At 73.4% G+C, this 57,671-nt stretch carries 47 protein-coding genes (2 of these 47 cut by a window edge); 16 read left to right on the plus strand and 31 right to left on the minus strand.

The genetic code is table 11. The features are described from left to right. Positions 1–769, minus strand: partial view of a Fe-S cluster assembly protein SufB gene (gene sufB / locus BMW62_RS08975; protein ID WP_091930517.1) — the 5' portion only. It extends 671 nt beyond the left edge of the window; the window shows 769 of its 1,440 coding nt (coding positions 1–769); it begins with the start codon at positions 767–769; its stop codon lies beyond the left edge, outside the window. Further along, complete coding sequence (locus BMW62_RS08980) at positions 766–1,608, minus strand: helix-turn-helix transcriptional regulator (protein WP_244523926.1); 843 nt, start codon at positions 1,606–1,608, stop codon at positions 766–768. The genes sufB and BMW62_RS08980 overlap by 4 nt, the downstream gene beginning before the upstream one ends. 164 nt (positions 1,609–1,772) lie before the next feature. On the opposite strand from BMW62_RS08980, the gene BMW62_RS08985 reads away from it, so the two are divergent. Further along, positions 1,773–2,699: a COX15/CtaA family protein gene (locus BMW62_RS08985; RefSeq protein ID WP_244523927.1), complete on the plus strand. Its 927-nt coding sequence runs from the start codon at positions 1,773–1,775 to the stop codon at positions 2,697–2,699. A 56-nt stretch (positions 2,700–2,755) separates the two neighbouring features. Here BMW62_RS08985 and BMW62_RS08990 read toward each other — a convergent pair whose 3' ends face one another. Both BMW62_RS08990 and BMW62_RS08995 read right to left on the minus strand, forming a co-directional pair. Further along, positions 2,756–3,040 (minus strand): hypothetical protein, encoded by a 285-nt coding sequence (locus tag BMW62_RS08990; RefSeq protein WP_091930518.1) that lies wholly within the window; start codon positions 3,038–3,040, stop codon positions 2,756–2,758. A 107-nt stretch (positions 3,041–3,147) separates the two neighbouring features. Continuing rightward, the gene (locus BMW62_RS08995; RefSeq protein WP_091930519.1) at positions 3,148–4,080 is read right to left on the minus strand and encodes a heme o synthase; all 933 of its coding nucleotides are present in this window, start codon (positions 4,078–4,080) and stop codon (positions 3,148–3,150) included. Between the two features lie 275 nt (positions 4,081–4,355). On the opposite strand from BMW62_RS08995, the gene tkt reads away from it, so the two are divergent. The 6 genes from tkt (at position 4,356) to pgl (ending at position 13,057) form a co-directional block, all read left to right on the plus strand. Then, positions 4,356–6,569, plus strand: a complete 2,214-nt coding sequence (gene tkt, locus BMW62_RS09000; RefSeq protein WP_091930520.1) for a transketolase — start codon at positions 4,356–4,358, stop codon at positions 6,567–6,569. A gap of 89 nt (positions 6,570–6,658) precedes the next feature. After that, positions 6,659–7,759, plus strand: coding sequence for a transaldolase (gene tal / locus BMW62_RS09005; RefSeq protein ID WP_091930521.1), 1,101 nt, complete (start codon positions 6,659–6,661; stop codon positions 7,757–7,759). Next, complete coding sequence (locus BMW62_RS09010; RefSeq protein WP_091930522.1) at positions 7,756–9,360, plus strand: glucose-6-phosphate isomerase; 1,605 nt, start codon at positions 7,756–7,758, stop codon at positions 9,358–9,360. Before tal ends, BMW62_RS09010 begins: the two co-directional genes overlap by 4 nt. A gap of 196 nt (positions 9,361–9,556) precedes the next feature. Continuing rightward, positions 9,557–11,074: a glucose-6-phosphate dehydrogenase gene (gene zwf, locus BMW62_RS09015; protein WP_091930523.1), complete on the plus strand. Its 1,518-nt coding sequence runs from the start codon at positions 9,557–9,559 to the stop codon at positions 11,072–11,074. 49 nt (positions 11,075–11,123) lie between these two features. Continuing rightward, complete coding sequence (locus BMW62_RS09020; RefSeq protein WP_091930524.1) at positions 11,124–12,248, plus strand: glucose-6-phosphate dehydrogenase assembly protein OpcA; 1,125 nt, start codon at positions 11,124–11,126, stop codon at positions 12,246–12,248. Continuing rightward, positions 12,245–13,057 carry a 6-phosphogluconolactonase gene (gene pgl / locus BMW62_RS09025; RefSeq protein WP_091930525.1) on the plus strand — a complete coding sequence of 271 codons (813 nt, stop codon included), beginning with the start codon at positions 12,245–12,247 and terminating at the stop codon, positions 13,055–13,057. Before BMW62_RS09020 ends, pgl begins: the two co-directional genes overlap by 4 nt. 1 nt (position 13,058) lies before the next feature. Here pgl and BMW62_RS09030 read toward each other — a convergent pair whose 3' ends face one another. The 11 genes from BMW62_RS09030 to BMW62_RS09080 form a co-directional block, all read right to left on the minus strand. Next, complete coding sequence (locus BMW62_RS09030; RefSeq protein ID WP_091930526.1) at positions 13,059–13,400, minus strand: RNA polymerase-binding protein RbpA; 342 nt, start codon at positions 13,398–13,400, stop codon at positions 13,059–13,061. Positions 13,401–13,527: 127 nt separating this feature from the next. After that, positions 13,528–13,764, minus strand: coding sequence for a preprotein translocase subunit SecG (secG, locus tag BMW62_RS09035; protein WP_091930527.1), 237 nt, complete (start codon positions 13,762–13,764; stop codon positions 13,528–13,530). Positions 13,765–13,847: 83 nt separating this feature from the next. Further along, positions 13,848–15,599: an ABC transporter substrate-binding protein gene (locus tag BMW62_RS09040; protein WP_244523928.1), complete on the minus strand. Its 1,752-nt coding sequence runs from the start codon at positions 15,597–15,599 to the stop codon at positions 13,848–13,850. Positions 15,600–15,670: 71 nt separating this feature from the next. Continuing rightward, a complete protein-coding gene (tpiA, locus tag BMW62_RS09045; protein WP_091930529.1) occupies positions 15,671–16,492 on the minus strand; it encodes a triose-phosphate isomerase in 822 nt (273 codons plus the stop codon). A gap of 13 nt (positions 16,493–16,505) precedes the next feature. After that, entirely contained in the window at positions 16,506–17,699 is a 1,194-nt protein-coding gene (locus BMW62_RS09050; protein WP_091930530.1) for a phosphoglycerate kinase, read from the minus strand. Continuing rightward, on the minus strand, positions 17,699–18,703 hold the full coding sequence (gene gap, locus BMW62_RS09055) for a type I glyceraldehyde-3-phosphate dehydrogenase (RefSeq protein WP_091930531.1): 1,005 nt from the start codon (positions 18,701–18,703) through the stop codon (positions 17,699–17,701). Before gap ends, BMW62_RS09050 begins: the two co-directional genes overlap by 1 nt. Before the next feature lie 303 nt (positions 18,704–19,006). Then, positions 19,007–19,987: a DNA-binding protein WhiA gene (gene whiA / locus BMW62_RS09060; RefSeq protein WP_091930636.1), complete on the minus strand. Its 981-nt coding sequence runs from the start codon at positions 19,985–19,987 to the stop codon at positions 19,007–19,009. Positions 19,988–20,121: 134 nt separating this feature from the next. After that, positions 20,122–21,090 (minus strand): gluconeogenesis factor YvcK family protein, encoded by a 969-nt coding sequence (yvcK, locus tag BMW62_RS09065; protein ID WP_091930532.1) that lies wholly within the window; start codon positions 21,088–21,090, stop codon positions 20,122–20,124. Next, positions 21,090–22,058: an RNase adapter RapZ gene (gene rapZ / locus BMW62_RS09070; RefSeq protein ID WP_211435053.1), complete on the minus strand. Its 969-nt coding sequence runs from the start codon at positions 22,056–22,058 to the stop codon at positions 21,090–21,092. Before rapZ ends, yvcK begins: the two co-directional genes overlap by 1 nt. Then, a complete protein-coding gene (uvrC, locus tag BMW62_RS09075; protein WP_091930533.1) occupies positions 22,055–24,088 on the minus strand; it encodes an excinuclease ABC subunit UvrC in 2,034 nt (677 codons plus the stop codon). The genes rapZ and uvrC overlap by 4 nt, the downstream gene beginning before the upstream one ends. Before the next feature lie 134 nt (positions 24,089–24,222). Continuing rightward, a complete protein-coding gene (locus BMW62_RS09080; protein WP_091930534.1) occupies positions 24,223–24,498 on the minus strand; it encodes a hypothetical protein in 276 nt (91 codons plus the stop codon). Between the two features lie 299 nt (positions 24,499–24,797). Between BMW62_RS09080 and BMW62_RS09085 the strand changes: the two genes are divergently transcribed. Beyond that, entirely contained in the window at positions 24,798–25,625 is an 828-nt protein-coding gene (locus BMW62_RS09085) for a cytochrome P450 (protein ID WP_091930535.1), read from the plus strand. 55 nt (positions 25,626–25,680) lie between these two features. On the opposite strand, the gene uvrA is transcribed toward BMW62_RS09085, so the two are convergent. Together uvrA and BMW62_RS09095 are read right to left on the minus strand one after the other, a co-directional pair. Beyond that, entirely contained in the window at positions 25,681–28,578 is a 2,898-nt protein-coding gene (gene uvrA, locus BMW62_RS09090) for an excinuclease ABC subunit UvrA (protein ID WP_091930536.1), read from the minus strand. A 165-nt stretch (positions 28,579–28,743) separates the two neighbouring features. Further along, positions 28,744–30,192: an amidase gene (locus tag BMW62_RS09095; RefSeq protein ID WP_091930537.1), complete on the minus strand. Its 1,449-nt coding sequence runs from the start codon at positions 30,190–30,192 to the stop codon at positions 28,744–28,746. 47 nt (positions 30,193–30,239) lie between these two features. Here BMW62_RS09095 and BMW62_RS09100 point away from each other — a divergent pair, with 47 nt between their 5' ends. Continuing rightward, a complete protein-coding gene (locus tag BMW62_RS09100; protein WP_091930538.1) occupies positions 30,240–30,905 on the plus strand; it encodes an MBL fold metallo-hydrolase in 666 nt (221 codons plus the stop codon). 12 nt (positions 30,906–30,917) lie between these two features. Here BMW62_RS09100 and BMW62_RS09105 read toward each other — a convergent pair whose 3' ends face one another. The 6 genes from BMW62_RS09105 to uvrB all read right to left on the minus strand — a co-directional run bounded on the left by BMW62_RS09105 (position 30,918) and on the right by uvrB (position 40,156). After that, complete coding sequence (locus BMW62_RS09105; RefSeq protein ID WP_091930539.1) at positions 30,918–31,205, minus strand: hypothetical protein; 288 nt, start codon at positions 31,203–31,205, stop codon at positions 30,918–30,920. A 108-nt stretch (positions 31,206–31,313) separates the two neighbouring features. Then, the gene (locus BMW62_RS09110; protein WP_244523929.1) at positions 31,314–32,966 is read right to left on the minus strand and encodes a M28 family peptidase; all 1,653 of its coding nucleotides are present in this window, start codon (positions 32,964–32,966) and stop codon (positions 31,314–31,316) included. Positions 32,967–33,223: 257 nt separating this feature from the next. Beyond that, positions 33,224–35,191 carry a S9 family peptidase gene (locus BMW62_RS23440; protein WP_091930541.1) on the minus strand — a complete coding sequence of 656 codons (1,968 nt, stop codon included), beginning with the start codon at positions 35,189–35,191 and terminating at the stop codon, positions 33,224–33,226. Positions 35,192–35,248: 57 nt separating this feature from the next. Further along, the gene (locus BMW62_RS09120) at positions 35,249–36,358 is read right to left on the minus strand and encodes a TerC family protein (protein ID WP_091930542.1); all 1,110 of its coding nucleotides are present in this window, start codon (positions 36,356–36,358) and stop codon (positions 35,249–35,251) included. Positions 36,359–36,578: 220 nt separating this feature from the next. After that, a complete protein-coding gene (locus BMW62_RS09125; protein ID WP_091930543.1) occupies positions 36,579–37,763 on the minus strand; it encodes a TerC family protein in 1,185 nt (394 codons plus the stop codon). A gap of 275 nt (positions 37,764–38,038) precedes the next feature. Next, positions 38,039–40,156 carry an excinuclease ABC subunit UvrB gene (gene uvrB, locus BMW62_RS09130; protein WP_091930544.1) on the minus strand — a complete coding sequence of 706 codons (2,118 nt, stop codon included), beginning with the start codon at positions 40,154–40,156 and terminating at the stop codon, positions 38,039–38,041. A 461-nt stretch (positions 40,157–40,617) separates the two neighbouring features. On the opposite strand from uvrB, the gene glgX reads away from it, so the two are divergent. Together glgX and treY are read left to right on the plus strand one after the other, a co-directional pair. After that, positions 40,618–42,729 carry a glycogen debranching protein GlgX gene (glgX, locus tag BMW62_RS09135; RefSeq protein WP_091930545.1) on the plus strand — a complete coding sequence of 704 codons (2,112 nt, stop codon included), beginning with the start codon at positions 40,618–40,620 and terminating at the stop codon, positions 42,727–42,729. Further along, positions 42,726–45,059 (plus strand): malto-oligosyltrehalose synthase, encoded by a 2,334-nt coding sequence (treY, locus tag BMW62_RS09140; protein WP_091930546.1) that lies wholly within the window; start codon positions 42,726–42,728, stop codon positions 45,057–45,059. The genes glgX and treY overlap by 4 nt, the downstream gene beginning before the upstream one ends. Positions 45,060–45,129: 70 nt before the next feature. Here treY and BMW62_RS09145 read toward each other — a convergent pair whose 3' ends face one another. Next, a complete protein-coding gene (locus tag BMW62_RS09145; RefSeq protein ID WP_091930547.1) occupies positions 45,130–45,897 on the minus strand; it encodes a hypothetical protein in 768 nt (255 codons plus the stop codon). A gap of 135 nt (positions 45,898–46,032) precedes the next feature. Between BMW62_RS09145 and BMW62_RS09150 the strand changes: the two genes are divergently transcribed. After that, positions 46,033–46,770 carry an adenine nucleotide alpha hydrolase family protein gene (locus tag BMW62_RS09150; RefSeq protein WP_139206226.1) on the plus strand — a complete coding sequence of 246 codons (738 nt, stop codon included), beginning with the start codon at positions 46,033–46,035 and terminating at the stop codon, positions 46,768–46,770. 12 nt (positions 46,771–46,782) lie between these two features. On the opposite strand, the gene BMW62_RS09155 is transcribed toward BMW62_RS09150, so the two are convergent. The 5 genes from BMW62_RS09155 to BMW62_RS09175 all read right to left on the minus strand — a co-directional run bounded on the left by BMW62_RS09155 (position 46,783) and on the right by BMW62_RS09175 (position 51,866). After that, entirely contained in the window at positions 46,783–47,676 is an 894-nt protein-coding gene (locus BMW62_RS09155) for an ATP-grasp fold amidoligase family protein (RefSeq protein ID WP_091930549.1), read from the minus strand. Between the two features lie 82 nt (positions 47,677–47,758). Then, positions 47,759–48,760 (minus strand): ATP-grasp fold amidoligase family protein, encoded by a 1,002-nt coding sequence (locus BMW62_RS09160; protein WP_091930550.1) that lies wholly within the window; start codon positions 48,758–48,760, stop codon positions 47,759–47,761. A 141-nt stretch (positions 48,761–48,901) separates the two neighbouring features. Continuing rightward, on the minus strand, positions 48,902–50,125 hold the full coding sequence (locus BMW62_RS09165) for an ABC transporter permease (RefSeq protein WP_091930551.1): 1,224 nt from the start codon (positions 50,123–50,125) through the stop codon (positions 48,902–48,904). Then, positions 50,122–50,850, minus strand: a complete 729-nt coding sequence (locus tag BMW62_RS09170; RefSeq protein WP_091930552.1) for an ABC transporter ATP-binding protein — start codon at positions 50,848–50,850, stop codon at positions 50,122–50,124. The genes BMW62_RS09165 and BMW62_RS09170 overlap by 4 nt, the downstream gene beginning before the upstream one ends. Beyond that, positions 50,847–51,866 (minus strand): permuted SH3 domain-containing protein, encoded by a 1,020-nt coding sequence (locus BMW62_RS09175; protein ID WP_091930553.1) that lies wholly within the window; start codon positions 51,864–51,866, stop codon positions 50,847–50,849. The genes BMW62_RS09170 and BMW62_RS09175 overlap by 4 nt, the downstream gene beginning before the upstream one ends. A gap of 223 nt (positions 51,867–52,089) precedes the next feature. On the opposite strand from BMW62_RS09175, the gene treZ reads away from it, so the two are divergent. Next, on the plus strand, positions 52,090–53,847 hold the full coding sequence (gene treZ / locus BMW62_RS09180; protein ID WP_091930554.1) for a malto-oligosyltrehalose trehalohydrolase: 1,758 nt from the start codon (positions 52,090–52,092) through the stop codon (positions 53,845–53,847). Then, the gene (locus BMW62_RS09185) at positions 53,847–54,575 is read left to right on the plus strand and encodes a dihydrofolate reductase family protein (RefSeq protein WP_091930555.1); all 729 of its coding nucleotides are present in this window, start codon (positions 53,847–53,849) and stop codon (positions 54,573–54,575) included. The genes treZ and BMW62_RS09185 overlap by 1 nt, the downstream gene beginning before the upstream one ends. Before the next feature lies 1 nt (position 54,576). Here BMW62_RS09185 and BMW62_RS09190 read toward each other — a convergent pair whose 3' ends face one another. Together BMW62_RS09190 and BMW62_RS09195 are read right to left on the minus strand one after the other, a co-directional pair. Continuing rightward, the gene (locus tag BMW62_RS09190) at positions 54,577–54,963 is read right to left on the minus strand and encodes a type II toxin-antitoxin system VapC family toxin (RefSeq protein WP_091930638.1); all 387 of its coding nucleotides are present in this window, start codon (positions 54,961–54,963) and stop codon (positions 54,577–54,579) included. Continuing rightward, on the minus strand, positions 54,960–55,196 hold the full coding sequence (locus tag BMW62_RS09195) for a type II toxin-antitoxin system Phd/YefM family antitoxin (protein WP_091930556.1): 237 nt from the start codon (positions 55,194–55,196) through the stop codon (positions 54,960–54,962). Before BMW62_RS09195 ends, BMW62_RS09190 begins: the two co-directional genes overlap by 4 nt. 167 nt (positions 55,197–55,363) lie before the next feature. Here BMW62_RS09195 and BMW62_RS09200 point away from each other — a divergent pair, with 167 nt between their 5' ends. Then, a complete protein-coding gene (locus BMW62_RS09200) occupies positions 55,364–56,434 on the plus strand; it encodes an ATP-dependent DNA ligase (RefSeq protein ID WP_091930557.1) in 1,071 nt (356 codons plus the stop codon). 87 nt (positions 56,435–56,521) lie between these two features. Next, positions 56,522–57,671 carry the 5' portion of an alpha/beta hydrolase gene (locus tag BMW62_RS09205; RefSeq protein ID WP_091930639.1) on the plus strand. Its footprint extends 413 nt past the window's final position, so 1,150 of the gene's 1,563 nt are visible here — the first part of the coding sequence; it begins with the start codon at positions 56,522–56,524; its stop codon lies off the right edge, out of view.

Here is a 57,671-nt window from a genome sequence, read left to right on the forward strand (position 1 = left end):
AGTGCAGCGAGTCGCTCTTGTAGATCGGCGCGGTGCAGCCCTCGACGTAGTGCACGTAGGCGCCCTCGTCGACGATGATCAGCGTCCGCTCGAACTGGCCCATGTTCTCGGTGTTGATCCGGAAGTAGGCCTGCAGCGGGATCTCGACGTGCACGCCCGGCGGCACGTAGATGAACGAGCCGCCCGACCAGACGGCGGTGTTCAGCGCGGCGAACTTGTTGTCACCGGACGGGATGACCGAGCCGAAGTACTCGCGGAACAGGTCCGGGTGCTCCTTCAGCGCCGTGTCGGTGTCCAGGAAGAGGACACCCTGCTCCTCCAGGTCCTCGCGGATCTGGTGGTAGACGACCTCGGACTCGTACTGCGCGGCGACACCGGCGACCAGGCGCTGCTTCTCCGCCTCGGGGATGCCCAGCCTGTCGTAGGTGTTCTTGATGTCCTCCGGCAGCTCCTCCCACGAGGTCGCCTGCTTCTCGGTGGAGCGCACGAAGTACTTGATGTTCTGGAAGTCGATACCGGAGAGGTCCGAACCCCAGTCGGGCATGGGCTTGCGACCGAAGAGCTTGAGGGCCTTGAGGCGGCGCTCGAGCATCCACTCGGGCTCGCTCTTGCGGGCCGAGATGTCGCGGACGACGTCCTCGTCGATCCCACGACGGGCGGAGGCACCGGCGACGTCGGCGTCGGCCCAGCCGTACTCGTAGCGGCCGAGCTGGTCGATCTGCTCGTCCTGCGTCAGCGGCGTGCTCACCGGCTGCTGGGTGCTGGTCATGCGGGCGTCCTCTCCCGGTCGTTCGTGGGGGCGGTGCTGGTGGACTCGGTCGTGCGGGTGCGCGCGCGATCGGGCGCTGCACGCTCACCTGGTACAGGGCGTCCGGGGGCCGATCTGTTCCCCGCACGCGTGTGGCCCCGGCCGCTGCCGGGGCGCACCGGCCCGGGGATGTGCGTGGTGCATACCCCGTCGCCGTGGGCGATCGTGGCCAGCCGCTGGACGTGCGTGCCGACCAGCCGGCCGATCACCGCCGTCTCGGCCTCGCAGAGCTGCGGGAACTCCGCCGCGACGTGCGCCACCGGGCAGTGGTGCTGGCAGAGCTGCCCACCGCCGGACAACGCCGAGGCGGTGGCAGCGTAGCCCTCGGCGGTGAGGGCGGCGGCGAGCGCCTGGGCCCGGTCGGCCGGGGCGCCGGAGCTGCCGTCCGTGGCCGCCTCCACCGCGCTGGAGGCACGCGCCTCCAGGCCGGCGAGCTGCTGCTCGGCGATGGCGCGGACGGCATCGGGACCTCCGGCCGCCGCGACGTAGCGCAGCGCGGTGAGGGCCAGGTCGTCGTAGGCGTGCGGGAAGGCCGAGCGGCCGGCGTCGGTGAGGTGGAAGCGCCGGGCGGGGCGCCCCCGACCGCGGTGGGCGTCGCGCACCTGCCGCTCCTCGACCCGGCCGGTGGCGACCAGGGCGTCGAGGTGGCGGCGGACGGCCGCCGGCGAGACGCCGAGCCGGCCCGCGAGCTCGGTCGCCGTCTGCGGACCGTGCTCGAGCAGCAGCCCGCTCACGCGGTCGCGCGTGCGCCCGTCGTCGGCGGTCGCCGACGGCCGGAGCTTCGCCGCGAGAATTTCCACAACACGAGTGTGTCCTATTTCGGGGACCCCGCAAGCAAGGTCCACCTAAGAAGCCGCCTGCGGGGAGACCCCGGTGACGAGACTCACGGGCCTGGCGGCTCCCTGCAGGGCCCACCGCGAGCCTGCGAGCGGTGGGGGGCAGGGACTCCTTCTAGCATCGGGGCGTGCCGGTCCTGCCCGTTTCCTTCTCCCCAACGACCATCTCGCGGGTCGCGCTCGCCAACGTCCTGGCCCACGGGGCGATCGTGCTCACCGGGGGCGTCGTCCGCCTCACCGGCTCCGGCCTGGGGTGCCCGACCTGGCCCCGGTGCACCACCGAGAGCTTCGTGACGACGCCGGAGATGGGCATCCACGGCGTGGTCGAGTTCGGCAACCGGCTGCTCACCTTCGTCCTCGCCGTCCTGGCCATCGCGCTCGTCGTCGTGGTGGTGCGCTCACGGCGCCGCGATCTGCGCCCCTGGGCCGTGGCGGCGTTCCTCGGTATCCCCGCCCAAGGCATCGTCGGGGGCATCACCGTCCTCACCGGCCTGAACCCGTGGACCGTCGCCGCGCACTTCCTCGTCTCGATGGGCCTGGTCGCACTGACCACCGTGCTCTGGCTGCGCTCGCGCGAGCCCGGGGTCGGCGAGCCGCTGCTGGGCCGCCCGTTCCGCCTGCTGGTCGGCGCGATCGCCGCGGTCACCGCGCTGGTGCTGGTCATGGGCACCGTGGTCACCGGCAGCGGGCCGCACAGCGGCGACCCCGAGGCCGGGCGCACGGGGCTGGACGCCGAGCTGGTCAGCCACCTGCACGCGGACGCCGTCTTCCTGCTCGTCGGGCTCACCGTCGCCCTGCTGGTCGCCCTGTACGCGACCGACTCACCCGGCCGGGTCCGCCGGGCCGCACGCGACCTGCTGGTCGTCCAGCTCGCGCAGGGCGTCGTCGGCTACGTGCAGTACTTCACCGACCTGCCGATCCTGCTCGTGCTGCTGCACATGCTGGGCGCGGTGCTGATCACCGCGTACACCGCCCGCCTGGTGTGGTCGGTCCGCGGGCCGGCGTCCGAGCGGCCGCTGACCGCCCCCGTCGAGCCGGCGGTCGCCGCCCGCTGACCGGACGCCGTCCCTGCGCGCACGCCCCCGACGGGTACCGCGCAGCCCCTGGGCAGTCAGCCGTGCCACACGAGGACGACGAGCGACGCGCCGTCCGGTGACTCCCAGCGCGACGCGCTGGCCGCCTCCGGGGCGCTGCGGGCGTCGGCCCAGGCCGGCCAGGCGTCGTCCTCGTCGTGCCAGAGCAGCCGCCCGCCGGGCAGGTAGGCGACGACCGGGCTCCCGGACTCGACGAGCGCCTCGACCTGGAGCCGCTCCAGCGCTCTGGCCCGCAGCGAGTACGTCCGCCCGTCCGCACCCACGAGCCGGCCCATGCGGGCGTCGGTGAGGTCCCGGCGCACGGCGGGAGGCTAGCAATGCCGACCTGTGGACGGAGCAGCAGCGAGCTCCGGCCCCGTCCAGAGGCTCGTCCCGAGCCTGCGAGGGATGAGGAGGACGGGGCCCTTCCTCAGACGATGGCGTCGACGACGATCGCGACCGAGAGCAGCGACAGGTACGAGATCGAGACGTGGAACAGCTGCATCGGCTTCATCTCGCCGCCGCGCTTGATGCGGGCGAGCAGCCGGTGGGACTCGACGACGAACCAGGCACCCAGCAGCGCCGCGGGGATCGCGTACCCCAGCCCGATGCCGTAGCCGGAGGCCACCGGCCAGAGCAGCAGCGAGACGGCGACGGTGGCCCACGCCCAGGCGACCGACTGCCGGCCGACCGAGAGCGCGGTGGTCACCACGGGCAGCATCGGGACGTCGGCCCGGGCGTAGTCGTCCCTGAACCGCAGGGCCAGGGCCCAGAAGTGCGGCATCTGCCAGCAGAAGACGATCCCGAACACCACGACCGCCGGCCAGTCCAGCGACCCGGTCACCGCCGCCCACCCGATGAGCACCGGCGCCGCGCCGGGCACGCCGCCCCACTCGGTGCTGCGGCGCGTGTGCCGCTTGAACACCATCGTGTACAGGACGGCGTAGTAGAAGATCGCCGCCGCCGCGAGCACCGCCGCGAGCGGCGTCGTCGTCACCAGCAGCAGCACGATGGCGCTGACGGTGAGGACCGACCCGAAGACCAGGGCGGCCCGCGGCGTGACCTCGCCGGTCACCAGCGGCCGCTTCCGGGTGCGCTGCATCAACCGGTCGATGTCCCGGTCGAAGTAGCAGTTGAAGACGTTGGCCGCCCCGGCGGCGAAGGTCCCGCCGAGCAGCGTCCAGAAGAGCAGCGACAGCGACGGCCAGCCCCGGTCGGCCAGCATCATCGCCGGCACCGTGGTGATCAGCAGCAGTTCGATGATGCGCGGCTTGGTGAGGCCGACGTAGGCGCCGAGGCGGGCTCGGAGCCGGGTGGCGAGGCGGGGAGCAGGGGCGGCGGTGCGCTCGGACAGCACCGTCACCGGGTGCCCTCGTGCGCGGTCGCGCGCGGGCAGCAGGGCACCACGGGATCCCTTCGAACCGGGGGGCGGAACTCCCCCACTGTAGCCCCGGCCGGTCCCGAGGCCGGCGTGCGGCATGACCTCGGATGACTAGGGTTGATCACGTTGCTGCCGCCGGTGCAGCGGGTAGGGGCGACCCGACGACGCCGTTCCGCCCCGCGGTCCCGCACCAGCCCACCGGCGGCCGGCCGCGCCCGGGCACGACGTCAGGCCTACCTCGAGGGAGAACCGACCAGATGGACACGCGCAGCACCGGGCCGGAAGCACCGGCCGAGGCCGCGACCGACGCGCCCACCGGCAGCCCGTCGCAGCCGCAGCCGACCCTCCCCCAGGATTTCGGCGACCTCGACCGCCGCGCCATCGACACCGCCCGCGTGCTCGCGATGGACGCCGTCCAGAAGGTCGGCAACGGCCACCCCGGCACCGCGATGAGCATGGCGCCGACGGCCTACCTGCTGTTCCACAAGTGGCTGCGGCACGACCCGAGCGACCCGAACTGGGTCGCCCGCGACCGGTTCGTCCTGTCCATGGGGCACTCCAGCCTGACGCTGTACGTGCAGCTGTTCCTCGCCGGTTACGGCCTCGAGGTGGAGGACCTGCAGGCGCTGCGGACCTGGGGGTCGAAGACCCCCGGCCACCCCGAGGTCAACCACACCCCGGGCGTCGAGACGACCACCGGCCCGCTGGGCCAGGGCGTCGGCAACGCCGTCGGCATGGCGATGGCCGCCCGCCGCGAGCGCGGGTTGCTCGACCCCGACGCCCCCGAGGGCGAGAGCCTCTTCGACCACACCATCTGGTGCTTCGCCTCCGACGGCGACATGGAGGAGGGCGTCAGCGGCGAGGCGTCGTCGCTGGCCGGCACGCAGAAGCTCGGCAACCTGGTGCTCGTCTACGACGACAACCGGATCTCGATCGAGGACGACACGACCGTCGCCTTCACCGAGGACGTCGCGGCCCGGTACGAGGCCTACGGCTGGCACGTGCAGACCGTGGACGACGGCGAGGACCTCGCCGCCGTGGATGCCGCCTTCGCCGCCGCGAAGGCCGAGACCGGCCGGCCGTCGTTCATCCAGCTGCGCACCATCATCGCCTGGCCGGCGCCGAACAAGCAGAACACCGGCGCCTCGCACGGTTCGGCGCTGGGCGAGGACGAGGTCCGCGCCACCAAGGAGATCCTCGGTTTCGACCCCGAGCGCACCTTCCAGGTCGACGACGACGTGCTGGCCCACGCCCGCTCGGTGGTGGAGACCGGCCGCACCGCCCGCGCGGAGTGGGGCGAGGCGTTCGCCGCCTGGGAGCAGGCCAACCCCGAGGGCGCCGCGCTGCTGGCCCGCATGCGCGAGCGCCGGCTGCCGGACGGCTGGGCCGAGGGGCTGCCGTCCTTCCCCGCCGACGAGAAGGGTGTCGCCACCCGGAAGGCCTCGGGCAAGGTGCTGGCCGAGCTCTACCCGCGGCTCCCCGAGCTGTGGGGCGGCTCCGCCGACCTGGCCGAGAGCAACAACACCGCGGTGGAGGGCGAACCGTCGTTCCTGCCCGCCGACCGCCAGACGAAGATGTGGTCGGGCGGGCCCTACGGCCGCACGATCCACTTCGGCGTCCGCGAGCACGCCATGGGCGCGGTGATGAACGGCATCGCCCTGCACGGCGGCACCCGCGTGTACGGCGGCACGTTCCTCACCTTCTCCGACTACATGCGCGGCGCGGTGCGGCTGGCCGCGCTCATGCAGCTGCCGGTCACCTACGTCTGGACCCACGACTCGATCGGGCTGGGCGAGGACGGGCCGACCCACCAGCCGATCGAGCACCTCGCCGCGCTGCGCGCGATCCCCGGGCTCGACGTCGTCCGGCCCGCGGACGCCAACGAGGTCGCCGTCGCCTGGCGCACGATCCTGGAGAACAACGACCGGCCGGCCGGGCTGCTGCTGTCCCGGCAGAACCTGCCGGTCTTCGACCGGGAGCAGCTCGGCTCGGCCGAGGGCGTGGCCCGCGGCGCCTACGTCCTGGCCGAGGCCTCCGGCGGGAGCCCCGAGGTGATCCTGATGGGCACCGGCTCGGAGGTGCAGATCGCCGTCGCCGCGCGCGAGCGGCTGGAGGCCGACGGCGTCCCGACCCGCGTGGTCTCGGTCCCCTGCGTCGAGTGGTTCGCCGACCAGGACCAGAGCTACAAGGACGAGGTGCTCCCGCCCTCGGTCCGCGCCCGCGTGAGCGTGGAGGCCGGCGTGCCCATGGGCTGGCGCGAGTTCGTCGGCGACGCCGGGCGGATCGTCGGGCTCACCCACTACGGCGCCAGCGCCGCCTACACCGTGCTCTACGAGGAGTTCGGGCTGACCGACGAGGCGGTCGTCGCCGCGGCACGGGAGAGCCTCGAGGCCGCCCGCTCGGGGCACGCCGTCCCCGCCGGTCCGGTCGCCGCCACCGGCGGGCTCCCCCAGGCCACCGGCGATCGCTGAGAAAGGACCTCGCTGCCCCCACCACTCGCAGGCTCGCGGCGGGTCCCTGCAGCGAGGCCGTTCCAGTCCCTTCCCGAAAGGCACCTGACATGGCACAGAACGAGAACCTGGCCGAGCTGTCGTCCGCAGGGGTCGCCGTCTGGCTCGACGACCTCTCGCGGGACCGGATCCGCAGCGGCAACCTGCAGTCGCTGGTCGACGAGCACTCCGTCGTCGGTGTCACCACGAACCCGACGATCTTCGCCGCGGCGATCAGCGGCTCGGACTCCTACGACGACCAGCTGCACGCCCTCGCCGTCCGCAAGGTGAGCGTCGAGGAGGCGCTGCGCACCGTCACGGCGGCCGACGTGCGCGACGCCTGCGACCTGCTGGCGCCGGTGGCCCAGCGGCAGCCCGGCGACGGCCGCGTGTCGCTGGAGGTCGCCCCCGGCCTGGCCCACGACACCGACGCGACCGCGGCCGAGGCGGCCCACCTGTGGTGGCTGGTCGACCGCCCCAACCTGTTCATCAAGATCCCGGCCACCGAGGCCGGGCTGCCGGCGATCACCGAGACCATCGCCAACGGCATCAGCGTCAACGTCACCCTGATCTTCAGCCTCGAGCGGTACAAGGCGGTCATGGACGCCTACCTCGCCGGTCTGGAGAAGCGGGCCGCCGAGGGCGGGTCGCTCGAGGGCATCGCCTCGGTGGCGTCGTTCTTCGTATCGCGGGTCGACAGCGAGATCGACAAGCGCCTCGATGCGGCCGGCGCGGACGCGTCGCTGAAGGGCAAGGCCGGCATCGCCAACGCCCAGCTGGCCTACCAGGCCTACGAGGAGGTCTTCTCCAGCGACCGCTGGAAGGCCCTCCAGGCGCAGGGCGCGGTCGCGCAGCGTCCGCTGTGGGCCTCGACCGGCGTCAAGAACCCCGAGTACTCGGACACGATGTACATCAGCGAGCTGATCGCCCCCGGCACGGTGAACACCATGCCGGAGAAGACGCTCATGGCCTACGCCGACCACGGCACGCCCGGCACCCCGGTGCAGAAGTCCTACGACGACGCCGCGGGGGTCATGCAGGCCGTGCGCGACGCCGGGGTGGACCTCGACGACGTCTTCCGCGTGCTGGAGGAGGAGGGCGTGCAGAAGTTCGTCGACTCCTGGGACGAGCTCACCGACTCGGTCCGCACCGAGCTGGAGGACAAGGCGTGAAGCTCGCGGTCACCCGCACCGGCCTTGACGTCCCCGAGCCGTTGCGGGCCCGGCTCGAGCAGGACGACGTCGCCGCCCGCCTGGCCCGCAAGGACGCGACACTGTGGGGCCCCGACGCCGAGAGCGAGGCCGCCGTGCGGCTGGGGTGGCTGGACCTGCCGGCCACCTCGCGGTCGCTGCTCGCCTCGCTCGCCGAGCTCCGCGCCGAGCTCGTCGCCGAGGGGCTGGACCGCATCGTGCTGTGCGGCATGGGCGGCTCGTCGCTGGCCCCGGAGGTCATCTGCCGCACCGCCGGCGTACCGCTGGTCGTGCTCGACACCACCGACCCGGGCCAGCTGCTGTCGGCCATGACCGAGCTGGAGCGCACCGTCGTGGTGGTCAGCTCCAAGTCCGGCGGCACGGTCGAGACCGAGAGCCAGCGGCGGGCGTTCGTCGCCGCGTTCGCCCGCGCCGGCCTCGACGAGCGCCAGATCGGCGCGCGCTTCGTCGTCGTCACCGACCCCGGCTCCCCGCTGGCCGAGACGGCCTCGGACATGGGCGCCCGGGCGGTGTTCCTCGCCGACCCCACCGTCGGCGGGCGGTACAGCGCTCTGTCGGCCTTCGGGCTGGTCCCTTCCGCGCTCGCCGGTGCCGACGTCGCCGCGCTGGTCGACGACGCCGAGCAGCTGGCCGAGCGGCTCGCCGAACCGGGCAACGCGGCGATGGAGCTGGGCGCGGCGCTGGGCGCGGCGTTCCACGCCGGCCGCGACAAGCTCGCCCTCGCCGACGCCGGGGAGACCCCCGTCGAGGGCTTCGGCGACTGGGCCGAGCAGCTCATCGCCGAGTCGACGGGCAAGGAGGGGCGCGGCATCCTGCCCGTCGTGCTCGAGTCCCCCGAGGCACCCGGCAGCTCGGGGCCCGACGTGCTGCTGGGCCTGGTCGGCGCCGGCCCCACCGGTGCCGGCCCGGCGGTCGGCGTCACCGGGCCGCTCGGCGCGCAGTTCCTCGGCTGGGAGTACGCCACCGCGGTCGCCGGGCGGGTGCTGGGCATCAACCCCTTCGACCAGCCCAACGTGACCGAGAGCAAGGAGAACACCCAGGCGATCCTCGCCGCCGGGCTGCCCGACGAGCAGCCGGAGGCCACGATCGGTGCGGTGGAGATCCGCGGCACCGCTGCGGTGCTCCGGGGGGTCGACCTCTCCTCCCACGACGGGCTGTCGCTGACGCTGGACGCCCTCCTGGCGGCCGTCCCGCCCCGCGGCTACCTGGCGGTCATGGCCTACCTGGACCGCCTCCGGGACGCCCGCGCCGCCGAGGTACGCACCGCGCTGGCGCAGCGCACCGAGCAGGCGGTCACCTTCGGGTGGGGCCCCCGCTTCCTGCACTCCACCGGGCAGTACCACAAGGGCGGCCCGCAGGTCGGTGTCTTCCTGCAGATCACCGGTGCGCTGGACGAGGACGTGCCGGTGCCCGACCAGCACTACACCTTCGGCACGCTGCAGGCGGCGCAGGCCGCGGGCGACCGCAAGGCGCTGGCCGACCGCGACCGTCCGCTGCTGCACCTGCACCTCACCGACCGGGCGGCGGGCATCGACCAGCTGCTCACCGCGCTGCACTGCTGAACACCGGCGAGCCGGCCGGGGAGCCGCCGCTCGACCCGCGCCCGACCCACCCTGCCGTCCGGTCCGCCGGACCGGACGGCGGGTTCCCCCGACCACGAGGACGGACGATGACTCTCTCCCCGCTGCGCGGCCCGCTCGTGCCCCTCTCCCCCCTGCGCCGCCCGCTCGTGCCCCTCGCCCCGCTGCGCGGCCCGCGATGATCCCCAATCCGCTGCGCGACCCCCGGGACCGGCGGCTGCCCCGGGTGCCCGAGCCGTGCGCCCTGGTCGTCTTCGGCATCACCGGTGACCTGGCGCGCAAGAAGCTCCTGCCCGCCGTCTACGACCTCGCCAACCGGGGCCTGCTGCCCACGAACTTCGCCCTGCTCGGCTTCGCCCGCCGCGACTGGGGGGACACCGAGTTCGCCGAGCTCGCCCGCGACGCGATCCGGCAGCACGCCCGGACCCCGTGGCGCGAGGAGGTGTGGGAGCGGCTGGCCGGCAGCGTCCACTTCGTGCAGGGCTCGTTCGACGACGACACCGCGTTCGACGAACTGGCCGAGGCCCTCGGTGAGCTGGAAGGCTCCCACGGCATCGGCGGCAACGCGGCGTTCTACCTGTCGATCCCGCCGTCGATGTTCCCGGTGGTGCTCAAGCAGATGCAGCGCACCGGCATGGCCGAGAACACCGCCGGCCGGTGGCGCCGCGTCGTCGTCGAGAAGCCGTTCGGCACCGACCTGGCCTCCAGCCGGGAGCTCAACGCCCTCGTCGACTCCGTCTTCAGCGCCGACGACGTCTTCCGCATCGACCACTACCTGGGCAAGGAGACGGTCCAGAACCTGCTGGCGCTGCGGTTCGCCAACAGCCTGTTCGAGCCGATCTGGAACGGCCACCACGTGGACTCGGTGCAGATCACCATGGCCGAGGACGTCGGGATCGGTGGCCGGGCGAGCTTCTACGAGAAGACCGGCGCCGCCCGCGACGTGCTGCAGAACCACCTGCTGCAGCTGCTGGCGCTGACCGCGATGGAGGAACCGGTCGAGTTCTCGGCGGAGGAGATCCGCACCGAGAAGCTCAAGGTGCTGCGGGCCGTCTCGCTGCCCGAGGACCTCGCCACCTCCGCGATCCGCGGGCAGTACGAGCAGGGCTGGCTCGCCGGCCAGCGGGCGAAGGGCTACCGCCAGGAGGACGGCGTCGCCGACGACTCCACCACCGAGACCTACGCCGCCGTCCGGCTCGGCGTGGAGACCCGCCGCTGGGCCGGCGTGCCGTTCTACCTGCGCGCCGGGAAGCGGCTGCCCCGCCGGGTCACCGAGATCGCCCTGGTCTTCAAGCGCGCGCCGCACCTGCCCTTCGCCGACACCGACACCGAGGAGCTGGGCAACAACCAGCTCGTCGTCCGCGTCCAGCCCGACGAAGGGGTCACCCTCAAGTTCGGGTCGAAGGTCCCGGGCAGCGTGATGGAGGTCCGGGACGTGTCCATGGACTTCCTCTACGGCGAGCAGTTCACCGAGACCAGCCCCGAGGCCTACGAGCGGCTGCTGCTCGACGTGCTGCTCGGGGACGCCACGCTGTTCCCGCGCAACGCCGAGGTCGAGGCCTCCTGGGCGGTGATCGACCCGCTCGAGGAGTTCTGGGCGGGGTCCGACCCCGAGCCCTACCGGGCCGGTGAGTGGGGGCCGCGCGCGGCCGACGCGATGCTGGCCGCCGAGGGCCGCCGTTGGCGGCGACCGTGACCGCCCCGCGCACCACCAGGCCGCAGCCGCGAGCGGAGGAGGAGACCCCGTGACCACCCTCTGGGACACCACCGGATCCGCGGTGGTCAAGGAACTGGCCGCCCAGCGCCGCACGGGCGGCGCCGTCCTCTCCGGCGTGGCCCTGACCCTGGTGGTCGTGGCCGACGAGAGCCGGGTGGCCGAGGCCGAGGAGGCCGCCACCCATGCGGCGGAGATGCACCCCTGCCGGCTGCTCGTCGTCGTCCGCCGCCAGATCGACGCACCGGTCCCCCGCCTCGACGCCGAGGTGCAGATCGGGGGGCGGCTGGGCCCGGGCGAGGCGGTGGTCATGCGGATGTACGGCCGCCTGGCCCTGCACGCCGAATCCGTCGTCCTCCCGCTGCTGGCCGCCGACGCGCCGGTCGTCGCCTGGTGGCACGCGCCCGCGCCCGAGCGGCTGGCCACCGACGCGCTGTCCGTCGTCGCCGACCGCCGGGTCACCGACAGCTCCCTCGCGGACGACCCGCTGGAGGCCCTGCGCACCCGCGGGCAGGACTACGTGCCCGGCGACACCGACCTGGCGTGGACCCGCGGCACGGCCTGGCGGGCCACCCTGACCTCCACCCTCGACGCCGTGGCCGGGCGCCGCGGAGAACCGGTCCGGGTGCTCGACGGCCGGCTCACCGGCGCTCCCCGGAACCCGACCGCGCAGCTGCTGGCCGGGTGGCTGTCCTCCCGCGCCGGGTGCCCGGTCGACATCGAGGCCGGGCAGCGGTCCGCCGGCCCCTCGGGCGTGGAGGAGGTGACGCTGCGGCTGGACCAGGACGAGGAGGTCCGGGTCGCCGCCGACCACCGCGGCGGGGCGGTCATCACGCAGCCCTACCGGCCGGACTCGACCGTCGCCCTCCCGGAACGCGTGCTGGGCGACCTGCTCAGCGAGGAGCTGCGCCGGCTCGATCCCGACGAGCCCTACGCCGACGCGCTCTCCTCCGCCACCGGCCTCGCCGGCCTGGCGGAACGCGCGCGCTCGCGCCAGCACATCTGGTTCGACCCCGCCGAGTCCGACGAGGAGGACGAGCGGCTGGCACCCACCGTGCCCGGCGACTCCGACGACTCCGACGAGGCCGCGCTCGGCGGGGAGCGGGACGCCGAGGAGCCCGCACCCGCCGACGTCCGACCAGGGAGGACCTCGTGACCCACTCCCCCGGCGACCGCGTCGCCGCCGAGCTCGCCGCCGTCGGGCCGCCCCCCGACGTCGTGATCGAACCCGACGCCGACCGGCTGGCGCGCGCCGTCGCCGAGGCGCTCGTCGCCCGGCTCGCGGCCGCCCAGGCGGTGCACGGCACCGCATCGGTCGTGCTGACCGGCGGCGGCATCGGCATCGCCGTGCTGGAACGGGTGGCCGGCCTGGCCGTGGAGCCGGTGCGGGAGACCGTCGACTGGACCGCGGTCGACGTCTGGTGGGGCGACGAGCGATTCGTCCCGGCCGGGGACGCGGAGCGCAACGACGGGCAGGCCCGCACCGCCCTGCTGGACCGCGTCGGCCTCCCCGCGGAGCGGGTGCACGCCATGCCGGCCGCGGACTCCGGCCCCGCTTCACCCGAGGAAGCGGCCGAGGCCTACCTGGCCGAACTGCGCGCGCACGCGCCCGACGGCGCCGACCTGCCGCGCTTCGACGTGCTGCTCCTCGGCATGGGACCCGAGGGCCACACGGCGTCGATCTTCCCCGGCTCCCCCGCGGTCCACGACGAGCGACCGGTGCTCGCGGTGCGCGGCTGCCCCAAGCCACCGCCCACCCGCGTCAGCCTCGGCTACCCGGCGATCAACAGCGCCGAGGAGATCTGGATGGTCGTCTCCGGCGAGGGCAAGGCCGAGGCCGTGGCCGCGGCCCTGGGTGGCGCCGACCCCGTCGACCTCCCGGCCGCCGGGGTGCGCGGCACGCGCGCCACCCGGTGGCTGCTGGACGCCGGTGCCGCGTCGCGGCTACCGCGGTCGGGAGGCTGACTCAGCCGCCGCGACGCACGCGCAGCCGGTCGAGGGCCTCCTCGAGCAGGGCGTCGCCGTCGGCGTCGCTGCGCCGCTCGCGCACGTAGGCCAGGTGGGTCTTGTAGGGCTCGATCCGCGGCGCCGGCGGCGGGGCGGTCCGGTCCTGCCCGGCGGGCAGCCCGCAGCGCGGGCAGTCCCACAGCTCGGGCACCTCGGCCTCGCTCGCGAGCACCACGCGGGTCTCGTGCCCGTTGGCGCAGAAGAAGGGGATCCGCCGGCGGGGCGCGGACTCGCCGCGCTCCACCTCGCCGACCGGACCCGCTCCGACCCGGGTGCCCCGGATCGCATTCCCACCAGCCACGTGTGCCCCCTGATCGTCCGTCCGGGCGCGGCGACGCCGACCGCCGCGGGAGGAGTCTAGGGCCTGGTGGGGCGCATCCCGGTCACGTTTGCGTGCCGGTTGTGAACTGTCCCACGCCGGCGTGAGGTCAGGGGGTGACCTTGATCAGGATGCCGAGGCCGACGATGCACACCGTCCAGATCAGCGCCGTCAGCACGGTCAGCCGGTTGAGGTTCTTCTCGACCACCGATGACCCCGAGAGCGAGGAGGAGACCGAGCCGCCGAACATCGAGGACAACCCGCCCCCCTTGCCGCGGTGCAGCAGGATGAGCACCACGAGCAGCAGGCTGCTGAGGACCAGCAGCACGTTGAGGACCAGCTCCATTGACCTCTCCGGAAGGTTGTCGGCGACCGGCGACGGCCGCCAGCTCTGTGTTCGAGCGTAGCCGACGGGCAGGGGTGCCCCGGTCAGCGGACGCCGGCGGTGGCGACGTCGTAGCCGTCGTACGGCCGCATGACCAGCCCGTTGCGCAGCCGCTGCCCCGCCAGCAGCTGGATCCGGGTCTCGGCCAGGGGCACGTAGGCCGCCCGGGCCTGTGCCGCCGCGGCGACCTCGGCCCACGGCGCGTCGCCGGCCCGCGCGCGGTCGACCAGCGCGTCGATCTCCGGGTCGGCCAGCCGTGCGTAGTTCGGGTTGCCCACCCGGGCGATGCTGCGCGTGTCGACCAGCGGCACCAGGAACGACCCGGGCGTCGGGAAGTCGGCGGTGCGGGTGGCGAGGACGAGCCCGTAGCCGCTGGCGACGACGTTGTCGGGGTTGCCGACGTCGGTGGCGTAGAAGGTCGCCGGGTCCAGCGGGCGGACCTCGACGTCGATCTGCACCTCGGCGAGCTGGGCGGCGATCTCGTCGGCGACCGCGACGCTGCTGCTCACGTCGGGGACCGCCAGGACGGTGGCGAAGCCGTCGGGCCGTCCGCACTCCTCGAGGGCGGCGCGGGCGGCGTCGAGGTCCGGCTCCTGCTCTCCGCCGTCGGGCCCGCCGGGCAGCGCCCGGGGCCACAGCGAGCTGCTGCGCACCGCGTCGACCGCACCGCCGAGCGCGGCCTGGACGCCGCGCCGGTCGATGGCGGCGGCGACCGCGGTCCGGCAGCCGGCGTCGTCCATCGGCGCGACGTCGGTGGGGAGCGCGAGCAGGCGGACGGCGCCGGTGGTGACGTCGTCCACCCGGTCCATCAGCTCCTCGCCACCGTCGCCGGCCAGGCGGGCCGTCGTGGCCGGCATGACCCCGGTGCCCGAGATGTCGAGGTCGGCGGAGCCGGCCAGCAGCGCCTGGTCGCGGGCCAGGCCGGAGAGCCCCGTGCGCACCACGACGCTGTCGGGCAGCGCCGTGCGCACCTCGTCGGTGGCCGGGTCCCACTCGGGGTTGCGCTCCAGCAGGATGCCGGTCTCCGGGTCCACCGAGGAGATCGCGTAGGGGCCCGAGGACACCGGGTCGGCGCCGTACTCACCTCGGGTGTCGGCCTCCGCCGGCACGGGGCTGGCCGACGGCAGGGCCAGCACGTAGGGCAGGTCCGGCTGCGGGGCGCGCAGCCGGAAGACGATCGTGCGGTCGTCGGGCGTCTCGATCGAGCTCAGGACGGGGTCGTCCTCCTCGGTGGAGTACGGCCCCGGGTAGGGGTTGGCCGGGTCGTCGAGCAGGCCCACCAGGTAGGTGGGGCCACCGACGATCACGTCGGAGGCGAACGACCGCTGGATGCCGTACTTCACGTCGCCGCTGGTGATCGGCCGGCCGTTCTCGAAGCGGACCCCCTCCTTGAGGGTGAAGGTCCAGCTCAGCCCGTCCTCGGAGACGGTCCCGAGGTCGGTGGCCAGGTCGGGCACCAGCTCGGTCGTCCCGCCGGGGGCGCTGGAGAAGGTCACCAGGGTGCGGGCGTAGAGCCGCATCAGGTTCCACACGCCCGGCAGGTAGGAGCGCTGCGGGTCCAGGCTGTCCAGTGTGGGGGCGACCACCCGCAGCGTGCCGCCGCGCTCGTCCGACGGCGACCGGACGCCCTCGACACCCGCGTCGGGGCCGTCGGCGAGCACCGGCACGTCGGCCCGCCCGCCCGTGCCACCGAGGCAGCTGACGGCGAGGACGACGACCAGCGCGATGACCGCGGCCGAGCCCAGCAGGCGCCGCGACGACCAGCCCCGGGCCCACGGCGGGAGCCGGTCGGTCATGCGCTCTCGCGTCGAAGGCTCCACCTGCTGCCCACCCCCATCCGTGTCCGGCCGGGAGCGGGCAGCAGGGTTCAGCTACCGCCCGCGGCGATCCGGCAGATCTGCGCGAATTCGTCGGCGTCCAGGCTGGCCCCACCGACGAGTGCGCCGTCGATGTCCGCGCCGGCCAGGATCCCGGCCGTGTTCGCGGCCTTCACCGACCCGCCGTAGAGGATACGGACGCCCAACCCCGTCTCGCCGCCGAAGCGCTCGGCGAGCCGCGCCCGCAGCGCCCCGCAGACCTCCTGCGCATCCTCCGGCGTGGCCACCTCGCCGGTGCCGATGGCCCACACCGGCTCGTAGGCGATCACGAAGGCGCCGCCCGGTGCCGCCACCTGCTCGGCGGTGAACCCCTCCAGCGCGGCGTCCAGCTGCCGGGTGCAGTGGGCGACGTGCTCGCCGGCCCTGCGGACGTCGAGCCCCTCCCCCACGCACAGGATCGGCACGAGGCCGTGCCGCACCGCCGCCTGCACCTTCGCGGCGACGACCGCGTCGTCCTCGGCGTGCAGCGCACGCCGCTCGGAGTGCCCCACGGTCACGTAGCCGCAGGCCAGCGCGCTCAGCATGGCGCCGCTGACCTCACCGGTGTAGGCGCCGGAGTCCTTAGCTGAGAGGTCCTGGGCGCCGTAGCCGATGTCGAGCTTGTCGCCGGCCACCAGCGTCTGCACGCTGCGCAGAGCGGTGAACGGCGGGAGGACGACGACCTCGGCGGCCTCGAGCTCCTCCTCCTTGAGCGAGAACACGACCTTCTGGACCAGCCCGATGGCCTCCAGGTGGGTCATGTGCATCTTCCAGTTGCCGGCGATCAGCGGCCGGCGGCCCTCGCGGGCCGGGGTGCGCCGGGTGCGTGCCATGTCCGCTCCTCGCTCAGTCGGCCAGCACGGCGAGGCCCGGGAGGTCCCGGCCCTCGAGGTACTCCAGGGACGCGCCGCCACCGGTGCTGATGTGCCCGTACGCGCTCTCGTCGAGGCCCAGCGCCCGCACCGCGGCCGCCGAGTCCCCGCCGCCCACGACCGACAGCCCGTCGACGGCGGAGACCGCCTGCGCCACGCCGCGGGTGCCCGCCTGGAAGGGCGCCAGCTCGAAGACGCCCATCGGGCCGTTCCAGAACACGGTGCGGGCGTCGCCCAGCGTGGTGCCGAACAGCTCGACGGTCCGCGGGCCGACGTCCAGGCCCATCTGGTCGTCGGGGATGGCGTCGACCGGCACGGTGGTGGTCGGGGCGTCCGCGCTGAACTCCGGCGTGCAGACGACGTCCACCGGCAGGACGATGCGGTCGCCGGCCTCGGCCAGCAGCCGGCGGCAGGTCTCCACCTGGTCGACCTCCAGCAGCGACTTCCCGACCCCGTGGCCCTGCGCGGCGAGGAAGGTGAAGCACATCCCGCCGCCGACGAGCAGGCGGTCGACCTTGGGCAGCAGCGCCTCGATCACCGCGAGCTTGTCGCTGACCTTGGACCCGCCCAGCACCACCACGTAGGGCCGCTCGGGTTCCGTGGTCAGCCGGGTGAGCACCTCGAGCTCGCGGGCGACCAGCCGTCCGGCGGAGTGCGGGATCCGCTCGGCGACGTCGAAGACCGAGGCGTGGGCCCGGTGCACCGCACCGAACGCGTCGTCCACGTAGACGTCGGCCAGCGCCGCGAGCCGGTCGGCGAGCGCACCCCGCTCGGCGTCGTCCTTGCTCGTCTCGGCGGCCTCGAAGCGGACGTTCTCCAGCAGCAGCACGTCGCCGTCACCGAGGGCGGCCGCCTTCTCGCGGGCGTCCTCCCCGGCCACGTCGGCGGCCAGCGGCACGGTCGTGCCGAGCAGCTCGCCGAGGCGGGCGGCCACCGGCGCGAGCGAGAACTGCGGGTCGGGCGTGCCCTTGGGGCGGCCCAGGTGCGCCGCCACGACCACACGGGCCCCGGCCTCCCGCAACGCCTGCAGGGTCGGCAGGCTGGCGCGGATCCGGCCGTCGTCGGTGATCGCGCCGGTCTTCTTGTCCAGCGGGACGTTCAGGTCGGCGCGCAGGAGCACGCGCCGACCCGAGACACCCTCGGCGATGAGGTCGTCGACGGAGCGCATCAGAGGGACTTGCCCACCAGGGTGGTGAGGTCGACGAGGCGGTTGGAGTAGCCCCACTCGTTGTCGTACCAGCCCAGCACCTTGACCATCGGGCCGAAGACCTTGGTCAGCGTGGCGTCGTAGATGCACGACGAGGGGTCGGTGACGATGTCCGAGGAGACGATCGGCGCGTCCGTGTAGGTGAGGTACTTGCCCAGCGGGCCGGCGGCGGCCTCGCGGTAGGCGGCGTCGATCTCGTCGGCCGAGGCCTCGCGGGAGACCTGGACGGTGAGGTCGGTGGCCGAGCCCGTGGGGACGGGCACGCGGATGGCGTAGCCGTCCAGCTTGCCCTTGAGCTCCGGCAGGACCAGGCCGATCGCCTTCGCGGCGCCGGTGGAGGTCGGCACCATGTTGAGGGCGGCGGCGCGGGCGCGGCGCAGGTCCTTGTGCGGGCCGTCCTGCAGGTTCTGGTCGGCGGTGTAGGCGTGGATGGTGGTCATCAGGCCGCGCTCGATGCCGAAGGCGTCGTTGAGCACCTTGGCCAGCGGCGCGAGGCAGTTCGTGGTGCACGAGGCGTTGCTGATGATCGTCTGCGAGCCGTCGTACAGGTCGTCGTTCACGCCCATGACGATCGTGATGTCGTCGTCGGTGGCCGGCGCGGAGATGATGACCTTCTTGGCCCCACCGGCGTCGACGTGCTTGCGGGCGTCGGCGGCCTTGGTGAAGAAGCCGGTCGACTCGACGACGACGTCGACCCCGAGGTCGCCCCAGGGCAGGTTGGCCGGGTCGCGCTCGGAGAGGACCTTCATGGTCGTCCCGCCGATCTTGATGCCCTCGCCGTCGGCGGCGACGTCCTCCTTGAGGACGCCCAGGATGCTGTCGTACTTCAGCAGGTGGGCCAGGGCCTCGTTGCTGGTGAGGTCGTTGACCGCCACGATCTCGATGTCCTGACCGCTGGCCGCGGCGGCCCGCCAGAAGTTGCGGCCGATCCGGCCGAATCCGTTGATGCCTACCCGGACCGTCACTGCAGACCTCCCATGGGAACCGTCACGTCGGTTGCCGCGCTGACCGCGCGGCCTCGCTCCGTGCAGACCCTATCGGTCGCGGTGGGAGGCGGCTCCCGCTCCCTGTTGATCAGGTCACCTGATCGAGAAGGGTCCTGGCTCGGCGTCGACGGTGAGCCAGGACCCTCCCCGGTGAGCCAGGACCCTCCCCGGTGAGCCAGGACGCCCGGCCGCCGGCGCCGGCACCGGGGTGACGTGCTGGAACAGCCCCGCTGCAGGGCCCCACCGCGAGCGTGCGAGGCGGTTCGGGGCAGCGGGGTCCTCTTACTGCGCCAGCATGTCGTCGGTGACGACGGACTCCGTGTCCGGGATGCCGAGGTCCTTGGCGCGCTTGTCCGCCATGGCCAGCAGCCGCCGGATGCGGCCGGCGACCGCGTCCTTGGTCATCGGGGGGTCGGCCCGCTGGCCGAGCTCCTCCAGCGAGGCCTGCCCGAACTCGAGGCGGAGCCGGCCGGCGACCAGAAGGTGCTCGGGGGCGTCCTCGCCGAGGATCTCCAGCGCCCGCTCCACCCGCGCGCTCGCGGCGACGGCGGCCCGCGCGGACCGGCGCAGGTTGGCGTCGTCGAAGTTCGCCAGGCGGTTGGCGGTGGCCCGCACCTCGCGACGCATCCGCCGCTCCTCCCAGGCCAGCACCGCGTCGTGCGCGCCCATCCGCGTGAGCAGCGCGCTGATCGCGTCGCCGTCCCGCACGACCACCCGATCGGCGCCGCGCACCTCGCGGGCCTTGGCGGCGATGCCCAGCCGGCGGGCCGCGCCGACGAGCGCCATGGCGGCCTCCGGGCCGGGGCAGGTGACCTCCAGCGAGGACGACCGGCCGGGCTCGGTCAGCGAGCCGTGGGCGAGGAAGGCACCCCGCCAGGCCGCCTCGGCGTCGTTGATGCTGCCGGAGACGACGGCCGGCGGGAGGCCGCGCACCGGGCGGCCGCGCTGGTCGACCAGGCCGGTCTGGCGGGCCAGCCCCTCCCCGTGCTTGGCGATGCGGACGAGGTAGCGCACGCCCCGGCGGATGTTCCCGCCCGCGAGCACGCTCACGCCGCTGGTGTAGCCGTAGACCTCGCTGATGTCCCGGCGCAGCCGTCGGGCGACCGAGCCGGTGTCCAGCTCGGCCTCGATGACCACGCGGCCACCCACGATGTGCAGGCCGCCGGAGAAGCGCAGCAGCGCGGTCACCTCGGCCTTGCGCTCGGAGGTCTTCGTGCACTCCACCCGGGAGAGCTCGTCCTTCACCATGGCGGTCATCGCCATGCCGTCCACCCCCACGTTCCCCCGGAGGTTCCCGCCCCCGCAGTCCGGGTCAGCGCCATGTACGCCGTCCCCTCTCCCCCTCGTGCCGGCCGATCGGCCGTCCACCTGGTACCCGCTCGCATCCCGCTACCCGTTCACCGCACTCCGACCACGGAGGCCAGCGCCGCGGCCAGGCGCCCCGGGTCGTGCCGCGGCGCTCCGTCCGGCTCGGCGACCGGCGCCAGCAGCAGCTCGGCACCGCACCCGCGGACCGCGTCAAGCAGACCACGGCGGTCAACCACCGACTCCACGTCCGCGATCACGGTGTGCAACGCCACTCCGTCCAGATGGGCCTGCAGCACGGCCAGGTGCTCCTCCGGGGAGAAGCCGTCCGTCTCGCCGGGCTGCGGTTCCAGGTTGAGCACCACCACCACTCGCGCACCGGTCGCCGCCAGCGCCGCGCGGAGCCGGGGCACGAGCAGGTGCGGCAGCACCGAGGTGTACCAGGAACCGGGGCCCAGGGAGACCACGTCGGCCGCGGCGATGGCGTCGAGCACCGCCGGGTGCACCACCGGATCGGCGGGCGCGAGCTGGATCTCCCGGACCCGCCCCGGGGTCGCGGCGATCGCCACCTGGCCGCGGATGGTGCGCACCCGGGCGGGGTCGTCGCGGTCGGCGGTCTCCACCCGGGCGACCAGGTCGAGCGGTTCGTCGGCCATGGGCAGCACCCGGCCGGAGGCCCCGACCAGCGAGCACAGCTCGTCGAGGGCCCGGACGGTGTCGCCGCCGTACATCTCGGTCAGCCCGGTGAGCAGCAGGTTGCCGACCGGGTGGCCCGCGAGCACGCCGCTGCCGCCGAAGCGGTGCTGGAACAGCGCGGCGAGGGTCTGCTCGCGCTCGGCCTCCCCGGCGAGCGCGGCCAGGGCCATCCGCAGGTCACCCGGGGGCAGCACGGGCATCTCGCGCCGGATCCGCCCCGACGACCCGCCGTCGTCGGCCACCGTCACCACGGCGGTCAGCTCCGGGGTGATCCGCCGCCAGGCCGCCAGCGCCGCGGCGAGCCCGTGGCCGCCGCCGAAGGCGACCACCCGGGGCGGCCGCCCCGCGATCGTCGTCCGCGCCACTACTCGCGCCCCAGGTCGCGGTGCCGGGCCACGGCCGCGATGCCCTCGGCGTGCAGCCGGCGCGCGAACTCCTCGGCGATCGCCACGCTGCGGTGCTTGCCGCCGGTGCAGCCGACGGCGAGCGTGAGGTAGCGCTTGCCCTCGCGCCGGTAGCCGGGCAGCAGCAGCCTCAGCACCTCGGTGTAGCGGTCCAGGAAGTCGCCGGCGTCCTCCTGCCCGAGGACGTAGTCGCGGACGTCGGCGTGGCGCCCGGTGTGCTCCCGCAGCTCGGGCACCCAGTGCGGGTTGGGCAGGAAGCGGGCGTCGACCACGAGGTCGGCGTCCAGCGGCAGGCCGTACTTGAAACCGAAGCTCATCACGGTCGCGGTGAGCGGCGGGGTGCGGCCGTCGCGCGCGAAGGCGTTCTCCAGCGTGGCACGCAGCTGGTGCACGTTGAGGTCGCTGGTGTCGACCCAGAGGTCCGCCTCGCCGGCGATGCCGGTGAGCAGGGCGCGCTCCTCGGTGATGCCGTCGGTGAGGGTGCCGTTGCCCTGGAGCGGGTGCTCCCGGCGGTTGGACTCGTAGCGGCGGACCAGCACCTCGTCACGGGCGTGGACGTACACCACCCGCGGCCGGTGCCCCGCTGCCGACAGGAGCCGGATGGCCTCCTCCAGGTCGCTGGAGAACGCCCGGCTGCGGACGTCGACGACGGCGGCGAACCGGCGCAGGTCACCACGGGCGCCGAGCTCGACCATGGGCAGCAGGAGCGCCGGCGGCAGGTTGTCCACGACGAACCAGCCGAGGTCCTCGAGCACCCGGCCGGCGCTGTTCTTCCCGGCGCCGGAGAGCCCGGTGACGACGATGACCTCGAGCGGCGGTGTCTCGGTGCTCGCGGGGTCCAGCGCCGGTGACACGTCGTCCTGCGGCCCCACCGGGGCCGCGCCGGCCCGCGCGACGCCCGGCGTCCCGGCCTCGGTCCCGGCGGTCACGAGGCCACCCGGCCGACCTCGGCGGTCCCGCCGGAGCCGGGCCGGGGGGCGCCCTGCTCGGCCGGGCCCTGCGGGGCGAGGGTGGTCTCCGCCGCCGGCTGCGCCTCGTCGGGCGCGGGGGCCGGGTCGGCGACCGCCATCTGCACCGCCTCCGCCGTCCGCCGGCCGATGCCGGGTACCGCCATGAGCTCCTCCACTGTCGCGGCCCGCAGGCGCTTGAGCGACCCGAACTCCTTCATCAACGCCTTCCGTCGCGTCTCCCCGAGACCGGGGACGTCGTCGAGCAGGGACACCAGCATGCTGGTCGACCGCTTCTGCCGGTGGTAGGTGATGGCGAAGCGGTGGGCCTCGTCACGCACCCGTTGCAGCAGGTACAGCGCCTCGGAGGTGCGCGGCAGGATCACCGGGTCGCTCTCCCCCGGCAGCCACACCTCCTCCATCCGTTTGGCCAGCCCGCAGACCGCGACGTCGACGACGCCGAGCTCCTCGAGCGAGCGCGCGGCCGCGGCCACCTGCGGGGCGCCGCCGTCGACCACGAGCAGGTTGGGCGGGTAGGCGAACCGGCGCGGCCGGCCCTCCTCCGCGGCCACACCCTGCTCGTCGCGACGGTCGGCCTCCTCCTTGAGGTGGCGGGCGAACCGGCGGCGGACGACCTCGGCCATCGCCGCGGTGTCGTCGGTGCCCTCGGTGACGGAGAAGCGCCGGTAGTCGGACTTCTTCGCCAGGCCGTCCTCGAACACCACCATGGAGGCCACCACGTTGGTGCCCTGCACGTGGCTGATGTCGATGCACTCGATGCGCAGGGGCGCATCGGGCAGCTCGAGGGCCTCCTGCAGCTCCGACAGCGCCAGGGACCGGGCGGTGAGGTCGCTGGACCGCTTGACCCGGTGCCGGGCGAACGCCTCCTTGGCGTTGCGCTCGACGGTCTCCATGAGGCTGCGCTTGTCGCCCCGCTGCGGGACGCGCAGCGAGACCCGGCCGCCGCGCAGCTCCTCCAGCAGCTCGACGTAGACGTCGGCGTCGTCGGGCAGCTCGGGCACCAGCACCTCGCGCGGCACCGCCTCGCCGGCCTCCCCGACGCCGGTCTGCTCATCGACCCCGCCGTAGACCTGCAGGAGGAACTGCTCCACGAGCTCCCCGGTGGTGACCTCCTCGACCTTGTCGATGATCCAGCCGCGCTGGCCCCGCACGCGGCCACCGCGGACGTGGAAGACCTGGACGGCCGCCTCCAGCTCGTCCTGCGCGAAGGCGACGACGTCGGCATCGGTGCCGTCGCCGAGGACGACGGCCTGCTTCTCCATCGCCCGCTTCAGCGCCCCGATGTCGTCGCGCAGCCGGGCGGCCCGCTCGTACTCCATCGCCGCCGCGGCCTCGCCCATCTCGCGCTCGAGCCGCTTGATCATCGACTCGGTGCGCCCGGCCATGAAGTCGCAGAAGTCGTCGACGATCCGCCGGTGCTCCTCGGCGCTCACCCGGCCCACGCAGGGGGCGGCGCACTTGCCGATGTAGCCCAGCAGGCAGGGGCGGCCGATCTGGCCGGCGCGCTTGAAGACGCCGGTGGAGCAGGTGCGGGCGGGGAAGACGCGGGTCAGCGTGTCGAGCGTCTCGCGGATGGCCCACGCATGGGCGTAGGGGCCGAAGTAGCGCACGCCCTTCTTCTTGGGCCCGCGCATCACCTGCAGCCGCGGGTACTCCTCGTTCAGCGTGACCGCGAGGCTCGGGTAGCTCTTGTCGTCGCGGTAGCGGACGTTGAACCGCGGGTCGAACTCCTTGATCCAGTTGTACTCGAGCTGGAGGGCCTCGACCTCGGTGCCGACGACGGTCCACTCCACGCTCGACGCCGTCGTCACCATCTGGCGGGTGCGCGGGTGCAGCCCGGCGACATCGGCGAAGTAGCTGTTCAGCCGCTGCCTCAGGCTCTTGGCCTTGCCGACGTAGACGACCCGGCCGTTCGGGTCGCGGAACTTGTAGACGCCCGGGGACTCCGGGATGGAGCCGACCGCCGGGCGGTACGTGGACGGGTCGGCCATGCCTCCACACTAGGTCGCGGCACCGACACGCCGTCAGCGAGCGCACCCGTCCGCCACACCCGCCCCAGCCGCCCCGGGCAGCGCCGAGCCCGGCCCGGTGACACCGCACCGGACCGGGCTCGCGCGGGTCGGGCTCAGACGACCGGGCGGGACCGCCAGGACGTGTGCGCGACGATCCCGGCGGTCGCGCGCTGCGCAAGGCGCACCGCCCGGCGGCCGAGCACCAGCGCCGAGACGACGGCGGCACCGCCGGCCGTGAACGCCATGACGCCGGACGCACCACCGCCGACGGCGGTCGCGGACGCCGCGAGCACGGCGAGCAGGACGACGGTGGAGCGCACCCCGCCGCCGGACACGGGCGAGCCGCAGTTGGACAGGTCGGGGTCGCAGTCGGGCGTCAGCGCACTCATCGCTGTCCTCCTCCGAGGGACTACGTCACCCCGGCGGATCGACCGAGGTGACGTCGGTCACACCGAGGGTACGGCGAGGAGGGCCCGGGCTCAACCCCACCGGCGGCACGGATTCCGGTGCGCCGCGGGCGCGCGATAGGTCGCCACGACGGGCCCGCAGCCGCGCACCGGCCCGCCCGGCTCCGCCGTCGGCGCCCCGACCGGCGCGACGGGGGGTCCCGGTGGTCCGGCTCCCCGGGCACCGGGCAGCCCGACAGGGTCCGCCCGAGCCGGTCCCTCCTCCGAGAGAAAGGCGCGCGATGATCCCCACCCTCACGGCCCCCGACAGCTCCCTGGCCCTGCTGCGCGAGGGATACGCCTTCATCTCCCGGCGCTGTGACCGGCTGGGCACGGATGCGTTCCGTACCCGGCTGATGCTGCGACCGGCGGTCTGCGTCCGCGGCGCCGAGGCCGCGCGGGTGCGCTCCGTAGAGCTCACGTCGCCGGAGGACAGTGCCGTCGCAGCCATCGCCGGCCACCGCGGGGACGACGGGGAGCTGCTGGACCTGCCCGTGGCGGGAGTGGAACTGCTCAACCTCATCCGTCCGGTCGCCGCCGTCAGCCGGTTCGGCGTCCTCGCCGCTCTGACGCTGCTCCGGCACCCCCGCTGGCGGGACGCCTTCGCCGCCGGCGAGGACGAGGACCTGCGCGCCTTCGTCCTGGAGGTGCGCCGGTTCTTCCCCTTCTTCCCGCTCGTCGCCGGCCGGGTGCGGGAGCCGTTCACCTGGCAGGAGCAGCGCTTCGGGACCGGCGACCGGGTGTACCTCGACCTGTACGGGACCGACCACGACGCCCGGTCGTGGACCGATCCGGAGGTGTTCGACCCCGAGCGCTTCCGCGGCTGGCAGAGGGACCCGTGGACGTTGATCGCCCAGGGCGCCGGCGGCTACGCCGAGAACCACCGCTGCCCGGACGAGCCCATGACCGAGTGGCTGCTCGAGGACGTCGTGCGGCTGCTGACCCGGTCCGTCCGCTACGCGGTGGGGGTGCAGGATTTCGGCATCAGCCTGAACCGGCTGCCGACGCTGCCGGCCGACGGGTTCGTGGTCTCGCACGTGCGGCCTGTGCCGGGCACCGCCGCCGCATGACGACGACGGCCCGCACCCCCGGGGGGAGCGCGGGCCGTCGTCGGGCACCGGTCGGTCAGCTCGCCTTCTTGCGGACCCGCTTCTTCACCGGGCCGGCCGCCGCCGCGGCGATCGCGTCGGCGTCCAGCAACGGCACCAGGTACCGGCCGGTGTGGCTCTCCGGGACCGACGCGACGAACTCCGGGGTGCCCTCCGCGACGACGGTGCCGCCGCGGAAGCCGCCCTCGGGCCCCATGTCGACGATCCAGTCGGCGCTCTTGATGACGTCGAGGTTGTGCTCGATGACGATCACCGAGTTCCCCTTGTCGACCAGGCTCTGCAGGACCAGCAGCAGCTTGCGGATGTCCTCGAAGTGCAGGCCGGTCGTCGGCTCGTCGAGGACGTAGATGCTGCGCCCGTTGGACCGCTTCTGCAGCTCGCTGGCGAGCTTGACGCGCTGGGCCTCGCCACCGGAGAGCGTGGTCGCGGGCTGGCCGAGGCGGACGTAGCCCAGACCGACGTCGGTGAGCGTGCGCAGGTAGCGGGCGATCGCCGGGATGGCCGCGAAGAAGTCCGCCGCCTCCTCGATCGGCATGTCGAGGACCTCGGAGACGGTCTTCCCCTTGTAGTGCACCTCGAGGGTCTCCCGGTTGAACCGGGCGCCCTTGCAGACCTCGCAGGGCACGTACACGTCGGGCAGGAAGTTCATCTCGATCTTCAGCGTCCCGTCGCCCGAGCACGCCTCGCAGCGGCCGCCCTTGACGTTGAAGGAGAACCGGCCGGGGAGGTACCCGCGGACCTTCGCCTCCGAGGTCTGGGCGAACAGCTTGCGGACGTGGTCCCACACCCCGGTGTACGTGGCCGGGTTCGACCGCGGGGTGCGGCCGATGGGCGACTGGTCGACGTGCACCACCTTGTCCAGGTGCTCCAGGCCGGTGACGGTGCGGTGCCGGCCGGGCACCAGCCGCGCCCGGTTGAGCTCGTTGGCCAGCACGCTGTAGAGGATGTCGTTGACCAGGCTGGACTTGCCCGAGCCCGACACCCCGGTGACCGCCACCATGCAGCCGAGCGGGAAGGTGACGTCGACGCCCCGCAGGTTGTTCTCGCGGGCGCCCTTCACCACAAGCTCGCGCCCGGGCGTGAGCTCGCGCCGCTGCTCGGGGACGACGATCTGCTTGCGGCCGGAGAGGTACTGGCCGGTCAGCGACCGCTCGCTGGCCAGCAGGTCGTCGACCGTGCCGCTGACGACGACCTCGCCGCCGTGCTCGCCGGCCCCGGGACCGATGTCCACGACCCAGTCGGCCATCTTGATGGTGTCCTCGTCGTGCTCGACGACGATGAGCGTGTTGCCCATGTCGCGCAGCCGCACGAGGGTCTCGATCAGCTTGGTGTTGTCCCGCTGGTGCAGCCCGATCGAGGGCTCGTCGAGCACGTAGAGGACGCCGACGAGCCCGGAGCCGATCTGGGTGGCCAGCCGGATGCGCTGCGCCTCACCGCCGGCCAGCGTGGCCGCCGGCCGGTCGAGGGAGAGGTAGTCCAGGCCGACGTCGACGAGGAAGGAGAGCCGGGCCTGGATCTCGCGCAGCACGCGGTCGGCGATCGCCTTCTCCCGCTCCCCCAGCTCCAGCGCGCCCAGCCACTGCGACGCCTCACCGATGGAGAGGTTGGTGACCTCCGCGATGGACCGCCCGTTGAGCTTCACCGCGAGGATCTCGGGCTTCAGCCGGGTGCCGTGGCAGACGGGGCAGGGCACGTCGCGCATGTAGCCCTCGTACTTGTCCCGCATGTACTCGCTGTCGGTGTCGTCGTGCCGGCGCTCCAGGAACGGCAGCACCCCCTCGAACGCGGCGTAGTAGCTGCGCTCGCGGCCGTACCGGTTCTTGTAGCGGACGTGCACCTGGTCGGGCGAACCGTGCAGGATCGCCTTCTGCACCTTGGCCGGCAGCCGCTCCCACGGCTCGTCCATGGAGAAGCCGATCTGCTGCGAGAGGCCGGTGAGCAGCCGGGTGAAGTACTCGTTGCTCATCGAGCTCGACCACGGGGCGATGGCGCCCTGGTTCAGGCTCTTGCCGGGGTCGGGGACGACGAGCTCCGGGTCGACCTCCTTGCGGGTGCCGATGCCGGTGCACTCGCCGCAGGCGCCGAAGGGCGAGTTGAAGGAGAACGACCGCGGCTCCAGCGCCTCGAAGGAGAGCCCGTCGTCGACGCAGGCCAGGTGCTCGGAGAAGGTGCGCTCGCGCGCGGGGTCGTCGTCGGGCAGGTCGACGAAGTCGAGGACGACCAGGCCCCCGGCCAGGCCGAGCGCGGTCTCCACCGAGTCGGTGAGCCGGCGCTTGGCGCTCTCCTTGACCGTGAGGCGGTCGACGATCACCTCGATGCTGTGCTTCTCCTGCTTCTTGAGCGTCGGCGGCTCGGTCAGCGGGTGCACCGTGCCGTCGACGCGGACGCGGGAGAAGCCCTGGGTCTGCAGCGAGCTGAACAGGTCGACGTACTCACCCTTGCGGGCCCGGACGACCGGGGCCAGCACCTGGAACCGGGTGCCGTCCTCCATCGCCAGCACCTGGTCGACGATCTGCTGGGGCGTCTGCCGCGAGATCGGCTTGCCGCAGTTCGGGCAGTGCGGCTGCCCGGCCCGCGCGTAGAGCAGGCGGAGGTAGTCGTAGACCTCGGTGATGGTGCCGACGGTCGACCGCGGGTTGCGGTTGGTCGACTTCTGGTCGATCGACACCGCCGGGGAGAGCCCCTCGATGAAGTCGACGTCGGGCTTGTCCATCTGGCCGAGGAACTGGCGGGCGTAGGCCGAGAGCGACTCGACGTACCGCCGCTGCCCCTCGGCGAAGATCGTGTCGAAGGCGAGGCTGGACTTGCCCGACCCCGACAGGCCCGTGAAGACGATGAGCGCGTCACGGGGGAGGTCGATGTGGACGTCCTTGAGGTTGTGCTCGCGGGCGCCGCGGACGACGAGCCGGTCCATGTGATCCCTGTCGGTCGCTGGTGTGTGGAGCGGTGGTGCGCTGGACGGCGGCCGTCGTGGTCCGGTCGCGGTTCAGCCGGTGCAACGCCGGCGCTGCCCGCGGTCGTCCTCCGCACGGTGTGAGCTGCGCCCGGTCACCGGGCCGGCCGCTACCGGGCCGGGCCCTCAGGCCGGCGTCGCGGTGGGGTCGAAGACGGGCGCGTACCGGCGCCAGGGCCGGCGGGACTCCAGCTCGCCGACGATCCAGAGTAGCCGTTCCTCGGCACCCGGCGGGCCGACGAACTGGACCGGCACCGGGGGGCCGTCGGGCCGGGCGCCGGCCGGCAGCACCGCCGCCGGGATGCCCGCGAGGTTCCAGGCCGCCGTCCACGGCGCCCAGCGGGCGTTGGCCGCGATGTTCGCCAGGAACCCGCGCTCGTGCCACGGCCGGGCGGGCAGCGGCGGACCGGTGGTGACGGGAGTGAGCAGCAGGTCGACGTCGTCGAAGAAGCGCCCCATCCGCTGCCGGAACCGCTCCTGCGTGCGCGGCCGGATGAGCCCCAGCCGGCGCACCAGCCGGCCGATGCGGGCGTGGGTGCGGCTGCGGGGCTGAAGCCGCACGCGGTCGATGCCGAGGAACTCCGCGTCGTCCTCGGCGCCGGCCATCCACCGCGCCAGGGCGCCGGCGGCGGCGGCCGGGGTGACCGGCGGGTTGCGGCGCACCACGGTGTGCCCGGCCGCGCGCAGCTGGTTCACCACGGCGTCGACCGCCGCCCGCGTGGCCTCGTCGGCGCCGACGCCGGGCAGCGGCGAGCGGGTGCTGACGGCGATCCGCAGCGGACGCCCCGGCGCCGCCGGTGCCGTGGGCTGCTCCCCCGCCAGCACCGCGTGCGCCACGGCCAGGTCGGCCGCCGTGGTGGCCAGCGCCCCGTTCACCGCCATGCCCGACCAGTCGTCGGCGCCGATGCCGCCGGGCAGGACGCCGACCCCGGGCTTGAGCGTGACCAGCCCGCAGGCGGCGGCCGGCAGCCGGAGGGAGCCCATGCCGTCGTTGCCGTGCGCGATCGGGACCGAGCCGGAGGCCACCGCCGCCGCGCTGCCACCGGAGCTGCCCGCCGGCGAGAGCGCGGTGTCCCAGGGGTTGCGTGTGACCGTGCCCGGGCCGTCGGTGGCGGCGTACAGGCAGAGCTCGGGCACCCGGGTGATGCCGATGACCACCGCGCCCGCCTTGCGCAGCCGGGTGACGACCTCGTGGTCCCGGCGCTCGGGGCCGGCGTCGCGGGCCGGCGAGCCGTCGGTGCACACCTCCCCGGCCACCGCGACGTTGTCCTTCACCGCGACGGGGACCCCGGCCAGCGGGAGGGCGAAGCGGGTGAGGCTCGCGTCGACCGCGGCGGCCTCGGCCAGCGCCGCCTCGCGCCGCACCACGCGGAAGGCGCCGATCCGTGCGTCGACCGCCTCGACGTGGTCGAGGTGCGCGCGGACCACCTCCACCGCGGTGAGCTCGCCGGCGCGCACCTGCGCCGCGATCTCCGTGGCCGTCAGCCCGACGACCCGCTGCCCGGCCTGCTGCCCGCCGGCCCTGTCCCCCGAGGCATCGCCCTGAGCTGTGCCGACACCTCCGCTAGCGTCCATGGCTGGACCGTAACGGCGCCCGCCGACACTTTCCGAACGGAGTCCGGATGAGCACCCCCACCTACACCGGCGACGTCGCCGTCGCCGGCCCCGCCGACGTGCGCGAGCTGCCCGGCCTGACCGTCAGCAAGGTCGCGGTCAGCGAGATGGCCAACAACGCCTACCTGCTGCGCTGCACCGCCACCGGCGAGGGCCTGCTCGTCGACGCCGCCGACGAGCCGGCGGTCCTCCTGGCGCTCGTCGGGGACGCCGACCTGCGCACCGTCGTCACCACCCACGGCCACTGGGACCACCACCGGGCGCTGCCCGACGTCGTCACCGCGACCGGTGCGGCGACCGTCGCCCACCCGGCGGACGCCCCGGCCCTGCCCGTACCGGTGACCCGACCGGTCGAGCACGGCGACACCGTGGCCGTCGGCGAGCAGGTGCTCGAGGTGGTGCACCTGCGCGGGCACACGCCGGGCAGCATCGCGCTGGTCTGGCGCGGGCCCGGCGACGCCGGCGTGCACCTCTTCACCGGCGACAGCCTCTTCCCCGGCGGCGTGGGGAAGACCTGGTCCGCGGAGGACTTCGCCAGCCTGGTCGACGACGTCGAGCAGCGGCTGTTCGCCGTCCTGCCGGACGGCACGTGGGTCTACCCGGGGCACGGCGCGGACACCACCCTCGGCGCCGAGCGCCCGCACCTCCGGGAGTGGCGCGAGCGCGGCTGGTGACCGCCGGCCCGGCTACTCGTCGTCGTCGTCGAAGAGGGCGACCAGCTCGTCGGCGGTGCCGGGCACGTGCAGCGGGAGCACCGAGACGGTCCACTCCGGCCGCTGCCCCTCCACGCCCAGTGCGAGGTCCCACGCCGCCCGCGGGGTGAGCGGGCCGAAGCAGGCGTCGTCACCGTCCTCCCCCAGATCGACCTCGACCAGCCACTGGTCCGACAGGTCGGCGGCGAGCTCGGCGAATTCGGGGGCCGCGTCCTCGTCGGGCTCCGGGGAGTCGATCCGGACGGGGTAGATGAGCGCCATCCTGCGCACGGTAGGCCCCCGCGCGCCGGCCGGCACCCCCGCACGGCACGAGCCGCCGCCGACGTCCCTGGGAGGACGCCGACGACGGCTCGCGTTCCCGGAGGTGGATCAGCTCACGACGTCGTGACCGTGCACGTGGTCGTGCTCGAGACCACCACCGCCGGCGGGCACGACGAACGTGCCCTCCGCGCCGGCGGGGGCGGGCAGCTCGAACGCCGGCCCGGGGACCGGCCGGCCCTTGACGCCGTTCACCGACTCGGTGGAGAAGGCGAACGTCAGCATCGCGAAGGCGATGAGATCGCTGTTGACGTCCAGCGCGTCCAGGGCGAGGTTGCCGAAGTCGTCGCAGGCCAGGTGGTAGCACGGGTCGAACTGGTCACCCGCGACACCGCCCCAGATCGCCGCCTGCTCCTCGGTCTTGCGCACCTCGGCGCCGGTGAAGAGACCACCGGAGGGGATGCCGGCGTTGATGAACGCCTGGTAGTCGCTGCGGCCGGAGTACTCCGCGTCGTCGTAGGGCACGCCGACCTTGGTGTAGAAGGACTCGTAGAGGTCCTCGATCGCCGTCGAACCCGCCGGGATCGGGGCGGACGCGTCCCAGGTCGACTCGTCCGAGTCGTAGACCATCTGCACGTAGTTCGGCGAGGCCACCATGTCGTAGTTCATGTACAGGGCGATCCGGTCGAGCTCCTTCTGCGACAGCTTCTCCACGTAGCTCGTCGACCCGACCAGACCCTGCTCCTCGGCGGCCCACCACGCGAACCGCAGCGTGTTGTGCGGCTTGAGGCTGGCCATCGACAGCGCCGTCTCCAGCAGCGCCGCGGAGCCCGAGCCGTTGTCGTTGATGCCCGCGCCGACCGTGACGCTGTCGAGGTGGGCGCCGGCCATGACGACGTCGTCCCGGTCCCGGCCCCGCACCTCGGCGATGATGTTGTAGTCGGTGCGGGTCTCCGCCGGCAGCACCTCGACGAACGCGGTGGCACCGGGCTGGGCGAGGGCCTCACCCTGCGCGAAGCTGGCGCCGACGACCGGGATCCCGTGCTCGACCGTGCTGCCGTCGCCGAGGGTCGCGGCGTTGGCGACGATCAGCTCCATGCGGTCGGGGCCGTTGCCCTGGTTGAAGATGATCACCGCCTCGGCACCGGCAGTCTGCGCGTTCACGACCTTGTCGCCGAAGTTGCAGGTGCCCCGCTGGACGAGTGCGATGTCCGCCGGGCCGCTGAGGTCCACCCCGGTGAAGTCCTCGGCCTCGCAGCCGCTGGAGGAGGCCCGGTCGCCGACCAGGTTGATGTCGACGGGGACCACGGTGCCCTCGACGGTGCCCGAGCCGCTGCCCGTGAAGACGCCGGTCTCGTACTCCTCCGCGACCGGGGTCAGCTGCCGCAGCACGGCCGGGAAGTTGAAGGTGATCTCCACCGGGTCGAGGGTGACGTCCATGCGGGCGTCCTCCAGCAGACCCGCGACGTACTCGACGCTGTCGGCGTAGCCGTCGGTGCCCGCCGCGCGGCTGTCCGGGTAGACCGGGTCGTCGCTGTTGTCGGCGATCTTCTGGAACGCGCGCTGGTGCTCGAGGACGTCCTCGAGGTCCACGCACTCCAGCAGCTTCGCGTAGGTGTTGTTGTGCCTGCGGTCGCACGAGTCCCGGGGCGCGGCGGTGGCCGTGGTGATCGGGAGCGCCAGGGCGATCATGACGCCACTGGTGCCCAGTGCGATGGTGCGAGCCGCCGTCCGTCGTGCGGACGCGGTCCGTCGTTCGTTCACGCTCGATCCCTTCGATCGGTGATCGGCGGCGCAGTCGCCGCGAGCCGGCACCGTTGCCGGCACCGGCACTCCACCGGAGTGACGAGGCGCTTGCATAGAGGAAGCTCGCGATCCGAAATATGGCGGAGCCCGCCCGTGGGCACCGGGACGTGCGCCGATCCCCCGGCCGACCTGGGGTTTCACCTGTGATCCACGTCACGACACGCCGACCGCAGGACTCCACGCTGAGTCACCGGCCGTGACGGCGTGTCGGTTCCTCAGCCCCCGGCTGCGGCCGTCCCGCCCGCCGGCAGCCACCGCCCCCACCAGCGGAGCAGGTGCTCCAGGCGCGCCACGCGATGCCGTGGCCGCCCGTTCCGTGGCAGGTCGTGCCCCTCGCCGGGGAAGAGGAGCAGCTCCGCCGGGACCCCCCGCCGCACCAGCTCGGCGAACAGGCGCTCGCCCTGCTCCGGCGGCGTGCGCCGGTCGTCCTCGGCGGAGACGACCAGTGTCGGGGTGCGGGTGCCGGCGGCCTGCGCCAGCGGGCTCTGCGCCCGCAGCCGCTCGGGATCGGTCCCGAGGTGCGAGTCGACGACGTGCCAACCGACGTCGGAGGTGCCGGCGAAGCTCTGCGGATCGATCAGCGCCCGCTCCACGACGGCCGCCGCGAAGCGGTCCGTGCGGCCGACGAGGAGCGCGGCGAGCGAGCCGCCGTAGCCACCGCCCATGACGCCCACCCGACCCGCGTCCAGCGCGGGGTCGGCGAGCACCGCGTCGAGGAACGCCAGGACGTCGTCGGCGTCCCGGCCGCCCCACGCGCCGCGGATCGCCCGTCCGTGCGCCGCGCCGTAGCCGGAGGACCCGCGCGGGTTGCAGCGCACGACGGCGTAGCCGGCCGAGACCAGCACCTGGGTGTCGGCGTCCAGCTCCCAGCCGTGCTGGCGGAACGGCCCGCCGTGGAGCACGAGCAGCACCGGGTGGGGCCCCTCCCCCGGAGGCGGGGTCACCCAACCGTGCACCGGGTACCCGTCGGGCGCCTCGGCGCCGCGCTCGTGCATCCGGTGCAGCCGCCCGGTGACCCCCAGCTCACGGCCGAAGGCGGTGAGCAGCCGGCGGCTCCCGTCGCGCAGGGCGAGCAGCTCCCCGGCGGAGCGGTCGTGGGCGATGGTGGCGACGACGACCCCGCCGGCGGCGCCGATGCCCCGGACGGTGAACGAGCCGCCGACCAGCGTCTCGGGCGGTCCGCCGTCGAGGGGCACCCGCAGGAGCTCCACCGAGCCCCGCCGCTGATCGCCGACCAGCACCGCCCCGTCGGCCAGCACGGTCGCCGAGGTGGCGTCGCCCCGGGCGTGCTGCCCGGGGTCGAGGAGCGCGGTCAGCGGGCCGCCCTGGGCGGGCACCCGGCAGGGCACGGATGCCCGGGCCACCACGTCCACCCCGTCCGGCCCCAGGTCGGGGACCGCGGTGAGCACGATCGAGCCGCCGTCCGGGGTGTACACCGGGAGCGAGCAGTCCGCGCGGGCGTCTGTGACCCGCCGCATCCCGGTGCCGTCGGGGCGGACGGCGTGCACGTCGCGGACCAGGTCCCGGCCGGCGCGGTCGTGGCGCGCCGACACGAACGCCAGCTCCTCGCCGTCCTGGCTCCAGGTCACGTCGGCGCAGTCGGCCTCCCCCGTGGTCACCTGCACGGGCACCGGCGGGGGCGCGGCGTCGTCGGCGAAGTCGGCCGGCAGGGCGATCACGAAGACCTGCGCCGGCTGGTCGCGGAGGTAACCGATCCCGTCCCGCCGGTACGCCAGGGAGGTGATCAGCCGGGGTGGCTCCGCGGCCGGCCCGACCCCGGGCACCGTGCCGTACCGGCCGTGCTCGGGCACCCGTGCGACGTAGGCCAGCCGGCGCGAATCGGGCGCCCACACCGGCGGCCCCGCTCCCAGCGGGTGGTCGGTCAGCCGGCGCGGCGCTCCGCCGGCCGCCGGCAGCACCCGGAGCTGGGCGCAGCCGCCGGGCTCCGTGCCGAGGTAGGCCAGCCACCGCCCGTCCGGGGAGAAGCACGGATCGGTGTCGTGCCGGCCGGTCGTGAGCGGGCGCGCCGGCGCGGAGCCGTCGGTGGGCACCGCCCAGAGCTGGCTGCGGTACCCGTCGGCCCCCGGATCCGGCCAGCGCACGGCGACGACCGCGATCCGCCCGTCGGGCGAGACCGTCGGCGTCCCCGGCGTCCGCAGGAGGGCGAGGTCCGACGGGCGCATGCCGGCGACGCTAGCCGAGCTGCCCGCCCCGGCCGCTGGGCGGCCGGGGCGGGGACGTCAGCGCCGGGCGCCGCCGTCGCCGCCGTCGCCGCGGTCGGCGCGGTCGGCGAGGCGCGACTCGGCCGCCGCGGCGGCCTCCGGGCCGCCGGTGGCGATCTTCTCGGCCTCCTCCGGCTCGAGGACCGGCTCGTCGACGGTGATCTGCTGGCCGCGGGTCTTGAGCAGGCTGGCCACCGTGGCGATGATCAGCACGCCCAGGATGATGCTCAGCGAGAGCCAGATCGGGATGTGCGGCACCGCCTCGATGGGCTCGCGCTCGCCGGCGAAGGGCAGCTGGTTCTCGTGCACCGCCTCGAGGATCAGCTTGACGCCGATGAAGGCCAGGATGACGGCGAGCCCGAGGGAGAGGTACACGAGCCGCTTGAGCAGCCCGCCGAGCAGGAAGTACAGCTGCCGCAGGCCCATGAGCGCGAAGACGTTCGCGGTGAAGACGATGAACGGCTCGCGGGTCAGCCCGAAGATCGCCGGGATGCTGTCGAGCGCGAAGATCAGGTCCGTGGTGCCGAGCGCCAGGATGACCACGATCATCGGCGTCCACATCTTCTTGCCGTTCTCCGTCACGCGGATCTTGGCGCCGTGGTAGTCCTTCGTGATCGGCAGGACCTTGCGCATCCGCCGGATGAAGGCGTTCTCCTCGTACTCCTCGTCGTCGTCGCGGTGCCGCACGAGGTTGATCGCCGTGTAGATCAGGAAGACGCCGAAGATGTAGAAGACCCACACGAAGCGCTCGATGACCACCGCACCGAGCAGGATGAAGATCCCGCGCAGGACGAGCGCGATGATGATGCCGATCATCAGCGCTTCCTGCTGGTACTTCCGGGGCACCTGGAAGCGGGCCATGATGATCACGAAGACGAAGAGGTTGTCGACCGAGAGGGAGTACTCGGTCAGCCAACCGGCGTAGAACTCCGTGGCGTAGACGCCGTCGGTGAACGCCAGCATGAGCAGGCCGAAGATCAGCGCCAGGCTGACGTAGAAGCTCACCCAGAGGCCGGCCTCCTTGAGGGAGGGCTCGTGCGGGCGGCGGGCGACGATGGCCAGATCGGCGAGCAGCAGGGTCGTGAGCCCCACGAACGTCGCGATCTCGAACCAGGCGGGAAGTTCCATGCGGGTGAGGTCCTCCGGGGACGTGTGTCGGCACCGGAGGTCTCTCCCACCGCCGGCCCGGGGCCGACGACCGGCAGCACCGGAGACCGTGGGATCTCGTGATGACGACGCTGCCGCGGGGGGATACTCCCCTCCATCGTGCGACCCCGTCGCCGCGCAGGCCTCATCGACTGCCAGCACCGGGGTACGTGGCGCACACCGTACCCCGGCGCACCGCCGTCTACCGCCGGAGCGATCCGTCCGCCCGGCGCGCCGTCCCCTCGTCCGTGTCGGCGGCCCCGGACCGGTCGTCGCCCACGCCCCGGCCGAGCACGTCGCCGGTGGTCCGACCCGTCCCGACCGCCGGGTCGGCACCCGCCGGGCGCTCCTCGGCGGCGAGGCCGGCCGGGGCCTGCGGCACCGCGGCCTCGGCTGCGAGGGCGGCGTGCTCCTCGCGGTCCCGGCGGCTCCTGGCCAGGCTGGCCACGGTCGTCGCGACCAGGGTGACGAGGATGACCGTCAGCGAGAGCCAGGTGGGCACCTCGGGGATCAGGGTGATGTGCTCACCGCCGTTGAGGAACGGCAGCTCGTTGGTGTGCAGCGCGTGGATGACCAGCTTGATCCCGATGAAGCCGAGGATGACCGCGAGCCCGTAGGCCAGGTACACCAGCCGGTCCAGCAGCCCGTCGATGAGGAAGAACAGCTGGCGCAGACCCAGCAGCGAGAAGGCGTTCGCGGCGAAGACGAGGAACGTCTCCTGGGTGAGGCCGAAGATCGCCGGGATGGAGTCGACGGCGAAGATGACGTCGGCGGTGCCGATCGCGATCAGCGCGATCGCGAGCGGCGTCAGGTAGCGCTTGCCCTGCTGCCTCACGGTCATCCGGTCGGAGTGGTACTCCTCCGTGGTGCGCAGCCGCTTGCGCGCGAACCGGAGGACGGCGTTCTCCTCGTAGTCCTCCTCCTCGCTGTGCCCGCCGCTGCGCGCCTGCGCCCAGGCGGTCCAGATGAGGATGCCGCCGAAGAGGTAGAACACCCAGCTGAAGTTGGCGATGGCGGCAGCGCCCACGGCGATGAAGACCGTGCGCAGCGCCAGCGCGAAGGCGATGCCGAACAGCAGCACCTTCTGCTGCAGCTCCCGGGGCACCCCGAAGCTCGCCATGATGATGACGAACACGAAGAGGTTGTCGACCGACAGGCTCTTCTCGGTGATGTAGCCGGCGAAGTACTCACCGCCGAACGTGGCGCCGTAGAAGATCCAGATCAGGATCCCGAAGACGATGGCGAGCGCGACGTAGACAGCCGACCAGATCGCCGATTCACGCAGGGTGGGCGCGTGCGGCGTGCGCACGTGGCCGAAGAAGTCGAAAGCGAGCATGGCGACGATCGCGGTGACTGTGATCGCCCACACCCAGAACGGGACGTCCAAGAAGAGCCTCCGGAGAACTGGCGGTTGTCAGTCAGCCGGAGGTCTCTCCCACCGCCCGGACGGGCGGCCGACGGGCCGGGGACCGCAGGGGATCCCGTAATGACGACCCGTTCGCGTCGGGATACTCCCCTCCACGAACCGGGAACCGTGCAGACGTCACCGCCCGCACGTTCCGTGTGGTTCATGGTCAGCAACGCGCTGGCCTCCGGGACAGTTCCCGCCGTCCCGGAGAAGTTCTGCGGAGCCGTCGGACGGCCCTGGTGGAGCGGGTGGAGCTAGGCGTGCGCGGCGTCGAACTGGCGAAGCTCCTTCTTGAGCTCGTTGAGCTCGTCGCGCAGGCGGGCGGCCACCTCGAACTGCAGCTCCCGCGCCGCGGAGAGCATCTGCTCGTTCATCGTCTGGATCATGTCGGCCAGCTCCGCCCGGGGCAGTCCCTGCACGTCGATCGAGCCGGCCTTGGCCTTGCTCTTCGACGACAGCCCGGGAACCGGCGACTTGCCGCGGGACTGCTGCCGACCGGACCCACCCAGCAGCTCGGTCGCCGCCTCGGTGTCCTCGGCGGCCTTGTAGATGCCGTCCAGGATGTCGACGATCTTCTTGCGCAGCGGCTGCGGGTCGACGCCGTTGGCCGTGTTGTAGGCGATCTGCTTCTCGCGCCGCCGGTTGGTCTCCTCGATCGCCTGCGCCATCGACGGCGTGATCTTGTCCGCGTACATGTGCACCTGGCCGGAGACGTTGCGGGCCGCGCGGCCGATCGTCTGGATCAGCGACTTGCCCGACCGCAGGAATCCCTCCTTGTCCGCGTCGAGGATGGCGACCAGGGAGACCTCGGGCAGGTCCAGGCCCTCGCGCAGCAGGTTGATGCCGACCAGCACGTCGTACTCGCCCTGCCGGAGCTCGCGCAGCAGCTCGACCCGGCGCAGCGTGTCGACCTCGGAGTGCAGGTACCGCACCTTGATGCCGAGCTCGAGCAGGTAGTCGGTGAGGTCCTCGGCCATCTTCTTGGTGAGGGTCGTGACGAGGATCCGCTCGTCCTTCTCGGTGCGCAGCCGGATCTCGTGGACCAGGTCGTCGATCTGCCCCTTGGTCGGCTTCACCACGACCTCGGGGTCGATCAGGCCGGTGGGGCGGATGACCTGCTCGACGACGTCGCCCTGGACCCTGCCCAGCTCGTAGTCGCCCGGCGTCGCCGAGAGGTAGACGGTCTGGTGGATCCGGTCGGTGAACTCCTCCCACTTCAGCGGGCGGTTGTCCATCGCCGACGGGAGGCGGAAGCCGTGCTCCACGAGCGTGCGCTTGCGGCTCATGTCGCCCTCGTACATGCCGCCGATCTGCGGCACGGTCACGTGCGACTCGTCGATGACGAGGAGGAAGTCGTCCGGGAAGTAGTCGATGAGGCAGGCGCCGGCGCTGCCGGGCGTGCGGCCGTCGATGTGCCGCGAGTAGTTCTCGATACCGGAGCAGAAGCCGACCTGCCGCATCATCTCGATGTCGTAGGTGGTGCGCATGCGCAGCCGCTGGGCCTCCAGCAGCTTGCCCTGCTTCTCCAGCTCCGCCAGCCGCCCTTCGAGCTCGGCCTCGATGCTGCCGATGGCGCGTTCCATCCGCTCCGGCCCGGCGACGTAGTGGCTGGCCGGGAAGACGAACAGCTCCTCGACCTCGCGGACGACCTCGCCGGTCAGCGGGTGCAGGTAGTAGAGCCGCTCCACCTCGTCGCCGAACATCTCGATGCGGACGGCGAGCTCCTCGTACACCGGGAAGACCTCGATCGTGTCGCCGCGCACCCGGAAGGTGCCGCGGGTGAACGAGAGGTCGTTGCGGGTGTACTGCTCGGTGACCAGCGTGCGCAGCAGCTCGTCGCGGTCGCGCTCCTCCCCCACCTTGATCTTCAATGCGCGCTCGACGTACTCCTGGGGGGTGCCCAGGCCGTAGATGCAGGAGACGGTGGAGACGACCACGACGTCGCGACGGGTGAGCAGGCTGTTGGTCGCCGAGTGCCGCAGCCGCTCGACCTCCTCGTTGATCGAGGAGTCCTTCTCGATGTAGGTGTCGGTCTGCGGGACGTAGGCCTCGGGCTGGTAGTAGTCGTAGTACGAGACGAAGTACTCGACCGCCGCGTCGGGCAGCAGCTCCTTGAACTCGTTGGCCAGCTGGGCGGCGAGGGTCTTGTTCGGGGCCATCACCAGCGTCGGCCGCTGCACCTGCTCGATCAGCCAGGCCGTCGTCGCCGACTTGCCGGTGCCGGTGGCACCGAGCAGGACCGTGTCGTCGGCGCCGGACCTCACCCGCTCGGCGAGCGCCGCGATGGCGGCCGGCTGGTCGCCCGCGGGCTGGAACTCGCTGACGACGCGGAAGCGCCCCTGGGTGGGCCGGAGCTCGGTGGACGTGCGCACGCGACGACGGTACGTCGGCGGTGTGACAGGACGCGTCGCGAGCGCTCCGCGCGAGGGCTGGGGCGCCCGGGACACCGAGCGGCAGGGCGGGTACTTGTCTGCTCCCGCCCGCACCCCTAGCGTGCCCAGTCGCAGGAGCGGTCCGCGCCGAGGACCAGCGCCACCCGGGAGCCCCCCGGGCGAGGTCGGACCCCGGTGCGCCCCCCGGTCCCGGCCCGGCGGGCACGCGGCCCCCGGCCGGGCCTGCGCACGACGCCCTCTGCGGTCCGCCGCGGGGGGCGTCGTCGTCTCCCGGCGGTCCCCGTACGCCGGGTCGCCAGTCTCACTGCCCGCGCAGGTGTGGCGGGCCCCGCGGGCGGGCAACCGGGTCCCGACGTCCGTCCCCGACCCGGGCGCGCGAGCATGTACCCGGGTCACCCGCCCCTAGCCCCGGGGCGCCCTGCGCAGGAGGAATTCCCCAGATGACCCAGGTGTGGCCCGGAAGTGCCTACCCCCTCGGCGCCACCTACGACGGCACCGGGACCAACTTCGCGATCTTCAGCGAGGTGGCCGAGAAGGTCGAGCTGTGCCTCTTCGACGACGAGGGCAACGAGGAGCGCATCCGCCTGCCGGAGATGGACGGCTACGTCTGGCACGCCTTCCTCCCCGGTGTCCACGCCGGGCAGAAGTACGGCTTCCGCGTGCACGGTCCGTACGACCCCGCGCAGGGGCTGCGCTGCAACCCGAACAAGCTCCTGCTGGACCCGTACGCCAAGGCGATCGACGGCCAGGTCGCCTGGGACCCGTCGGTCTTCGGCTACGACTTCGAGACCCAGGAGCGCAACGACGAGGACTCGGCGCCGCACATGCCGAAGTCCGTCGTCGTCAACCCGTACTTCGACTGGGGCGTCGACCGCCCGCCGAAGACCCCCTACAACAAGACGGTCATCTACGAGGCCCACGTCAAGGGGCTGACGATGACCAACCCACGGATCCCCGAGGAACTGCGCGGCACGTACGCCGGCATCGCCCACCCCGCGACGATCGAGCACCTCACCGAGCTGGGCATCACCGCCCTCGAGCTGCTGCCGGTGCACCGGTTCGTGCAGGACGACACGCTGCAGCAGAAGGGCCTGCGCAACTACTGGGGCTACAACACGATCGGCTTCTTCGCGCCGCACGACGAGTACGCCAGCGACACGACGGCCGGCCAGCAGGTCCAGGAGTTCAAGGGCATGGTGCGCGCACTGCACGAGGCGGGCATCGAGGTCATCCTCGACGTCGTCTACAACCACACGGCCGAGGGGAACCACCTGGGCCCCACGCTGTCGTTCAAGGGCATCGACAACCGGGCGTACTACAAGCTCGTCGAGGGCGACGAGCAGTTCTACATGGACTACACCGGCACCGGGAACACGCTCAACGTCCGGACGCCGCAGTCGCTCCAGCTGATCATGGACTCGCTGCGCTACTGGGTCACCGAGATGCACGTCGACGGGTTCCGCTTCGACCTCGCCTCCGCCCTGGCCCGCGAGCTGCACGCGGTCGACCGGCTGGCCACCTTCTTCGACCTCGTCCACCAGGACCCGGTGGTCAGCCAGGTGAAGCTGATCGCCGAGCCGTGGGACGTCGGCGAGGGCGGCTACCAGGTCGGCAACTTCCCGGCCCTGTGGACCGAGTGGAACGGCAAGTACCGCGACACCGTCCGCGACTTCTGGCGCGGTGAGGGCGGGACCATCGGAGAGTTCGCCGACCGCATCTCCGGCTCCTCGGACCTCTACCAGCACTCGGGCCGGCGTCCGATGGCCAGCATCAACTTCGTCACCGCGCACGACGGCTTCACGCTCAACGACCTCGTCTCCTACAACGAGAAGCACAACGAGGCCAACGGGGAGGGCAACAACGACGGCGAGAGCCACAACCGCAGCTGGAACTGCGGTGTGGAGGGCGAGACCGACGACCCGGAGATCCTCCTGCTGCGCGCGAAGCAGCGGCGCAACTTCATCACCACGATCATGCTCAGCCAGGGCGTGCCGATGCTGCTGCACGGTGACGAGCTCGGACGCTCGCAGGGCGGCAACAACAACGGCTACTGCCAGGACTCCGAGCTCACCTGGATCGACTGGGAGAACGTGGACGAGGGGCTGCTCGAGTTCACCAAGAAGGTGACCAGGCTGCGGAGCGACCACCCGACGTTCCGCCGTCGCCGGTTCTTCCACGGCCGGCCCGTGCGCCGCGGGCTGGGCGACCCGGTGCCGGACATCGCCTGGCTCGCCCCCTCGGGCGAGGAGATGGCCGACGAGGACTGGGATGCCGCCTACGCCAAGTCGCTGGCGGTCTACCTCAACGGGGTCGGGATCCGGGAGACCGACGAGCGCGGCGAGTACGTCTCCGACGACCACTTCTACCTGGCCTTCAACGCCTCGCACGAGCTGATCGAGTTCACCCTGCCCAGCGCCGACTACTCGCGGAGCTGGACGCCGGTGCTCGACACCGCCGAGATGCACGAGGTGGAGCCGGTCGACGTGAAGCCCGGCGAGACGATCACCGTGCAGGGCCGCTCGATCGTCGTCCTGACGGGGCCCGCCCAGTGACCCAGCCCATCCAGGTGCCGGGGAGCGAGCGTCGCCGCGGGACCCCCGCGGCGACGTACCGGCTGCAGGTGCACGCCGGCTTCCCCCTCCAGGACGCCGCCGAGGTCGCCGGGTACCTCGCCGACCTCGGCGTCACCCACGCCTACTCCTCCCCGCTGCTCCGCTCGGCCGAGGGCAGCAACCACGGGTACGACACCGTGGACCACGCCCACATCGACGAGGCCCGGGGCGGGCAGGGCGGCTTCGACCGGTTCGTCGCCGCGCTGCACGAGCACGGCCTGGGCCTCGTGCTCGACCTCGTGCCGAACCACATGGGCGTCGACGACCCGGCGGCCGCCCCGTGGTGGTGGGACGTGCTCCAGCACGGGCCGGACAGCGCGCACGCCGCGGCGTTCGACATCGACTGGGAGTTCGGCGGCGGCAAGGTGCGCATCCCGGTCCTCGGCTCCGCGGACGACGTCGAGAAGCTGGAGGTGGTGGACGGGGAGCTGCGGTACTACGACAACCGCTTCCCGATTGCCCCCGGCACCGGTGAGGGGGCCCCGCAGGAGGTGCACGCCCGCCAGCACTACGAGCTGGTCGACTGGCGCCGCGCCGACTCCGACCTGAACTACCGGCGGTTCTTCGCCATCGACACCCTCGCGGGGCTGCGGGTGGAGGACCCGGCGGTCTTCGACGCCACCCACGAGCTGGTGCTCCGGCTCGTGCACGACGGCGCCGTCGACGGTCTGCGCATCGACCACCCCGACGGGCTGGCCGACCCGAAGGGCTATCTCGACCGGCTGGCCGAGGCGTCGGACCACCGCTGGACGGTCGTCGAGAAGATCCTGGAGCCCGGCGAGGACCTCCCCGAGAGCTGGGCGACCGCGGGGACGACGGGGTACGACGCCCTCGCCGAGGTCGCCGAGGTGCTCGTCGACCCGGCCGGCGAGGCGGCGTTCACCGAGCTGGACACGGAGCTGGCCGGTGGGCCGGTCGACTACGCGCAGCTGGTCCACGACTGCAAGCGCGAGGTCACCGACGGGATGCTCGGCTCGGAGGTGGCCCGGCTGGTCCGGGTCATCGGCGAGCTGCCGGGCATCAGCCGCGACGAGCAGACCGAGGCGCTGGCCGAGCTGCTGGCGACCTTCGCCGTCTACCGCAGCTACCTGCCCGACGGCCGGCAGCACCTCGACGACGCGGTCACCGCCGTGCGCACGCGCCGGCCCGACCTCGTCCCCGCGGTCGAGGCCCTGCACCCGGTGCTCTCCCAGGTCGGCGCCGAGGCGGCCACCCGCTTCGAGCAGACCAGCGGCCCGGTCATGGCCAAGGGCGTCGAGGACAGCGCCTACTACCGGTGGGCCCGGTTCGTCGCGCTCAACGAGGTGGGCGGCGACCCCGCGCACTTCGGCGGCACGGTCGCGGAGTTCCACGCCGCCCAGGTGCACCGGCTGGCGGTCGCGCCGCAGTCGATGACCACGCTCTCCACGCACGACACCAAACGCAGCGAGGACGTGCGTGCCCGGCTGGCCGTGCTCGCCGAGATCCCGGACGGGTGGGCGCAGCTCGTGCGCGGCTGGCTCGCGCGGCACCCGCTGGCCGACCGGTCGCTGGCGCACCTGGTGTGGCAGAACCTGGTGGGCGCGTGGCCGCTCTCGCGCGAGCGCGCGCATGCCTACGCGGAGAAGGCCGCCCGCGAGGCGGGCACCGCCACCACCTGGACCGATCCCGACGAGGCGTTCGAGGCGCAGCTGCACGCGCTGGTCGACGCGGCCTTCGACGACTCCACCACGCGCTCGGGGATCGACGCGTTCGTCACCCGCATCGCGCCGCTGGGCTGGTCGAACTCGCTCACCCAGAAGCTGCTGCAGCTGACCATGCCGGGCATCCCGGACGTGTACCAGGGCACCGAGCTGTGGGACTTCAGCCTGGTCGACCCCGACAACCGCCGTCCCGTGGACTACGCCCTGCGCCGACGGCTGCTGGCCGGGCTCGACGGCGGGGAGGTGCCGGCGGTGGACGAGAGCGGCGCGGCCAAGCTGCTGGTCGTGTCACGGACCCTGCGCGCCCGCCGCGACCACCCCGAGTGGTTCGCCGGGTACGACCCGGTGGCGGTCACCGGCTCGGCGGCGGACCACCTGGTCGCCTACGACCGCGGCGGCGTCGTCGTCGTGGGGACCCGGCTGCCGGCGGCGCTCGCCCGGACGGGCTGGGGCGACACGGCCCTGCAGCTTCCCAACGGAGCCTGGGAGGACCTGCTGACCGGCGCCCGGGTGATCTCCGACGTGGCGGGCGTCGCCGCCGACGTGGTGCTCACCCGTCTGCCGGTGGCGCTCCTCGTGCGGGCGTAGGCACGCGTGGGTGGTGCGGGACCACGGTCGGCGCACCACCGGCGCTGCCGGCACCGCACGCCGGCGGCGGTCAGGACGGCGAGGCACCCGGCCGCTGGTCGACGAGCTCGACCGGTCGTGCGGCGGGCCGGACGAGCTGCCGCGAGGCCACGAGCATCGCCGCCAGGAAGACGATGGCGCCGGACATCTCGAGTGCCTCCTCGACCGAGGAGGCGATGACGAACGCCAGGCTGCCCTTCTGGCCGTCGTTGAGGTCGTACGCCAGGCCACCGAGGGCCTCCACGCCGATCGCGCCCCCGACGTAGAGGACGGCGGCGATCACGACGAGCTTCCGGACGCCGGCCGGCAGCGCCCGGAGGAAGCCGAGGTAGGCCAGCGCGAAGGCGAGCACGAGGGGTGCGGCCAGCAGGATCCAGCCGAACGAGAGGATGCCGCGAGCCTCGATCAGCGAGTCGACGATCGCGTCGGCCGACTCGTGCAGCCGGCCCGCCTCGTCGGCGGAGAGGTAGGCGAAGGCGAGGGCGAGGAGGCCCCAGTGCCGCGACCACCGGTCGCCCGCGGCCCGCCGGTTCACCGCGATGCCCCAGATCACCAGGGCGGAGAGCAGCAGCAGCGCCGCGTTGAACCAGGACGCCAGGTTGGCCTCCTCGTCGACGCTGAAGATTCGCAGGAGGCCCTGGAATCCGAAGAACACCGGCTGCCGCGCGCCGCTCTCGAGCTCGGCGGCGATCGCCGGGTCGGTGGCGATCAGCCGGAGCGCCAGGCTGACGAGGTTGATGACGACGGCCAGCGCGCCGAGCGCGACCAGCAGGCGTCGGGTGTTGCCGACCAGCACCATCGTGGATCTCCTGCCGTTCCGAGACCCCCGCGGGCCGTCGTCAATCCGCCGACTTTAGCCGTGGACCCCGGGACTGGCTCCGCGCCCTGTCGCCCGGCACGCGGGCCCACCCCGGCCTGCGTAGCATCCGACCGCATGACCGGACGTGACGGGGAACGGGTGCAGCTCCTGTGGACGGGCGGCTGGGACTCCTCGTTCCGGCTGATGCAGCTGCTGCTCGTCGAGGGGCGCGCGGTGCAGCCGATCCACGTGCTCGACACCGGCCGGCCCAGCACGCTCTTCGAACTGCGCGCCATGGAGGCCATGCGGGCGGGCCTGCTCGCCCGGCTGCCGGACCCCGCCCTCCTGGCCCCGACCCGGTTCGTGCTGGCCAGCGACCACCCGCCCGGGCCGCGGGACGCCGAGATCGGGGAACGCCTGCTCCGGGAGACCTCCATGGGCACCCAGTACCTCTGGCTCAGCGGGCCGGCGGCGGCGCTCGACTGGTCGGGTGTCGAGCTGTGCATCGAGCGCTACGAGTCCGGTCTCAGCGACTGGCAGCGCCGGGTGTTCGACGAGCCCGGCCGGCTCGACGGCTCCCCGGAGTCCGAGCTCTTCCGGTTCTGGTCGTTCCCCGTCATGCACCTGACCAAGGAGGAGATGCGGGAGATCGCGCGGTCGCACGGTTTCCTCGACCTGCTCGTGCTGCGCTGGTCCTGCTTCCGCCCGCTGGACGGCCGGCCCTGCGGCCGGTGCCGGCCCTGCCGGCTGACGCACGATGAGGAGGTCCGGTTCGCCAACCCCGTTCTCGTCGCGGCGCGCGACCTCGCGCGCAAGACGCGGAAGGGGCTGCGCGAGCCCGCCGCGGCGCTGGCGCTGCTGCGCCGCCGCTGACGCCGCGGGGGCTCAGCGCGACAGCGTCGGCAGGGACCAGCGCGATCCGAGCCATGCGTCGAACGCCGCGGGCTCGAACCGGGTGACGCCTCCGCCCGGGTACGGCGTGAGCTCGCCGAACCAGATCGTGCCCCCCGAGCTGTAGAGGTCGACTCGCATGAAGTCGACGTCCCGGGCGAGCACCTGTGCCGCGTGCAGCATCGCGGGAAGGTTCGCCGGTGCCGCGGTCGGGGATCCGCTCGGCACGGTCTTCTGGACGGGGAGGGGCTCCCAGTCGGCGGTGTAGTAGTTCCGCACGTGGTCGCTCGTGGACCTGCCCCGGTCGACCTGGACCGCGGCGACCTGCCCGTGGAAGACGAAGAATTTGTAGTCGTCCAGGGGCTCGCCCCCGCCGATGGCCTCCTCGACGAGGAGCAGCTTCCGGGCGCTGCTGTACGCCCACTCCCCCAGCAGCACGCCCTGGTCGTCCCGCAACCAGTCCCGCGTCGCCGCGACCGTCGATGCGTCGACCGCCTGCCCGGCCGCCCCGAACTGCACCAGACCGCTGCGGTGGTTGGGCTTGAGCACCCAGGCCCGGTCGAAGGCACGGCCGGCCACCGCACCCAGGTCCGCCCCCGACCACAGCGTCTCGGGCACGGCCACGCCGGCCGCCTCCCGGAGGCGGTGGGCGTGGTCCTTCATCGCCAGCTTGTCGCACGTCCACGCCAGCTCGGGCCGGCGGTCGCGCAGGATGCGCCAGTTGACCTTCTCGGAGAAGGTCCGCGGGTGGCGCAGGCGGGGCAGCTGCCGGTGCCCGGCCAGGTACAGGTAGCGCCGCCGGGCAGTCGGGGGCAGCAGCCCGGCGATCCGGCGGTGCGCCGGCTGGAGGCAGGAGCGGAGGACCGCGTTCAGGTGGCTCCGGGGCATCGAGGTCCTTCTGCGCGGGACGCCGGCGGGCCCGGCGACATCCTGGCCGTGCGGGCACAGGAGCCCCACGGTCCCGCAGACACTAGCCGGGGTAGCTGCTACCGGCACCCGTCCGTCCGGGGACGACCACGCCGCCCGCGCTCCCGGCCGGCGTGGTCGGGACCTCCGGCCGGGCGTCCGCCGGGGCACCGCGGTGCGAGGACGTCGGCAGGGACCACAGCGATCCGAGCCACGCGTCGTAGGAAGCCGGCTCGAACCGGGTGACGCCGCCGCCCGGGTACGGCGTGAGCTCGCCGAACCAGACCGTGTCCCCCGAGCTGTAGAGGTCGACCCGCATGAAGTCGAAGGGGCGCCCTAGCACCTCGGCCGCGTGCAGCATCGCGGCCAGGTTCCCCGGCGCTGCGGTCGGCCACCCGCTCCGAACCGTCTTCTGCACGGGGAGGGGCTCCCAGTCAGGGGTGTGGAAGGTCCGCACGTGCTCGTTCGTGAACCTGCCCCGGTCCACCTGGATGGCGGCGACCTTCCCGCCGAAGACGAAGAACTTGTAGTCGTCCAGGGGCTCACCGCCGCCGATGGCCTCCTCGACGAGGAACAGCTTCCGGGCCCGGCTGTAGGCCCACTCCCCCAGCAGCACGCTCTGGTCGTCCCGCAGCCAGTCCCGCGTCGCCTCCACCGTCTCGATGTCCACCGCGTCCGGGGCTGCCCCGAACCGGACGAGGCCGCTCCGGTGGTTGGGCTTCAGCACCCAGGCGCGGTCGAACGTCTCACCCACGACCGCTGCCAGGTCGTCGCCCGACCACAGCGTCTCGGGCACGGCCAGGCCGGTGTCCCGCTGCGAGAGGTAGGCGTACTCCTTCATCGCCAGCTTGTCGCACGTCCACGCCAGCTCCGGCCGGCGGTCGCACAGGATGCGCCAGTTGACCTTCTCGGAGAACGTCCGCGGATCCCGCAGGTGGGGCAGCTGCCGGTGCCCGGCCAGGTACAGGTAGCGCCGCCGGGTGGTCGGGGGCAGCAGACCGGCGATCCCGCGGTGCAGGGGCTGCAGGTAGGCGCGGAGGACCGCGTTCAGGTGGCTCCGGGGCATCACGAAATCCTTCTGCGCGGGACGCCGGCATGCCCGGCGTGCTTCTGGCCGTGGCGGGCAGTGGCCGCCGCGGCACAGAGCGTAAGAGCGGGGACCCGTTCCTGCGTCCCTCGGTGGGGGGAGGCAGGGCAGGGGGGCCACTCAGAAACGGATCGCGTCGATGACCTTGGCGCGGACGGCGATGATCGCCGGCAGCAGCCCGGCGAGCGCGCCCACTGCCGTCGCCGCGACCAGCCCCTCGACAGCCGCGGCGACCGGGAAGCCGGGAGCATCGGCCAGCGGGATGCCGTCGTTCAGCCACTGCTCGAGCGGCAGGTTGCGCACCAGCACGATCGACGCACCCACGGCGGCGACTCCGGCGAGCGCGGTCGCGCAGACGCTCTCCAGCATCACCGCGGAGAAGATCCGGCCGGAGGTCGCACCGAAGCTGCGCCGGACGCCGATCTCGCGGATCCGCTGCCGCACCGTCACCAGGCCGATGTTGAGCACGCCCAACCCGCCGAGCACCAGCACGACGATGCCGGCCCCGCGGATGGCCAGCCGCAGCATCGCCAGGGTCTCCTCCATCCCGGAGGCGTCCTGGCGGAAGGCGTCCACCTGGACCCCGCCGAGCGCGGCGCCGAGGTCGCGGGACACGACCTCCATCACCTGGTCGGCCTGGTCCGGGGGCACCCACAGCTCCAGCGTGCTCGGCCCGCCGTACATCGCCTGGGCGGGATCGACCGCGCCGGCGTCGCCCCACGGCCCCCCGGAGCGGTCGACCCGGTAGACGATCGGCTCGCTGCCCCACCCCTCGCGGACGACGCCCACGATGGTGGCGCGGACCGGCGCCGGCCCGCCCAGGACGACGGTGGGGCGGCTCGAGAGGTCGGGAATGCCGAGGGCTTCGAGGAACGCCTCGTTGACCACGAGCGCGGGGCTCAGCGCGGTGCGGTCGCCTTCCCGGAACCAGCGCCCCTGCACCGGTTCCTTGCGGTGCAGGTCCCCGTAGGCCGGTGAGACGCGCATCGTCTGCATCCGCTGGGTGCCACCGGGCATGCGGTAGAGGCCCTCGCCGTAGGAGATGCTGGCCGCCGTGGCGATGCCGTAGCGGTCCACCAGCTCGGTCACGGCGGCGTCCCACTCCGCCGGGTCCGGCGGCATGCCGGTCGTGGGGTCGTAGGCGTTGACGGCGATGGTCGCCGGCCGGCCCGCACCGCGCTCCGCCGACTCCTGCTGCACCTGGGCCACGATGAGCCCGAGCGCGGTCACCGTCGTCATCGCGAAGACGGCGAGGAAGACGCCGACCAGGGACAGCACCACGCGGCTCTTGTGCACGCGGACCTCGTCCCAGGCCTCCGAGAGCGCGCCGAGGACGCCGGTCACCCGGTGCCCCGGTCGGACGTCGCGGCGTCCAGGGCGCCGGCCTCGACCAGCGGGGCGAGCCGGCCGGCGTCCAGCCGGAACCGCCGGTCGGCCAGCGCGGCCACGGAGAGGTCGTGGGTGATGGTGACCAGCGCAGCGCCGTTCTCCGCGGTGGCCCGGGCGAGCAGTTCCATCACCTGCGCACCGGTCTCCACGTCCAGCGCCCCGGTCGGCTCGTCGGCCAGCACGACCCGCGGCGCGCGGACGAGGGCGCGGGCGATCGCCACCCGCTGCTGCTCGCCGCCGGAGAGCCGCTCGGGCACCTGGTCGGCGCGGGCGCCCAGCCCCACCCGCTCCAGCATCTCGGCCGCGGTGCGGCGGCGGCGCAGGAAGTCGCGGCCGCGGGCGTACAGCAGGGGAGCGGCCACGTTCTCCACCGCCGTCCGCCGCGGCAGCAGGTTGAACTGCTGGAAGACGAAGCCGAACACCTCGCCGCGCAACCGCGAGCGGCGCCGGGCGCGGAGGTGGTCGGTGGGTTCGCCGTCGAGCAGGTAGCCGCCGGCCGTGGGAGTGTCGAGCAGGCCGAGGATGTTCAGCAGCGTGGACTTGCCCGACCCCGAGCGGCCGACGATCGACACGTGCTCACCCGGGGCGACGTCGAGGTCCACTCCGGTGAGGATCGGCAGCACGGTCCCGTCGGGGAGGTCGACCTCCCGGCTGATGCCGCGCAGCGACAGCAGGGTCATCCGAACGGCCCGCCGCTCATCGGGTCCTCGACAGAGTCGTCGGGCACGGGCACGAACTGGAGGACCTGCTCGCCCTCCGCCAGCCCCTCGCGCACCTCGATCTGGTCACCGTCGCTGAGCCCGAGGACGACCGACCGCTCCTCCTGTGCGCCGTCGTCGCGGACGACCCAGACGTTGCCCTGCTGCACCGACCCCTGCACGGCGGTGATCGGCACCACCAGGACGTCCTCGGCGGTGCCGGCGGCCACCGCCACCGTCGCCGTCATGCCCGCGAACACGGTGACGCCGGCCGGCACCGCGCAGCGGGCGGTGGTCCCACCGGAGGGCATCGGGGCCGGGAAGCCGCCGCCGCCGTCCTCTCCCGGTGAGGCCGGGGATCCGGCGCCGAGCGCGAGTCCGGTGCAGGTGAACGGGGCGGGACCGCCCTGGACCGTGACCTCCGCCGTCGAGGGCGGGGCCAGCAGCCGGAACTGCTCGGCCTGGGTGAGCGACGCAGTCACCGAGAGGGTCCCCGGGGAGATCTCGCCGAGCTCGTCGCCCACCGACACCACCTGGTCGACGAGCGCGTCCATCGCCGTCACGGTGCCGCCGCTGGGCGCGGGCACGGTGACCGTGCGCACCTTCGGCGGCCGCGGCGTCATCGTGGGGTTGCCCTCGGCGTCGGTGCCGGCGACCGGCTCCTGCTCCTCCTCGACGCGGATCTCCAGCACCCCCTGCCCGGCCGCGAGCGTCCCGCCGCGCGGGACGAGCACCCGCCGCACGGTGCCGGCGGCGGTGGCCCGCACCGGCACCGCGTCGTCGGCGACGACGGTGCCGGTCACCGTGACCGTGTTCGCCACGGTGCCGCGGGCGACCGGGATCACCGGCGCGGTGAGGTCGAGCGTCGGCGCTCCCGGCCCGGTCGGGGTGCCGCCGTCGCTGCCGCCCCGGAAGGCCAGGACCACGAGCGCCACGGCGATGACCGCCCACACCAGCAAGCGCAAGGCGGGGAAGACCAGGGTGCGGACCGTGCCCACGGGCATACCTCCGGCGATGGGGTACCGATCGGTACCGGTCGCGCGGGAGGATAGCGCGTGAGCGGGCGGTCACGGCCCGTTCCGGTCGCGGTACGCGCTGCGCCGTCCCGGCGGCGGTCCGGGTGTCGCCGTGCACGCCACCGCCCGGCCGGCGGACGGTTCGACGGCCGCCGTCCGGGCAGAACACCGTCAGTTCCCGCCCGACCCGTCCTGGAGGCCCTGCATGCCCGCACCCGTCGAGTTCACCGTCTGGGCACCGCTGCCCGAGCGCGTGCGGGTCCAGGTCGACGGCACCGTCCACGACATGCGGCGGGACGACGGCGGCTGGTGGCGCACCGAGGTCGAGGCGCGGCCCGACGCCGACTACGGCTTCCTGCTCGGCGACGACGACGGGAAGGTCTACCCGGACCCCCGCTCCCGCCGCCAGCCCGACGGGGTGCACGGCCTCTCCCGCCGCTTCGACCCCTCGGCGCACGCGTGGGGGGACCGCGCCTGGACCGGCCGCCCGCTCGCCGGCGGCGTGGTCTACGAACTGCACGTGGGCACGTTCACCCCCGAGGGCACGCTGGACTCGGCGATCGCGAAGCTCGACCACCTCGTCGACCTCGGCGTCGACTTCGTCGAACTGCTCCCGGTCAACGGCTTCGACGGCACCCGCAACTGGGGCTACGACGGCGTCCTCTGGTACACGGTGCAGGAGACCTACGGCGGCCCCGCCGCCTACCAGCGGTTCGTCGACGCCTGCCACCAGCGGGGACTCGGCGTGATCCAGGACGTCGTCTACAACCACCTCGGCCCGTCCGGCAACTACCTGCCGGCGTTCATGCCGGTCTTCAGCGAGGGCGGCGCGAACACCTGGGGCGAGTCGGTCAACCTGTCCGGGCCGGACTCCGACGAGGTGCGCCGCTACATCCTCGACAACGCCCTCATGTGGCTGCGCGACATGCACGTCGACGGGCTGCGCCTCGACGCCGTGCACGCCCTGGTCGACGAGCGGGCCACCCACCTGCTGGAGGAGATGGCCGAGGAGGTCGACCGGCTCTCCGCCGCCGTCGGCCGGCCGCTGACCCTGATCGCCGAGAGCGACCTCAACGACCCGCGGATGGTCACCCCGCGGATCGCGGGCGGCACCGGCATCCACGCCCAGTGGAGCGACGACTTCCACCACGCGCTGCACGCCACGCTGACCGGCGAGGGCCAGGGCTACTACCGCGACTTCGCCGAAGCCGGGCTGGGCGGGCTGGCCAAGACGCTCACCGGTGCCTTCTTCCACGACGGTGCCTGGTCGAGCTTCCGCCGCCGCCACCACGGCCGGCCGGTGGACACCGCGCACCTGCCCGGCTGGAAGTTCCTCGGCTACCTGCAGGACCACGACCAGATCGGCAACCGGGCCGTCGGCGACCGCATCTCGGCGTCCCTCTCCCCCGGGCTGCTCGGCGTCGGCGCGACCCTCGTGCTGACCAGCCCCTTCACCCCGATGCTCTTCATGGGCGAGGAGTGGGGCGCGACCACGCCGTGGCAGTTCTTCACCAGCCACACGGACCCGGAGATCGGGCGGGCGACCGCGGAGGGCCGCAAGGGCGAGTTCGCCGAGCACGGGTGGGACGCCGACGAGGTGCCCGACCCGCAGGACCCGGAGACCTTCCACCGCTCCACGCTCGACTGGAGCGAGCCGGGGAAGGAGCCGCACGACCGGTTGCTGGCGCTGCACCGCTCGCTCCTGGCGCTCCGCCGCGCCCACCCCGAGCTGGTCGACCCGGACCTGGCGTCGGTCGAGGTGACCTGGGACGACGCCGACCGCTGGCTGGTCGTGCACCGCGGCACGCTGCGGGTCGCGGTGAACCTCGCCGACCAGCCGCGCGAGGTCGACCTGGACCGCCGGGTGGGCGAGGTCCTCTTCTGCACCGGTGAGCTGCCCGAGGTGGACGGCGAGACGGTGACGCTGCCGGCCGAGAGCGCCGCCGTGCTGGCCATCCGCTGATGCGCCGGCTGCTGCCCGATCCGGCACCACTCGACGCCGACGGGCTGGTGGAGGCCTACCGCATGCCGCCCGGTCGCTCGCTGCGGGTGAACGTCATCGCCTCGCTCGACGGCGCGATCACCGTCGACGGGGCGAGCGAGGGGCTGGGCTCCCCTGGCGACCGGCGGGTGTTCCAGGTGCTGCGCGCGCTGGCCGACGTCGTCCTGGTCGGGCACGGCACCGCCTCGACCGAGGGCTACCGCCCGGTGCTACCGGGCTCCGCCGTCGGCCGGCTGCGGGAGTCGATCGGCCGGCCGCCGACGGCGCCGATCGCGGTCGTCTCCCGGCGGGCGTCGCTCGACCCGGCGAGCGGCCTGGTCACCGACGCCGTCTCCCCCGCGATCCTGATCACCTGCGGGGCCGCCGACCCCGATCGCCGCGCGGCGCTCGCCGCCGCCGGCGCCGACGTGCTGGTCTGCGGCGACGACGACGTCGACCTGCCCGCCGCGCTGGCCGCCCTCGCCGCCCGCGGCCTGGAGCAGGTCACCTGCGAGGGCGGGCCGCAGCTGCTGCGCAGCGCCCTGTCCGCCGGCGTCGTCGACGAGCTGGACCTGTCGATCGCCCCCGCTCTGGTCGGCGGCGAGACCCGGCTCCTGGACGCCGCCCTGGGCGCCCCCGCCCGGCTGGAGCTGCGCCAGTTGCTCGAGGAGGACGGGATGCTCTTCACGCGTTACGCGCTCGGCGCGTAGCTCACCCGACCAGCCGTACGGCGTCGCCGTACCCGACGAGCCGCCGGTCCGCGGTGAGGAGGACGGCGCCCTCGGCGACGGCCTGGGCGATCAGCAGGCGATCGAACGGGTCGCGGTGGACGTCGGGCAGGTGCTCGACGCCGGCAGCGTGCTCGGTGCTGACGGGCAGGTGGTCGAGCGCCAGTTCACGGGTCACGCGGCGGGTCCACGTCCGCACGTCGGAGCCGAGCGACAGCTTGCCCAGGCGCTGCTTGATCGCCAGCTCCCAGATGCTGACTGCCGACACCAACCGGCGGTCGGCATCGGCCACCAGGTCCCGCGCCGCGCCGAGCCGCTCCGACCTATGCGTCAGCCACACGACCACGTGCGTGTCGAGCAGGACCCTCACGGCCATTCCTCGAACGCCCGCTGCAGGTCCTCGGGCAGCGGATCGTCGAAGTCGTCGGCGATCCAGACCCGGCCGCGGTCGAAATCGAAATTGGGCGTCCGCCGTCGCGGACCGACCAGCCGGGCGACCACCCGACCACGGTTGGTGATCTCCACCTCTTCCCCGGCGGCGACGGCTTCGAGCAGCCGGGACAGATGCGTCTTCGCCTCGTGCACCCCCACCGACTTGGTCATGTGAGCTAGTCTAGTTCCACGGTGCGGCCCGACGGTGCGGACGCGGGCCCGGGGACCCGACCTCGCGGCGCAGCAGCCACCCTCGCCGCACACCGCGAGGACGGCGACCGCGGGGGCGAGGGCCGCGATCTCGATCGGGGCCGCCGGTGGCTGCTTGACTGAGCGACATGGACCTCCCGCTGCAGCCGCCGGTGAAGCCGATGCTCGCGAAGGCCGCCACGAAGGTGCCGGTCGGCGACGAGTGGTTCTACGAGCCGAAGTGGGACGGGTTCCGCTGCATCGTCTTCCGCGACGGCGACGAGGTCGAGCTCGGCAGCCGCAACGAGCGCCCGCTGACCCGCTACTTCCCCGAGGTCGTCGCCGCGGTGAAGGAGAACCTGCCCGAGCGGTGCGTCGTCGACGGCGAGATCGTCGTGCCGCGGGACGACCGGCTGCACTTCGAGGCGCTGCTGCAGCGGATCCACCCGGCGGAGTCACGCGTCACGCTGCTCGCCGAGCAGACCCCGGCCTCGTTCGTCGCCTTCGACCTGCTCGCCCTGGGTGACGAGTCGCTGCTGGAGACGCCGTTCGCGCAGCGGCGGGCCCGGCTCGAAGCCGCCCTGTCCGGCGCCCGCCCCCCGGTGCACCTCACCAGCGTCACCCGGGACGCCGCCACCGCCGAGCGCTGGTTCGAGACGTTCGAGGGCGCCGGCCTCGACGGCGTCGTCGCCAAGTCCGCCGACCTGCCCTACGGCCCCGACCAGCGGCTGATGACCAAGGTCAAGCACGTGCGGACGGCGGACTGCGTGGTCGCCGGCTTCCGCTGGCACAAGAGCGGGCCGATCGTCGGCTCGTTGCTGCTCGGCCTGTACGACGGCGAGGAGCTGCAGCACATCGGCGTCGCGGCGTCCTTCCCGATGGCGCGCCGGGCCGAGCTGGTCGAGGAGCTCGCGCCGTACCGCGCCGAGGCGCTCGACGGCCACCCCTGGCAGGACTGGGCCAACGCCCAGGTGCAGGCCGAGGGCGAGCAGCGGATGCCCGGCGCGGTGAGCCGGTGGAACGCCAAGAAGGACCTCTCGTGGGTGCCGCTGCGCCCCGAGCTGGTCGTCGAGATCAAGTACGACCAGCTCGAGGGGCGTCGACTTCGTCACACCGGGCAGTTCCTCCGCTGGCGCCCCGACCGGGACCCCCGCAGCTGCACGTACGACCAGCTCGACGTGCCGGTCCGCTACGACCTGGCCGAGGTCCTGGAGGGCTGAGACGGTGCGCCGCGGACGGCCTTCCTGCAGGGTCCCGCCGCGAGCTTGCGAGCGGTGGGGGGCAGGAAGGTCCCTATCCTCGTGATCATGCGTCTGCACCGTGGCCTCCCGGCCGCCGCGTCCGGCCTGCTGCTGGCCCTGCCCCTCGTGCTCTCCGGCTGCACCTCCTTCGGCGAGACCACGGAGGAGCCCGCCGCCAGCACCAGCACGGCACCGGCCGAGCCCGAGGTCGCGCCGATCGAGTGGACCGACTGCGACGCCCAGATCCAGCCGCTCGTCGAGGGGCAGCCGGGCAGCGAGCGCGACATCGCCTTCGAGTGCGGCCGCACCGACGTGCCGATCAGCTACGACGAGCCCGGCGGCGCCACGCTGCCGCTCTTCCTCGTCCGCGCCTCGCTGGCCGGGCAGACCGAACCCCTCGGGTCGCTCATGGTCAACCCCGGCGGCCCGGGTGGCTCCGGCGCCGACGCCGCCATCGGGCTGGCGCTGACCCTGCCCGAGGACGTGCTGCGCCGCTTCGACGTCGTCGGCTTCGACCCGCGCGGCGTGGGCCTGTCCACGCCGGTCGAGTGCATCCCCAAGGAGCTGAAGGACCGCGCGATCGCCGCGGAGCCGCGCCCGACCACCGAGGAGCAGCTCGACGACGTCTTCGCGATCTCCAGCGAGATCGCCGAGGGCTGCGCCGAGGAGTACGGCGAGGCGCTGGGCACCTTCAACACCGTGGACACCGCCCGCGACATGGAGCAGCTGCGGCAGGCCCTCGGCGAGGAGCAGCTGACCTACCTCGGCTACTCCTACGGCACCACGCTGGGCTCGACCTACGCCGAGCTCTACCCCGACCGCGTGCGCGCCATGGTGCTGGACGCCGCCGTCGACCCCGACGTCGACGCGGTCGCCGACGCCGAGGCCCGCGCCGCCGCGTTCGAGGCCGGCTTCGACGCCTTCGCGGAGAACTGCCGCGGCCTCATCGCCGGCTGCCCGCTGGGCGACGACCCCCGACGATTCCTCGAGGAGCTGCTGGCCCAGGCGCAGACCACGCCCGTCCCGAGCAGCGAGGAGGGCGAGACCCGGCAGGCCACGCCCGGCGTCATCCTCACCGCGGTGGCGGCCGCGCTGTACGACACCGCCTCCTGGCCGCAGCTGGCGCAGGGCCTCGCCGCCGCGCGGAACGGCGACGCCCGGCTGCTGTTCTCGCTGGCCGACGACTACAGCGGCCGGCTCGAGGACGGCACCTACT

It is taken from the genome of Blastococcus sp. DSM 46786, from assembly GCF_900109665.1.
Taxonomy (GTDB): domain Bacteria; phylum Actinomycetota; class Actinomycetes; order Mycobacteriales; family Geodermatophilaceae; genus Blastococcus; species Blastococcus carthaginiensis.

Excerpts from the sequence above, each read along its gene's own strand:
- uvrA (WP_091930536.1), bottom strand. The coding sequence starts at position 28,578 with ATGGACCGGCTCGTCGTCCGCGGCGCCCGCGAGCACAACCTCAAGGAC.
- BMW62_RS09085 (WP_091930535.1), top strand. The coding sequence starts at position 24,798 with ATGATCCCCACCCTCACGGCCCCCGACAGCTCCCTGGCCCTGCTGCGC.
- glgX (WP_091930545.1), top strand. The coding sequence starts at position 40,618 with ATGACCCAGGTGTGGCCCGGAAGTGCCTACCCCCTCGGCGCCACCTAC.
- BMW62_RS09145 (WP_091930547.1), bottom strand. The coding sequence starts at position 45,897 with ATGGTGCTGGTCGGCAACACCCGACGCCTGCTGGTCGCGCTCGGCGCG.
- BMW62_RS09050 (WP_091930530.1), bottom strand. The coding sequence starts at position 17,699 with ATGCGCTCCGTCGACGACCTCATCGCCGAGGGTGTCTCGGGTCGGCGC.
- BMW62_RS09105 (WP_091930539.1), bottom strand. The coding sequence starts at position 31,205 with ATGGCGCTCATCTACCCCGTCCGGATCGACTCCCCGGAGCCCGACGAG.
- BMW62_RS09200 (WP_091930557.1), top strand. The coding sequence starts at position 55,364 with ATGGACCTCCCGCTGCAGCCGCCGGTGAAGCCGATGCTCGCGAAGGCC.
- tal (WP_091930521.1), top strand. The coding sequence starts at position 6,659 with ATGGCACAGAACGAGAACCTGGCCGAGCTGTCGTCCGCAGGGGTCGCC.
- treZ (WP_091930554.1), top strand. The coding sequence starts at position 52,090 with ATGCCCGCACCCGTCGAGTTCACCGTCTGGGCACCGCTGCCCGAGCGC.
- uvrC (WP_091930533.1), bottom strand. The coding sequence starts at position 24,088 with ATGGCCGACCCGTCCACGTACCGCCCGGCGGTCGGCTCCATCCCGGAG.
- BMW62_RS09120 (WP_091930542.1), bottom strand. The coding sequence starts at position 36,358 with ATGGAACTTCCCGCCTGGTTCGAGATCGCGACGTTCGTGGGGCTCACG.
- tkt (WP_091930520.1), top strand. The coding sequence starts at position 4,356 with ATGGACACGCGCAGCACCGGGCCGGAAGCACCGGCCGAGGCCGCGACC.
- BMW62_RS09150 (WP_139206226.1), top strand. The coding sequence starts at position 46,033 with ATGACCGGACGTGACGGGGAACGGGTGCAGCTCCTGTGGACGGGCGGC.
- BMW62_RS09160 (WP_091930550.1), bottom strand. The coding sequence starts at position 48,760 with ATGCCCCGGAGCCACCTGAACGCGGTCCTCCGCGCCTACCTGCAGCCC.
- BMW62_RS09185 (WP_091930555.1), top strand. The coding sequence starts at position 53,847 with ATGCGCCGGCTGCTGCCCGATCCGGCACCACTCGACGCCGACGGGCTG.
- whiA (WP_091930636.1), bottom strand. The coding sequence starts at position 19,987 with ATGGCGATGACCGCCATGGTGAAGGACGAGCTCTCCCGGGTGGAGTGC.
- tpiA (WP_091930529.1), bottom strand. The coding sequence starts at position 16,492 with ATGGCACGCACCCGGCGCACCCCGGCCCGCGAGGGCCGCCGGCCGCTG.
- BMW62_RS09195 (WP_091930556.1), bottom strand. The coding sequence starts at position 55,196 with ATGACCAAGTCGGTGGGGGTGCACGAGGCGAAGACGCATCTGTCCCGG.
- BMW62_RS09095 (WP_091930537.1), bottom strand. The coding sequence starts at position 30,192 with ATGGACGCTAGCGGAGGTGTCGGCACAGCTCAGGGCGATGCCTCGGGG.
- BMW62_RS09100 (WP_091930538.1), top strand. The coding sequence starts at position 30,240 with ATGAGCACCCCCACCTACACCGGCGACGTCGCCGTCGCCGGCCCCGCC.
- BMW62_RS09040 (WP_244523928.1), bottom strand. The coding sequence starts at position 15,599 with ATGACCGACCGGCTCCCGCCGTGGGCCCGGGGCTGGTCGTCGCGGCGC.
- BMW62_RS09080 (WP_091930534.1), bottom strand. The coding sequence starts at position 24,498 with ATGAGTGCGCTGACGCCCGACTGCGACCCCGACCTGTCCAACTGCGGC.
- secG (WP_091930527.1), bottom strand. The coding sequence starts at position 13,764 with ATGGAGCTGGTCCTCAACGTGCTGCTGGTCCTCAGCAGCCTGCTGCTC.
- BMW62_RS09170 (WP_091930552.1), bottom strand. The coding sequence starts at position 50,850 with ATGACCCTGCTGTCGCTGCGCGGCATCAGCCGGGAGGTCGACCTCCCC.
- zwf (WP_091930523.1), top strand. The coding sequence starts at position 9,557 with ATGATCCCCAATCCGCTGCGCGACCCCCGGGACCGGCGGCTGCCCCGG.
- BMW62_RS23440 (WP_091930541.1), bottom strand. The coding sequence starts at position 35,191 with ATGCGCCCGTCGGACCTCGCCCTCCTGCGGACGCCGGGGACGCCGACG.
- BMW62_RS09155 (WP_091930549.1), bottom strand. The coding sequence starts at position 47,676 with ATGCCCCGGAGCCACCTGAACGCGGTCCTCCGCTCCTGCCTCCAGCCG.